A 57,240-nucleotide genomic window follows, 5' to 3' on the forward strand; every position below is an offset into this window, starting at 1 on the left:
CGGCACCTTCAGCGCATCGCGCAATTCGGCCGCGCCGCCGACATGGTCGATATGGCCGTGCGTCAGCCAGATCTTCTCCACGGTGACGCCGGTCTGCTTGATCGCGTCCAGGATCTTCGGCACGTCCCCGCCGGGGTCGATCACCACGGCCCTCTTGCCGGGCTCGTCCCAGATGATGGTGCAGTTCTGCTCGAACAGCGTCACGGGGACGATGATCGCGCCGGCCTTGGCTTGAGTATCATTTTGCTCGGTCATGGGCCTCACAATGCCGATTTTTGCCATGCCGCCAAGCAAAAGATTCGTGCCTCGCCCGGGAACAGCCGCACCCGCCGTCACACGGCCGTCCCAATTCGCTTGCTGGTTTGAACCGCGGCGTTGTTCCGCGTTCGCTCGCGCGAGACGCGGATTTTTGGGTGGGTTTTCCGGCATGGCTCAAGGCGGCGACAATTGGTGGCGCGACGGCATCTTCTATCAGATCTACCCGCGCTCCTTTCAGGACTCAGACGGTGACGGCATCGGCGATCTCGCCGGCATTCTGCGGCGGCTGCCTTACGTGAAATCGCTCGGCGTCGACGCGATCTGGCTGTCGCCGATCTTTCCCTCGCCGATGGCCGATTTCGGCTACGACATCTCCGACTATACCGGCATCGATCCGCTGTTCGGCACGATGGAGGATTTCGATGCGTTGCTCGCGGCAGCGCATGACAACGGGTTGAAGCTGATCCTCGACCTCGTGCCCAACCACACATCAAGCCAGCACCCCTGGTTCGTCGAGAGCCGGTCCTCGCGCGACAACCCCAAACGCGACTGGTACGTCTGGCGCGATCCGGCCGCCGATGGCGGTGTCCCGAACAACTGGCTGTCCGAATTCGGCGGCAGCGCCTGGCAGTTCGACGAGACGACAGGTCAATATTACTACCACGCCTTCCTTGCCGAGCAGCCGGACCTCAACTGGCGCAATCCGGATGTCCGCGCGGCGATCTACGACGCGATGCGGTTCTGGCTGGAGAAGGGCGTCGACGGCTTCCGCGTCGACGTGATCTGGCACCTGATCAAGGATGCCGAATTCCGCGACAACCCGCCGAACCCGCATTACGTCGAGGGCCGGCCGCCGAACGAGAGGATCCTGACGCAATACTCCACCGACCAGCCGGAGGTGCACGACGTCATCGCCGAGATGCGGCGCGTCACGGATGCGTATCGCGACCGCGTGCTGATCGGCGAGATCTATCTGCCGCTGCACCGGCTGATGGCCTATTACGGCAACGATCTCACCGGCGCGCAGATGCCGTTCAACTTCGCGCTGCTCTCGACGTTCTGGAGCGCGCGCTCGATCGAGACAATCGTCGAGGATTACGAGGAGGCGCTGCCGAAGGGCGCCTGGCCGAACTGGGTGCTCGGCAATCACGACCGTCCGCGCGTCGCAAGCCGCATCGGGCCGGAGCAGGCCCGCGTCGCCGCCATGCTGCTGCTGACGCTGCGCGGTACGCCGACGCTCTATTACGGCGACGAGATCGGCATGCACCAGCTGGCGATCGCACCGGAGGACGTGCGCGATCCCTTCGAGAAGAATGTGCCCGGCATCGGCGTCGGTCGCGACGGCTGCCGTACGCCGATGCAGTGGGATGCGTCGCCGGCCGGCGGCTTCTCCGGCGTCAGGCCCTGGCTGCCGTTGCCGGAGGACCATATCCACTGGAACGTCGCCAATCTCGAAGCCGATTCGCGTTCGATCCTCAGCCTGTACAGGCGGCTGATTGCCTTGCGGAAGGCATCTCCGGCGCTGGTCGCGGGCGACTACCATCCGATAGCCGCGCAAGGCGATCTGCTGGTCTATCGCCGCGAGGCCGAGGGCACCGCGATGATCGTCGTGCTCAATCTCGGGCCCGACCCGATCGCCGTGACCACCAGCGCGATCCGTTTCGGCAGCGAGATCTTGCTGTCGACGTTTCTGGATCGCGAGGGCGAGAGGCTCGAAGGCGTGCTGGACCTGCGCGGCAACGAGGGCGTGGTGGTGATGCAGCCACACATCTAGCCGTCGTCCCGGACAGCGGTGGAGGGGATCGTCGACGCTCTCTCCTCGTCATTGCGAGCGTAGCGAAGCAATCCAGACTGTTGCCGCGGAAGGATTCCGGATTGCTTCGCTGCGCTCGCAATGACGATTGTGGAAATGGCGGAGCAAACTAGCGCGTCTCGATATCACTCCGCTTCAACAGATAATCCAGCCCGCCGACCCGGTACCAGCGATAGCCATAGGGCTCCAGCACGACGCGATGCTGGCCGCGCTTGTCGGCGTGGCTGTGATCCTCCGCGAGCAGGTTGATCAGGCGCGCGCCGGCGTCACCGGGCAGTCCCGCCGAGAACGCGATCTCGCGCGGCTTCTCATCCAGATTGTGCACGAACAGCACGGAATTGTTGCGCCAGTCGTAGCGCATGATGAACATGGCGGGATCGCGCGTCGGAATGATCGCGAAGTCGCCCCAGCCGATCTCGGGCACCTCCTTGCGCATGCGGACGATGCGCTCGGTCCAGTTCAGCATGGAATTGGGATCGCGCCGCTGTTTCGCGACATTGACGTGCTCGTAGCCGTAGGGGCCCGTGTCGATGACCGGGCATGCGGGCTTGTTGCTCTTGGTGAAGCCGCCATGCGGCTCGGTCGACCATTGCATCGGCGTGCGCGCGCAATTGCGCTCGGGGAGCGCGAGATCGTCGCCCATCGCGATCTCGTCGCCGTAGCGGATGACGGGCGTCCCCGGCAGCGTGCACATCAGGCTGTAGGCGAGCTCGAGCCGCCTTCGGTCGCCGCCGACCATCGGCGCGAAGCGGCGGCGAATGCCGCGATCGTAGAGCTGCATGTCCTTGTCGGGACCGAAGCGCTTGAACACCATGTCGCGCTGTGCCTTGGTCAGCCGCCCGAGATCGAGTTCGTCGTGATTGCGCAGGAACAGGCCCCATTGCGCGCTGGCCGGCCGCGGCCTGGTCGCCTTCAGTGCCTTCGCCAGCGGACGCGAGTCGCCCGATGCCAGCGCATAGAACAGATGCTGGTTGACGTGGAAGTTGAACATCATGTGCATGCGGTCGCCGTCGCGGCCGAAATATTCCATGTCCGTCTCAGGCCGCACGTTGGCTTCGGCGAGGATGATGGCGTCGCCCTGCCGCCATTGCAGGAATTCGCGGAACGCGCGCAGCATGTCGTACTGCTCGACCGGCTTCTTCACCTTTGCGCCCTTGGTGGCGATCACGAACGGAACGGCGTCCATGCGGAAGCCGGACACGCCGAGCTGGATCCAGAAGCCCATGATCTTCAGGATCTCGGCCTGCACATGCGGGTTCGAGGTGTTGAGATCGGGCTGGAAATCGTAGAAGCGGTGGAAGAACCAGGCGCCGGCTTCCTTGTCGCGCGTCCAGGTCGATTTTTGCACGCCGGGAAACACCATGCCCTTGTTGGCGCCGGCCGGCTTCTTGTCCGACCAGACGTACCAGTCGCGGTAGGGCGAATTCTTGTCGCGTCGCGCCTCCTTGAACCAGTGGTGCTGGTCGGAGGTGTGGTTGACGACGAGGTCGATGATGACGCGGATGCCGCGCTGCTTGCAGCCATGGGTGAATTCGACGAAATCGCCGAGCGTGCCGTAGCGGGCATCGACGCTGTAATAGTCGGCGATGTCGTAGCCGTCGTCGCGGCCCGGCGAGGTCTGGAACGGCATCAGCCAGATCGTGGTGATGCCGAGCCCGTGCAAATAGTCGAGCCGCCGCAGCAGGCCCTTGAAGTCGCCGACGCCGTCGCCGTTGGCATCCATATAGGTGCCGACGGAGAGGCAGTAGATCACGCCGTTCTTGTACCAGAGATCGTCGATCATGCGCGAGCCGCCTCGATGCTCCGCCGAGGGTAGCGGCGGCTGCGTGATAAGTGCGTGGGGGAGGGGAGGTTCCGTGTGCGCCTCATAGCTCGCGCTGCGCGCGCCCCGGAATGACGGGTGGAATGGAATCGGCTAAGCTCCCCCTCATGGACAGCACCGCCCGCAACATCGCCCTGGTTCCGCCGCCCGACCGCCGCCAGTCCGAGACGGCGCTGGCGATCGCGCGCGGCACGGCGCGGCTGCTGCGCTCGCTCGGCTTTACCTGCATCAGCGAACTGCCGCTGCCGTCGGGCCGGCGCGCCGATCTGGTGGCGCTCAACGAGCGCGGCGAGATCTGGATCGTGGAGATCAAATCGTCGGTCGAGGATTTGCGTGCCGACCAGAAATGGCACGAATACCGCGCCCATTGCGACCGGCTGTTCTTCGCCTTCACGCAGGATCTGCCGTGCGAGATCTTCCCGCAAGACACCGGCCTGATCATTGCGGACGCCTATGGCGCGCACATGCAGTGCGAGGCGCCCGAGCACAAGATCGCCGCCGCCACGCGCAAGCAGATGACGGTGCGTTTCGCGATGGCGGCAGCGCTCCGGATCAACCGTCTGGTCGACCCGCAGGGCCACGCGGATTTTTGGGAGTAGGCCGTCTCGTGTCCCGGACGCGCTGCAGCGTGCAACGCTGCTGCGCAGAGCCGGGGCACGAGAGCCGTAGGGTGGGCAAAGCGACTTGTCCGCCGTAGCTCGAAGAGCGAAGGCGGAAGCGTGCCCACCATTTCAACCAACCACGATTGAAGCAGGGACGGTGGGCACGGCGCTGCACGCCTTTGCCCACCCTACGAGACCGTTACCGCGGCGCGCGCTTGGCCAGAATCCGCTGCAACGTACGACGGTGCATGTTCAGCCGCCGCGCCGTTTCCGAAACGTTGCGGTTGCACATCTCGTAGATGCGCTGGATGTGCTCCCAGCGGACGCGGTCGGCGGACATCGGGTTGGTCGGCAACTCGGATTTCTCCGAGCTGGTCGAGAGCAGCGCGGCGACGACGTCGTCGGCATCCGCGGGCTTCGACAGATAATCGATCGCACCCATCTTCACGGCAGTCACGGCGGTGGCGATGTTGCCATAGCCGGTCAGCACGATGGCGCGGGCTTCGGGGCGCTTCTTCTTCAGCGCGGAGACGACGTCGAGACCATTGCCGTCGCCGAGCCGCAGATCCACCACGGCGAATGCGGGCGCGGCCTTGCCGATCTGCGCAAGGCCATCCGAGACGGTGTCACACGACGTCACCGCAAAGCCACGGGTCTCCATCGCGCGCGACAACCGCTCCAGGAACGGCTTGTCGTCCTCCACGATGAGAAGCGAGCGGTCGGTCTGTTCGTTCAGTTCGGCGATGGCGTTCAAGGTGTTGTCCTCTCTCTGCACATCTACATATGGCGTCGCAATCAGGCAGTGCCAAGGCCGCAAATAGTCGATCGGGCCTCTCGTGCGACGCAAGGTCGCGGCCTATCCTATTGTTTCTTCGAGCGTCTCGATAGTCTCAAAACGCTCTCTCGGCCAATTGATGTGAACCACTGCACCGTGTTCCGGAAAGGTCCGGTTGGTAAACGAGACCTTGGCCCCGGTGCGTTCCAGCAAGGTGCGCGCGATGAACACGCCGAGCCCGAGCCCACGCCGCTCGCCGCCGCCGTCATCCAGATTGCGCCGCCGCGACAAATAGGGCTCGCCGATCCGGTTAAGGATGTCGGGCGGAATGCCCGGGCCGTCGTCGGAGATCACGAGCTCGATCGTGTCCTTGTTCCACCATGCATTCACCTCGACGGTGGTGCGGGCGAAATCGACCGCGTTCTCGATGATGTTGCCGACGCCGTAGAGGATCGCCGGGTTGCGCGAGCCGATCGGCTCGGCGAAGGCCGCCACCGCGATCCGCACCTTGATGTCGACGCCGAAATCGCGGTGCGGGGCCACCACCTCCTCGATCAGCTCCGACATTTTCATGCGGTCGAACGGCGCGCCTTCGGAGGAAAGCTGGGTGATCTTGCTCAAGATGTCGCGGCAGCGCTGGGTCTGCTCGCGCAGGGTTTTCAGGTCGGCGGCGAAGCTCGGGTCCTTCACCGTCTTTTCCAGCTCGCGCGAGATCAGGAAGATGGTCGCGAGCGGCGTGCCTAGCTCGTGCGCGGCTGCCGCAGCCAGGCCGTCGAGCTGGGTCAGATGCTGCTCGCGAGTCAGCACCAGCTCGGTCGCAGCCAGCGCGTCGGCGAGCTTGCGCGCCTCCTCCGTCACCTGGAACGAGTAGAGGCTGGTGACGCCGATCGCGAGCACGATCGAGAGCCAGATGCCGATGAGATAGATCGGCGGCAGCACCAGGGGATCGTCGGAATCCCAGGGCAGCGGCAGATGGAAGAAGAACAGGACCGAGGCACAGGCCACCGCGAGCAGGCCGAGGCCGAAGGTGAGGCGGGCCGGCAGCGCCGTGGCCGAGATCAGCACGGGCGCGAGGAACAGGAACGAGAACGGGTTCTGCAGTCCGCCGGTGAAGAACAAGAGCCCCGCCAGCTCCACGATGTTCAGCGCGAGCAGTCCGGCCGCCTGCATCGGCTTCAGCCGTTGCAGCGGATTGGACACGGTCTGGAGCGCCAGGTTGAGCGCCGCCGACAGCGCGATGATGCTGACGCAGGGGACGATCTCGACGTTGAACTCCAGCCCCTGCGCCACGATGAAGATCGCGGCGAGCTGGCCGAGCACCGCCAGCCAGCGCAGCCGCAGGATCGTGTCCAGGCGGATATGCCGCTGTTCGTGGCGGAAGTCGGTATCGGCGGTCTCAGTCATCTCGGCCAATGTGGCGGTGCCTTCTCGGTCACAAACGCGGGGCTCGCGGAACCACCCGGATTACAAGCCTTGCGCTATCCGCTGCAATAGCAGAAGAACGGCTAGCATGACCGGGAACGACAAAGCTTCAAGTCCGCCGACTGTCGCGGAGCGCGGCTCCTCTGCGGCCATTGCGGTCGATCACCTCGTCAAGGTCTACAAGCAGACCCGCGCCGTCGACGATATCTCGTTTTCGCTGCCGCGTGGCAGCATCACCGGGCTTCTGGGCGGCAACGGCGCCGGCAAGACCACGACGATCGCGATGATCATGGGCCTGGTGCTGCCGACCTCCGGCCGCGTCAGGGTGCTCGGGCATCGGATGCCGGAGGAGAGCGCGGCGGTGCTGGGGCGGATGAATTTCGAGAGCCCCTATGTCGACATGCCGATGCGCCTCACGGTGCGGCAGAACCTCACCGTGTTCGGCAAGCTCTATGCGGTGAAGGACGTCTCCGATCGCATCGCCAGGCTGGCCGACGAGCTTGATCTCACCGAATTCATCGACCGCGCCAACGGCAAGCTTTCCGCCGGGCAGAAGACCCGCGTCGCGCTGGCGAAGGCGCTGATCAACCGGCCCGAACTGCTGCTGCTGGACGAGCCCACCGCCTCGCTCGACCCGGATACGGCCGACTGGGTGCGGGCGCATATGGAGCGCTATCGCAAGGAGAACAACGCCACCATCCTTCTGGCATCGCACAACATGCTCGAGGTCGAGCGGCTCTGCGATCGCGTCATCATCATGAAGCGCGGCCGCATCGAGGACGACGACACGCCGGAGGCCATCATGGCGCGCTACAACCGCACCACGCTGGAGGAGGTGTTCCTGGACGTCGCGCGCGGACGCGTGAACGGTGCGAAGGAGGCGGCGCGATGAGGCGTAGCTGCAATCGTAGCCTGGATGGAGTCTGTCATACCGGGGCGCGACATGGTCGCGAGCCCGGGATCCATAACCACAGGATTGAATTTGACGAAGACTCGAGGTTGCTGGTCTCGCCCCGCAACCGCCGCCTGTGGTTATGGATTCCGGGCTCGCGCTCCGCGCGCCCCGGAATGACGGGGCTCTATCCGGGCTACTGGCTCTATCCGGGCCGCGCGGTGCTGCCATGACAGAGCTCTCCCTCCACCGCGGCGTTTCCATCCATCGCATCGGCGCGATGATCCTGCGCTACTGGTATCTGTTGATGTCGTCCTGGCCGCGGCTGCTCGAGCTGCTTTATTGGCCCGCGCTCCAGGTCATCACCTGGGGCTTTCTCCAGCTCTACATTGCCGAGAACGCCAATTTCTTCGCGCGCGCCGGCGGCACGCTGATCGGCGCCGTCATCCTCTGGGACATCCTGTTCCGCGGCCAGCTCGGCTTTTCCATCTCGTTCCTGGAGGAGATGTGGGCCCGCAACATCGGCAACCTCATGATGAGCCCCTTGAAGCCGATCGAGTTTCTGCTGTCGCTGATGATCATGAGCATGATCCGGCTCGCGATCGGCGTCATCCCGATGACGCTGCTCGCGCTGTTCCTGTTTCACTTCAACGTCTACGCCCTCGGCCTGCCGCTGATCGCGTTCTTCTGCAATCTGATCTTCACGAGCTGGGCGGTCGGCATCTTCGTCTCAGGGCTGGTCTTACGAAACGGCCTCGGCGCCGAGAGCATCGTCTGGACCCTGATGTTCGCGATCATGCCGCTCGCCTGCGTCTACTATCCCGTCAGCGTGCTGCCGGGATGGCTGCAATACGTCGCCTGGTCGCTGCCGCCGACCTATGTGTTCGAGGGAATGCGGGCGCTTCTGATCGAGCAAACCTTCAGGACCGATCTGATGTTGCGTGCGTTGGCCGTCAATGCGGTGCTGCTGGTTGCATCTTTTGGGGCATTCCTTGCCCTTTTGCGGAGCGCCAAGAAGCACGGCTCGCTGCTCTCGAGCGGTGAATAATCTCACTTTCCCGTGGATTCAGGCTGATTTAGCCGTTCCGGCTACGTAGATGTACGGAACCATGCATTGACGCAATATTACGCATTCGGCAGTATGTTGCGATGCGAAGGGGATTTTAGTGATGCCTATTGGTGAGTTCGGCGGCGCGCCGCCCCTGGCGGCCGAAGGCAGTCCGGTCCTGACGACGCCGATGTACTGGATGTACGAGATGGCGCAGGCCTCTCTCAATCCGGCGCGTGCGGTCACCGACGCGACCAGGCTCCTGTTTCAGAATCCCCTCAATCCGTGGACGCGCACCGAGGTCGGCAAGTCCGTCGCCGCGGCCTGCGAATTGTTCGAACGTACCACGCGCCGTTACGGCAAGCCGGAATGGGGTCTCAACGACACCGAGGTCAACGGCATCCGCGTCCCCGTCGAGGTCCGCTCGGTCTGGGAAAAGCCGTTCTGCAAGCTGCTCTACTTCGATCGCAAGTTCGCCCGTCCCTTGCGCAGCCCGCAGCCGCGGGTGCTGATCGTGGCGCCGATGTCCGGCCACTACGCGACGCTGCTGCGCGGCACGGTCGAGGCGTTCCTGCCGGCGCATGAGGTCTACATCACCGATTGGGCCGACGCCCGCATGGTGCCCCTGAGCGAAGGCCGCTTCGATCTCGACGACTACATCGACTACGTCATCGAGATGCTGCACGTCCTTGGCGGCAACACCCATGTCATGGCGGTGTGCCAGCCCTCCGTTCCCGTCGTTGCCGCCGTCTCGATCATGGAAGCGCGGCGCGACCCCTTTGTGCCGACCTCGATGACGCTGATGGGCGGCCCGATCGACACCCGCCGCAATCCGACCGGGGTGAACAAGCTCGCCCAGGAGCGCGGCATGGACTGGTTCCGCAACACCGTCATCACCAAGGTGCCGTTCCCGCATCCGGGCATGATGCGCGACGTCTATCCGGGCTTCCTGCAGCTCAACGGCTTCATCAGCATGAACCTCGACCGGCACATGGACGCCCACAAGCGCCTGTTTGCCAATCTGGTGAAGGGCGACGGCGACCTCGTCGACAAGCATCGCGACTTCTACGACGAATATCTCGCGGTGATGGATCTCTCCGCCGAGTATTACCTGCAGACGGTCGACACCGTGTTCGTGAAGCACTCGCTGCCGAAGGGCGAGATGACCCATCGTGGAACCCGCGTCGATCCCTCCAAGGTCAAGCGCGTTGCGCTGATGACGGTCGAAGGCGAGAACGACGACATCTCCGGTCTCGGTCAGACCGAAGCAACGCACACATTATGTAGTGCGATTCCCGATCATCGCCGCGTTCATTACGTTCAGAAGGGTGTCGGGCACTACGGTGTGTTCAACGGATCGCGGTTCAAGTCGGAGATCGTGCCGCGGATTCACGACTTCATGGTCTCCGCTGCGAATCCGAGCTCGATGCAGGCTCTCGCAGCCGAATAGTCGCGGATTTCGGCTTTCCCGTCGAAATTTCCGACCCTTCCGGAGCCTCCGGAAGGCTCTGGTTCCCTCCAGATTCGCGGTATTTAGGTAGCGATATAGGAGTGAGTCACCCCTCACCCCTTGGGGGTGCCGCATGCGTCCAGCGGGGGCGAAAAAATAGGGTTCCAACCCCAGTCTGTAGGGTCTCCCGGACGCCAGACCGCTGTATATTGGGCAAATGATTTGTTTTTGCGCCGAGCGCTTTCCCTGGCGGCGGTTATGGCAGAATCCGGGCGCCCTCCTGCCCCCCGGACTGACAGACATGGCCACACGCGCACTCCTCTATCGGCGCCCCCACGAGCCGAAGACCCTCGTCATCACCCATGGATCGCAGTTTTTTGCGATCCGATTGCGCCGGCACCGTCGCGCGCGCCGCTACACGCTCAGAATCCATCCGAGTGATCGCGAAGCCATCCTCACGATCCCGCCGCGCGGCACGCTGGCCGAAGCCAAGGACTTCGCGTCGCGTCACGGCGCGTGGATCGCGGCACGTCTCGGCCGTTTGCCGAAGGCTGCACCGTTCCAGCCTGGCACAGTGATACCGCTTCGCGGCACGCCCCATCGCATCGTTCATCGCGCAGGCAGCCGTGGCACGGTGTGGACCGAGACGCGCGATAGCGGCGACAAGATTCTCTGCGTCGCCGGCGGGGTCGAGCACGTCGACCGCCGTATCAACGACTTCCTCAAGCGCGAGGCGCGTCGCGATCTCCAGCGCTCGGCGGAGGCCTATGCCGTCGAGCTCGGCGTCAGGGTCAAGCGCCTATCGATCCGCGACCAGTCCAGCCGCTGGGGCTCCTGCACCTCGGCCGGCTCGCTGTCGTTCTCCTGGCGCCTGATCCTCGCGCCCCCCTTCGTGCTCGACTACCTCGCCGCGCACGAAGTCGCCCATCTCGTCGAGATGAACCACTCGGCGCGGTTCTGGCGCGTCTGCGGAAAGGTCTGCCCGTCGATGGAGCGCGCCAAGAAGTGGCTCGATACGTATGGCAACGACCTGCACCGGTACGGCGTCGAGGATTAGGGCGCGCCGAGGATTAGGCCTCGCTCCAACCCAGCAAACACTGTCATCGCCCGCCTTGTGCGCAATTGCGCACTGGAGCGGGCGATCCAGTATTCCAGAGGCCGTAGTGATTGAATCGAGAGGCCGCGGCGTACTGGATTCCCCGCTTGCCGCCTACGCTGAAGCTTCGGCGCCCCTAGACTGAAGCCCCGGCGAAGCCTTGGCGTAGCCGGGTCGCGGGGAATGACAGCGGAGAGTGGGGCGGCGTCAAGCAACCTTCACGCACTGAAATCCGCGTTCGTCCCCGACCGCGCGCGTGACGCCAGATAAGGCGCTTGCTGCTGCGCCATCACCCTTTGGCCCTCGGCCAGCATCGCCTGGAAGGCCGCGTCGAGTTGATCGCGACTATAGGTCGTAGAATTGCTTTGACGCGGTGTCCATTGCGATTGCGTGATCGCGGTGGACGCTGTTTCGATGGTGCCGCCAAGCAGCTTGGCGTAATTGTCGGCTCGCCATTGCGCCAGATCAGGTCCACTCAGGCCGGGAGGATCCTCGAGCTTGCCGATCTTTGCGGCCGCCGCGTTGGTCATCGTCGAGGACCCGCCATTGTACAGAGTGGCGACCACCTTGCCGTCAACCTTCACCTGGGCATAGGTGTTCTCACGCGTATCGTCCGAGACGGCCGGTTGAGTCGCGTTCGCGCCGTGGGTCATCAGCCAATTCGTTGCCATCAGGTCGCGCAGGACCGGGTTATCCGCCACCGAGATCGGCTTGGCGCCTTGCAGCGGCTTGAGTTGCGACACGTCAATTCCGGGTGCGGTGGTCGCTGCGTCGGTTTCGGGCGGCACCTCCGAGAGGACACCCGATGTCGGGCTTGAATTGGACGTTGATGCGGGACGCAGATAGCTCGATGCCGGGTTGGACAGGCCTGAAATCATGGAACGCTCCTTCCCACTAAACCCGAGCTTTCGGGACACAACCTAAGAGAGCAAATCCCGGGCCGATTGCGGAGGCTTGAAGGCACTGGTGTTTTGGCGTTCAGGGATATTTCGGCATCGGTAAATCTTGCCGTCTTGGGCAGGACTTGCCGAAGCCGCGGCGCGATGTCAGCCCGAGCAAACGCTGCTGGCCGCATCCATCACTGTCATCGCCCGCGAAGGCGGCGATCCAGTACGCCGCGGCAGCTGTTCTGAATCTCGACGTCTCGGCGTACTGGCTTCCCCGCTGGAGCCTGTCATCGGGCTCGCCGAAGGCGAGACCCGGAGGCGGGGAATGACAGTTGAGAGTGGGGCGACGTCAGCGCGCTTTGCGCGATCCCCGCCATACTTCGCGACGATTGCGCAGCACGCTCGATTTGTCCCGCCGGATCAAACGTTTCCCACAATTCACCGCGCATCACGCCGGATATCACCGGCTACTGTGCATGGGGTTGTTTTCGCGTTTTTTGTTGTGAGGCCGTGGGGACCTCAGCTCGAAGCTACCGGTTTCCGCCGAACAGCCGGTCCATCAGCCAGCCGTCGAGGCCTGCGGCGGCTTCCGGCCGCACATTGGCGCGCGTCGGAGGCGGGCGATAGCCGCCATTGCTCGCCGGTGCCGGTCCGGGCGCTGTCATCGCCGTCGGCGGCGACACCTGCGATGCCGCCTGCGCGAGGTTCGAGAGGCCCCAGGTCGCTTGCGAGTTCGGCAAGGCGGCCACCGGCACGCCCTCGTGCGCCGTGCGCATGAAGCGCGACCAGACTTCGACCGGCAGGCCGCCGCCGGTCGCCTTCTTGGTCGGCGAGTTGTCGTCATTGCCGAGCCAGACGCCGGTGACGAGGTTGGCGGTGTAGCCGATAAACCAGGCGTCGCGGTAATCCTGGCTGGTACCGGTCTTGCCGGCCGCCGGCCAGCCGGGAATCTCCGCCTTCTTGGCGGTGCCTGATATCAGCGTCTCCCGCATCATCGTGTTCATCATGCCGACATAGCGCGGCTCGATCACCTGGTTGTGCTCTTCCGCTTGCCGCATGTAGAGCAGCTTGCCGCCGAGCGTCCTGATCCGCGTGACGACGTGCGGCGCGACCGCGAAGCCGCCATTGGCGAAGGGGGCATAAGCGCCGACCAGCTCGACGACCGAGACTTCGGAGGTGCCGAGCGCGATCGAGGCGTTGGGCTCGAGCTTCGAGGAGATGCCGAGCCGGTGCGCGGTGCGCACCACGTTCTTCGGCCCGACCTCGAGACCGAGGCGGATGGCGACGGTGTTCAGCGACATTGCCAGCCCCTGCGTCAGCGTCACCGCGCCGAAATATTCATGGGTGTAGTTCTCGGGCTTCCAGCCCTTGACCTCGATCGGCGCGTCCTGGCGCACCGTGTCCGGCGTCAGCCCCTGCTCGAGCGCGGTCAGGTACACGAACGGCTTGAACGAGGAGCCCGGCTGGCGCTTCGCAGTGACTGCGCGGTTGTACTGGCTGTCGGAATAGTTCCGCCCGCCGACCATGGCGCGTACCGCGCCGTCAGGCGTCATCGCCACCAGCGCGCCCTGGCTGACATTGAACTTGACGCTCTTGGCCGCGAGCTCGTCGATGATGGCGGCTTCCGCCACGCTCTGCAGCTTCGGATCGATCGTGGTCTCGACCTTGATGCTCTCGTCGATCTGGCCGACCAGATCGTCCAGCACCTCGCCGATCCAGTCGGCGACGTAGTTGAGCGTGCCGGCGCCTGCCGGCTTCACGTTGTAGGAGGGGTGGCCGATCGAGGCCTGTGCCTGCGCTTCGGTGATGAACTTGGCATCCGCCATCGCCGCGAGCACGATCTGCGCGCGCGCTTCCGCGCCTTCCGGATTGCGGTTCGGCGCCAGCCGCGACGGCGATTTGACGAGGCCCGCCAGCATCGCGGCCTCGGCGACGGTGACGTCCTTCGCCGACTTGCCGAAATATTTCTGCGCCGCGGCCTCGACGCCATAGGCGCCCGAGCCGAAATAGACGCGGTTGAGATAGAGCTCCAGGATCTCGTTCTTGGAATGCTTGCGCTCCAGCCAGATCGCGAGCTCCGCCTCCTGCAGCTTGCGCGCCATGGTCCGCTCCTGGGTCAGGAACAGGTTTTTCGCGAGCTGCTGCGTCAAGGTCGAGCCGCCCTGCGAGACGCCGCGATGGAGCACGTTGGTGACGAGGGCGCGCAGGATGCCAACCGGGTCGATGCCGAAATGCGAGTAGAAGCGGCGATCCTCGATGGCGATGAAGGCCTTCGGCAGATAGGGCGGCAGGTCCTTCAGCGAGACGTTGGCGCCGGCCATCTCGCCGCGCTGCGCCAGCATGCTGCCGTCGATGCCGACGATCTGGATCGTCGGCGGCCGCTTGGGAATCTCCAGCGACTGGATCGGCGGCAGATGGGCGCCGACATAGATCACGACACCGATCACGGCGATCATGCCCCATAGGCCGAGCACCGCGCCCCAATAGACGAGGCGGCCGAGGCCAAAGCCTCCGCCCGACTTCGACCGGCGCTTGGCGCCGCTGCGGCCGGCTTGTGCCTTGCGCTCGCGCGGCGGCTCGTCGCCGGCATCCTCGCTCTTGCGCTTGGCGGATGATTTCGTTGATTTCTTCGGCTTGTCCTCGCCGCCGGGGACGCGGTCGGCCGGGGTCAGGCGCAGATCGGCGAGCGCAGCAGGCAAGCCGAACAACGGCTCCTTCCGCCCACCCTTTTTCTTTCCCCACGCCATACGCAAAACACCCGGTCAGCCCGCCCCACCGCACGCTACCGGTCGCTGTTTAAGGCCCGGTTACCCAGAGCTTAACGCGCGATTAGGAGGTGCGGCATTCGCCTGCCGCAGTTCCGCTCGCCGGGCGGCAGAGCTAGGATCGCCCCCATAAAACAAGAGGGAACCGGCATGGGCCATATCGATCCGAGCAAGGAGATTTTCGCGCAGTTCCGGGACAACGACCGCCCCGGCCCGATCCACATGCTCAATCTGGTGCGTTTGCGCCAACAGGCGGCCTATCCCGACGGCCGCAAGGCGAGCGGAGCGGAAGCCTATGCCGCCTATGGCCGCGAGAGCGGCCCGGTGTTCGAGCGCCTCGGCGGCCGCATCGTCTGGCAGGGCAGATTCGAGCTGATGCTGATCGGCCCGCAAGAGGAGCGCTGGGACCATTGCTTCATCGCCGAATATCCAAGCGTTGCCGCCTTCGTCGAGATGATCCGCGATCCCGTCTATCGCGAAGCGGTGAAGCATCGCCAGGCCGCGGTGGAGGATTCACGGCTGATCCGGCATGCGGTGCTGCCGGTGGGGAAGAATTTTGGGGAGATACCTTCTTAATTCGTAGGGTAGGCAAAGCGCCGGGGTGCGCGAACGCGCATCCCGGCGTGTGCCGCCACCTTCGTCGCGATCGTGGAGAGATGGTGGGCACGACGCTTGCGCGTCTTTGCCCACCCTACGACATGTGCCTTCGCGGCCTAACCGGCCGGGCCCGAATCCTCCAGGATCGGGCCGAACAGCTCCCAGCGTTCGCCGTTGAACTTCATCATCTGAAGCTGCTTGTTGACCCGGTAGTCGGTCGCCGAGGTGTTGGCCTTGATGCCCGGCAGCGCGGTGTCGCTGGTGACGTCCTTCAATGACGCCGCCTGCTTCATGACGTTCTCGCGCGTCAGGTCGTCACCGCACTGCTTTAGCACATGGACCAGCAGCTGCGCCGTGCTGTAGCCGTAGGTGTTGAAGTTCGAGTCCTTGTCGCCATCAGGATAGTACTTCGCCATGAAGTCGAAATACTTCTTCAGGCCCGGGTCGTCCTTCCAGGTCGGATCCAGCGGCTCCTTGCCGTAGTTGACGCTGATCAGGCCCTTGGCGGCATCGAGGCCTGCCGGCTTCAGCACCGCGCCGACCGAGGTCGCGTTGATGTCGACGATCTGGATCGGATGCCAGCCCATTTCGGCGATCTTTTTGATCGCCTGCGCGGCCTGCTTCGGCGTTGTCGCGCTGAAGAACAGATCGGCGCCGGCGTCCTTGATCTTGAGGATCTGGGAGTCGACGGTGGGATCTGAGACCTCGTAGGAGGCTTCGGTCACGATCATCTTGGCGGCCTTGTCGCCGAGGCCGGCCTTGATGCCGTTCAGATAGTCCTTGCCGAGGTCGTCGTTCTGATAGAGCACGCCGATCTTCGCATTGGGATGCTCCTTCAGAATGTACTGGCCGTAGATGCGGCCTTCGACGAAGTAGTTGGGGTTGAAGCCCATCGTCCACGGGAAGTTCTTCGGATCGGTGAACCTCGAGGCGCCGGTCGCTGCGAACAGCTGCGGCACCTTCTTGGAGTTGAGATATTTCTGGACGGCCGCGTTCACCGGCGTGCCGATGATCTGGAAGGTCAGCAGCACCTCGTCGCTCTCGACGAGCTTGCGGATCTGCTCCACGGCCTTCGGCGGCGAATAGGCGTCGTCATACTGGATCAGATTGATCTTGCGACCATTGATGCCGCCCTGGTCGTTGATCATCTTGAAATAGGCGGCCTGGGTCTTGCCGATCGACGAATAGGCCGACGCAGGTCCCGAGAACGGCATGGTCTGTCCGACCTTGATCTCGGTGTCGCTGGCGCCCGGATCATATTTTTTCTGGGCACTGGCCGCGGTGACCGACAGCGCCAGGGTCAGCGCCGTTGCCGTGACCAGATGCAGCATTCCATTCCTCATTCGCAATTTCCTCAGCTTGTTATTGCCGATGATCTGCCCGGGTGCTCTTGCGCACAGGACGTCACCGCTGAGGGCAATTGTGGATGAGGCGTTGCTGCAACGCAAGGTGAGCGGAGACGCGCAGTTCGTAGGGTGGGTTACGCCTTCGGCTAACCCACCCTACGCAGTCACTAGCCCGCCGGGCCGTTGTCCTCGATGATCGGGCCGAACAGCTCCCAACGCTCGCCGTTGAACCTCATCATCTGCATCTGCTTGTTGACGCGATAATCGTTCGGTCCGGTGTTGATCTTGATGCCGGGCAGCGCGAAGCTCGGGGTGAAGTCCTTGATGTTGGCGACCTGCTTCATCACGTTCTCACGCGACAGGTCGTCGCCGCACTGTTTCAGCACCTGCGTCAGCAACTCGGCGACCGAATAAGCATAGGTGTTGACCGTGTTGAGCTTGTCGCCTTCGGGGAAATACTTGTCCATGAAGGCGAAGAACGCCTTCACGCCCGGATCGTCCTTCCATTGCGGGTCACTCGGCTCCTTGCCGTATTGGGTCGAGATGATGCCCTTGGAGATGTCGAGGCCGGCCGGCTTCAGCGTCGCCGAGATCGGGCTCGCATTGATGTCGAGGATGTGCACCGGCGTCCAGCCGAGCTCGGCCACCTTCTTGATGGCCTGCGCCGCGAACTTCGGCGTCGAGGCATCGTAGAAGAGATCGGCGCCGAGCGACTTCAGCTTGACCACCTGCGAGTCGACGGTCGGGTCGGTGACTTCATAGGACACCTCGCCGACGATCATCTTGGCGGCCTTGTCGCCGAGGCCGCTCTTGAGGCCGGCGAGATAGTCGCGGCCCATGTCGTCGTTCTGGTAGAGCACGCCGATCTTGGCATTGGGGTGATTGGCGAGAATGTACTTGGCGTAGATGCGTCCCTCGGACACGTAGTTGGGATTGTAGGCGATGGTCCAGGGATAGTTCTGCGGATCATTGAAGCGTGCGGCTCCGGTGGAGGCCAGCAGCTGCGGGATCTTCTTGCCGTTGAGATATTTTTGCACGGCGGCGTTCGCGGCCGTGCCGATGATCTGGAAGGTGAACAGCACCTCGTCGCCTTCGACGAGCTTGCGCACCTGCTCGACCGTCTTCGGCGGCGAATAGGCATCGTCATACTGGATCAGATTGATCTTGCGGCCGTTGATGCCGCCCTGATCGTTGATCATCTTGAAGTAGGCGGCCTGGGTCTTGCCGATATTGGCGTAGACGGAATAGGCGCCGGAGAACGGCACGGTCTGGCCGATCTTGATCTCGGTGTCGCTCGCGCCGGTGTCATATTTCTTCTGGGCGAGGGCTTGGCTGGCGGAGAACGCGAAGGCGAGCGCCGCCGTGGCAGCTATGAAGGCTCTGCGATTGTTCATCTTGGTTGTTCCTCCTGACGGAATTTCCGGTCGACGGTCTTTTCCCGTTGATTGCAACGGTCGCCATCGCTGCCGGAGAGTGTGGAGGAAGGTCCGGCGCCGCGCAAGGATCGCGACGCTGCGCCGAAGCGTCTCAGGTCAAGGGAATCAGGTCAGAAACAGCGCAACCAGCGCGATCGCCGCAGGCAGCGCCTGCACCAGCAGGATGCGGGTGCTGACGGTCGCCGCGCCGTAGGCGCCGGCCACGATCACGCAGAGCAGGAAGAATGCCTTGATCTGGAATGCGAAGGCCGGGTTGCCGTGGACGAGGCCCCAGATCAGGCCGGCGGCGAGGAAGCCATTATAGAGCCCTTGGTTGGCCGCCAGCACCTTCGTGATCTCGGCCTTTTCAGGCGTATTACGGAATGTCTTCAAGCCAAGCGGCTTGTCCCAGAGAAACATCTCCAGGACCAGGAAGTAGGCGTGCAGTGCGGCGACCAGCGCCACCAGGACATTGGTGATCAGAATCAAGTTGAGCCCCCCAAAGCGTCAGCTTTCGGGTGGACGTTAGCACGGCCGGCATGGCAAGTGCGATGGCGTGTTTCGATGGCCTGGTGTCGCAATGCCCGCTCGATCAACCAAACCGCCTGAACGATTCGGCCTCGATCGCCTGACGACGCCGATCGGGATCGCGCTGCTCGTCACCGATGCCGAGGGCGCCTTGCGTGCGTTCGACTGGGAAGACTACGAGCACCGCATGCGCGAGCTGTTGCGCCTGCAATACGGCGCCGTGGATCTGAGCGATCAGCCTGCGCCGACGGAGATGCGGACGGCGCTGTCGGGCTATTTCGAAGGCGATCTCGGCCAGCTCTCGGGCGTCGCATGGCGCATCGCCGGCACGCCGTTCCAACAGAAGGTCTGGACTGCGCTCGCAAAGATCCCCGCCGGCGCCACGATGAGCTATGGCGCGATGGCCGCTAGAATCGACATGCCCAAAGCCATTCGTGCCGTCGGCCATGCCAACGGCTCCAACCCGATCAGCGTGGTGCTGCCCTGTCACCGCCTGATCGGCGCGGACGGCTCGCTGGTGAAGTATGGCGGCGGCCTGGAGCGGAAGAGGTGGCTGCTGCGGCATGAGGGAGTGGAGGTTTGAAGGCGTAGTGCGCGCCAATCTCTCCCCTCGTCATTCCGGGGCGCGCGAAGGGCCTGGCCCTTCGGGCCATCCCGGAATGACGAGTGGAGAGAGGCGCGTGCGAGCAACCTGCCTCACGCCGCCGGCTGCACCGCCTTGTCGCCGGCCATGACGTGGGTCAGCGCGCTCTTGATTGCGGACTGCCGCGTCGGCGCGTTGATCTGCGCGCCCAGGAGGTCGGTGACGTAGAACACGTCGCGGGCGCGCTCGCCGAAGGTCGCGACATGGGCCGAGGCGATGTTGAGGTTGAGCTTCGAGATCGCGGTGGTCAGCTCGTAGAGCAGGCCGGGGCGGTCGAGGCCGGAGACCTCGATCACCGTGTAGCGGTCGGACCACTGGTTGTTGATGGTCACTTCCGGCTCGATCACGAACGGCCGCGCCTTGCTGCGCACGGTGCGCCGCGCCACCACTTCGGGCAGGCGCAGCTTGCCTTCCAGCACGTCCTCGATCATCTCGCCGATGCGCGTGGCGCGCCTTCCCTCGTCCTCGTCGCGATCGTATTCCCTCGAGATCGAGATCGTGTCGAGCGCGCGGCCGTCGGTCGTGGTGTAGATCTGCGCGTCGACGATGTTGGCGCCGGCCGAGGCGCAGGCGCCGGCGATGATCGAGAGCAGCCAGGGATGGTCGGCGGCGAAGATCGTGAGCTCGGTGACGCCGCGCACCTCGTCGAAGCCGACATTGATCGCGAGCTTGTGGCCGGCCTGTTCGCTGGAGCGGACGAAGCGGGCATGGCGGATCTTCCGCGGCAGCTCGACCTTGAGCCAATAGGCGGGATAGTGCCGGCCGATATAGGCATCGAGTTCGTCCGCCGGCCATTCGGCGAAGGCCATGCGGAATTCGGCGTAGGCGGCCGTCAGGCGCTTGCCGCGGTCGACTTCCGAGAAGCCGCCGGTCAGCACCGGTTCGGTTTCATAATAGAGCGAGCGCAGCAGCTGCGCCTTCCAGCCGTTCCACACGCCCGGGCCGACGCCGCGGATGTCGGCGGTGGTCAGGATCGTGAGCAATTTCATTTGCTCGACCGATTGCACCACGGCGGCGAAATTCTCGATGGTCTTGCGGTCGGAGAGATCGCGCGACTGCGCGACCGTGGACATCGTCAGATGCTCCTCGATCAGCCAGGCCACGAGCTCGGTGTCGGCCGCGCTGAAGCCGAGCCGCGGGCACAGCCGGCGCGCCACCTTGGCGCCCGCGATCGAGTGATCCTCCGGCCGTCCCTTGGCGATGTCGTGCAGCAGCGTCGTGATGTAGATCACCGCACGGTGCTCGGGCCGGATCTTGCGGAAGAGATCGCTGGCGAGCGTGAACTCCTCGATGCCGCCGCGCTCGATGTCCTGCAAAAAGCCGACGCAGCGGATCAGATGCTCGTCGACGGTGTAGTGATGATACATGTTGAACTGCATCATCGAGACGATCTTGCCGAAGGCGCGGATGAAATGGCCGAGCACGCCGGTCTCGTTCATCCGACGCAGCACGATCTCGGCGTTGTCGGAGGTCAGGATCTCCATGAACAGCCGGTTGGCTTCCGGGTTCTCGCGCAGCTGCGCGTTGATCAGTCCGAGCGAGCGCGTCACGTCGCGCATCGCGTCCGGATGGAAGGCAAGGTTGTTCTTCTGCGCCAGGCGGAAGATCCGGATCAAATTGACCGGATCGTGCTTGAACACGTCGGGCGCGGCGACGTTGATGCGGTTGTTGTCGACGAGGAAGTCGTCGCTGTCGGGGACGCGGCGCTTCGCGGGCGCGGGGCGCAGCCGCGCCATCATCCGGCTCAGCACCGGCGCGGGCTTGGCCTGCTGGTCCTCGAGCTTGGCGCAGAGGATGGCGGTGAGGTTGCCCACTTCCTTGGCGACCAGGAAGTAGTGCTTCATGAAGCGCTCGACGTCCTGCATGCCGGGATGCGAGGTGTAGCCGAGCCGGACCGCGATCTCGCGCTGGAGATCGAAGGAGAGGCGCTCTTCCGCGCGGCCGGAGTAGAAGTGCAGATTGCAGCGCACCGACCAGAGGAAGTCGGCGCAGCGGCGGAAGGTGCGGTATTCCTGCGCGTCAAACACGCCGCGCTCGACCAGCTCGTCGGTATCACGGACGCGGTAGACGTATTTGGCGATCCAGAACAGCGTGTGCAGGTCGCGCAGGGCGCCCTTGCCGTCCTTGACGTTGGGCTCGACCAGGTAGCGCGATTGACCGCCGCGGCGGTGGCGCTCCTCGCGCTCGGCGAGCTTTGCGGTGACGAATTCGGACGCCGTGCCCTGCACCACGTCCTTGTCGAAGCGCGCGACCAGTTCGTCATAGAGCGGCTGGTCGCCGGTCAGGAAGCGCGTTTCCAGGATCGCGGTGCGGATGGTCATGTCGCCGCGCGCCTGCCGGATCGATTCATCGACCGAGCGCGTGGCGTGCCCGACCTTCAGTCCCATGTCCCAGAGACAGTAGAGAATGGCTTCGGCCACCTGCTCACCCCAGGCGGTCTGCTTGTAGGGCAGGATGAACAGGAGATCGATGTCGGACTCCGGGGCCATCAGGCCGCGGCCATAGCCGCCGGTCGCGACCACCGCCATGCGCTCCGCGCCGCTCGGGATCGGCGAGCGATAGAGATGGTGGGTCGCCGCCGAATACAGGATGCGGATGATCTCGTCCTGCACGTGGCACAGCCGTTCGGCGCAGCGCCTTCCGTGACGGTCCTTCAGCAGGATCGCCTGCGCCGCGGCGCGCGCTGCGATCAGCTCGGCCTTCAGCAATTGCGCCATGGCCGTGCGGAACGTGTCCTCACGTCCCTGATGTTTCTCGGCAAGCGCATCGACCGCGGCGGTGATCCGCGCGGTGTCGAAGCGATCGTCCACCTCTGGCTTATACTCAGTTGCGACGCTGTCCATGTCTCACCGGATATAAGAGGTGACAGGCGCTGTCACCCGCCATTCTCTGGCAATAGTCGTTCCATGCTGGAAAAGGCCGGCCTCGGGCAAAATCGTTCTCGGCCGAGGGGCTTTCGGGATAGCGATTTTCTCGTTGACCTCTAGAAATAACTCATTGAAAAACAATGAAGTTTTTGAGGAGGCTGGGCATGACCGGGATTACACGACGCATTCTGTTGGCGGGGGCTGTTGCGCTCGCCATGACCCCTGCGGCACGGGCGGCGGATCCGCTCAAGGAAATCCGCATCGACTGGGCGACCTACAATCCGGTGTCGATGGTCCTGAAGCAGAAGGGTCTGCTGGAGAAGGAATTCGCCAAGGACGGCATCAGCATCATTTGGGTGCAGTCGGCGGGCTCCAACAAGGCGCTCGAATTCCTCAATGCCGGCTCGATCGATTTCGGCTCGACCGCGGGCTCGGCGGCGCTGGTGGCCAAGATCAACGGCAACCCGATCAAGTCGATCTACGTCTATTCGCGTCCCGAATGGACGGCGCTGGTGACATCAAAGGATTCCAAGATCGCGAGCGTTGCCGATCTCAAGGGCAAGCGCGTCGCGGTGACGCGCGGCACCGATCCGCACATCTTCCTGGTGCGCGCGCTGTTAGGCGCCGGCCTCACCGAAAAGGACATCACGCCGGTGCTGCTCCAGCACGCCGACGGCAAGACCGCGCTGATCCGCGGCGACGTCGATGCCTGGGCCGGTCTCGATCCGATGATGGCGCAGGCCGAGGTCGAGGAAGGTGCAAAACTGTTCTATCGCAAGGCGGATGCCAACACCTGGGGCATCCTCAATGTGCGCGAGCAGTTCTTGAAGGACTATCCGGACGCCGCCCGCCGCGTGCTCGCGGTCTACGAGGAAGCGCGCAAATATTCGCTGGCGAATTACGATGACCTGAAGAAGACCTTCATCGCCGTGACCAAGCTGCCGGACGCCGTCGTCGACAAGCAGCTCAAGGAGCGCACCGAGCTCACCCACAGCCGCATCGGCGCGCCCCAGCGCGAGTCGATCCTCGCTGCCGGCCTTGCCCTCCAGCAGGCCGGCGTCGTCGACGCCAAGGTCGACGTGAAGGCGACGCTGGATGCCCTGATCGACGACCAGGTCCCGCTGCCGACGAATTGAGGTGCTCTTACCCTCCCCCTCCAGGGGAGGGTAAGAGGCGCCCTTGCATTCCCCGACCAGACGCGCTTCCTACCGGCCATGATCTCCGACGCGCCAGTGTTGCAACAGACCTCGGAACCGGCCGAGAGCGCCGCCGCGCCCCCGCGGCTGTCGCGCTACGCGCGGCCGGTGCTGGGACTGTTGCTGCCGCTGATCCTCGCGCTCGGCTGGGAGCTGGTGGTCTGGCTCGGCTGGTCCAACGGCCGTCTGGTGCCGCCGCCCTCGCGCGTGTTTGGGACCATCACCGAGCTCGCCCGCTCCGGCGAGCTGGTCCGCCACATCGCCGCAACGCTGTGGCGGGTCGGCCTCGGCTTCGCCTTCGGCGTGATCGCGGGCACCGTGCTCGGCGCCATCTCCGGCTATTGGTCGCTGGCACGCCGGCTGCTCGATCCGACCGTGCAGGCGCTGCGTGCGATCCCTTCGCTCGCCTGGGTGCCGTTGTTCATCCTCTGGCTCGGCATCTTCGAGACCTCCAAGATCGCGCTGATCGCGGTCGGCGTGTTCTTTCCGGTCTATCTCGGCGTGATGGGCGCGATCCTTTCCGTCGATCGCAAGATCGTCGAGGTCGGTCGCACCTTCCGCCTCTCCGGGTTCGCCATGATCCGCCGCATCCTGCTGCCCGCGGTGCTGCCGGCCTATGTCGTGTCCTTGCGTGTCGGCCTTGGTCTGGGCTGGATGTTCGTGGTGGCGGCCGAACTGATCGGCGCTTCCGAAGGCCTCGGCTATCTCCTGCTCGACGGCCAGCAGCTCGGCAAGCCCGCGCAGATTCTCGCGGCGATTGTGATCTTCGCCATTCTCGGCAAGCTCACCGACTGGCTGATAGAGGTCGCAGCCGCGCCGTTCCTGCGCTGGCAGGACGCCTTCGGGCGTGCGAGGGGAGCGTAACGCGATGCTGGCGCTCGAGCGGGTCAGCAAGACCTATCCCAACGGCGTGCAGGCGCTGGCGCGTTTCTCCGCCGAGATCAAGCAGGGCGAGATCGTCGCGATCATCGGCGGCTCCGGCTGCGGCAAGTCCACGCTGCTGCGTGCCATCGCCGGCCTCGATCGCGCGAGCGCAGGTACGGTGACGCTCGACAGCGAGGCGATCAGTTCGCCGCACGCCAAGATCGGCATCATCTTCCAGGAGCCGCGGCTTTTGCCCTGGCTCAGCGTCGCCGACAATATCGGCTTCGGCCTTGCCGACCTGCCCGCGGCCGAGCGGCGCGAGAAGGTGGCGCGCGCGCTCGCCCGCGTCGGGCTCGCCGACAAGGCGCAGGCCTGGCCGCGCGAGCTCTCGGGCGGGCAGGCGCAGCGTGTCGCGATCGCGCGTGCGCTGGTGCCGCAGCCGGAAGTGCTGCTGCTCGACGAGCCGTTCTCCGCGCTCGACGCCTTCACCCGCAGGGATCTCCAGGATCATCTGCTCGACCTCTGGGCCGACACGCGGCCGACGCTCATCCTCGTCACACATGACGTCGACGAGGCCGTGGTGCTGGCCGATCGCGTGCTGGTGATGCGGCCGCGGCCGGGCCGGCTGTTCGACCAGATCGAGATCAATCTGGGCCGGCCGCGCGACCGCAATTCGCCGCTGTTCGAGAATTTCAAGCGAAGTGTGCTGACGTCACTCGACCGTTCGCTCGACCGCAACGTGCCCGACCGTGACGCAACCCAGGGTCCCGGTCAGGCCATGTGGTGGTGACATTTTCTCTCTGAGCCGGTACATCGAGGGACGATTTTTCCGGGAGAGAACAAGATGGACGCCGCAGCACTGCGCCAGATGCAGGCCCCGATCAAGGAACGCTACAAGACCGATCCCAAGACCGCGATGATCACGCTGAAGGCCAAGGGCTCGACCGACAGCGAAGGCATCGCCTGCAAGGTCGAGACCGGCCGCGCCATCGCAATGGCGGGCCTGCATCCCGCCACCGGCGGCTCCGGCCTCGAGCTCTGCTCCGGCGACATGCTGCTCGAAGCCTTGGTCGCCTGTGCCGGCGTCACGCTGAAATCGGTCGCGACCGCCATCGAGATCCCGCTGAAGACCGGCAACGTCTATGCCGAGGGCGATCTCGATTTCCGCGGCACGCTCGGCGTCGACAAGGAGACCCCGGTCGGCTTCGCCGAGATCCGCCTGCGCTTCGAGGTCGACACCGACGCGCCGCAGGACAAGCTCGATCTCCTGCTCAAACTCACCGAGCGCTATTGCGTGGTCTACCAGACCATCAAGAACGGCCCGAAGGTTTCGGTGTCGATGCAGCGGATCTAGCTCTCTTTACCCTCCCCTGGAGGGGGAGGGTCGATCGCGCGCAGCGCGAGCGGGGTGGGGTGACGGTCTCTCCACGTCGCACACTGCCCGTGTTGAGAGATCACCCCACCCCGTCTCGCACCGCTGACGCGCTGCGAACCGACCCTCCCCCTCCAGGGGAGGGTGAAGAGCACCGCGCGGAATGCCCCCGAGCTCCACTTCATCATCCTCCTCGTCCTGCGCATGGCGATCGCCGCGGCATTTGTCGTGTCAGCGTCGTTCATCGCCGAGCGCACCGGTCCGGTGATCGGCGGACTGGTGGCGACCTTGCCGATCTCGGCCGGTCCTTCCTACGTCTTCCTCGCGCTCGACCATGACGCCGCCTTCATCGCGCAAGGCGCGCTGTCGAGCCTTCCGGTCAACGCGGCGACGATCTTCATGGGGCTCACCTATGTCGTACAGGCGCAGCGGCGCAGTTTTCCGGCGAGCGTCGGCAGCGCGGTCGCGGTGTGGATCGTGCTGGCCTCCATTATCCGTCTGTTCGACTGGACTTTGACGGCCGGGCTCGCCGTCAACCTGGTCGCCTTCGGCATCTGCATTCCGCTGCTCGCAAAATATCGCCATGTGAAGATGCCGCTGGTGACACGCCGGTGGTACGACATCCCGTTCCGCGCCTCGCTGGTCGCGACGCTGGTTGCGATCGTGGTCTCGACCTCGGGATGGGTCGGCCCGCGGGTGAGCGGCGTCATCGCGCTCTACCCGATCGTGTTCACCAGCATGATGGTGATCCTGCATCCGCGCATCGGCGGCCCGCCGACCGCCGCCGTGCTCGCCAACTCCGCCTGGGGCCTGCTCGGTTTCGGTCTGGCTATTGCGGTGCTGCACGTCGCCGTCACGCAGTTCGGCTCTGCGATCGGCTTGAGTTGCGCACTCGCCACCTGCATCGGCTGGAACCTGACGCTGTGGTGGATGGGACGACGGAAGAGGCCGTTGCATCAGCCGCGCCGCGCTTCCTAAGGCGAGGTACGCTACGCTTGGGACCAGCCCTGCGTCAGGATAGTTAGTTACCGGGGCTGGCAGACCCGCTAAGCTGGCGACAGAGCAAGATCGGGGCGTGCGGTGGAGGGATTGTACAAGGTCGAATACGATATCAACGACGGCTCCGGCCGCAGCGTGCTGTACGCGCATGCCGGGAAAATGCTTGGCGGCAACACGGCCTTCGCCCACCTCGGCACCTACGAGATTGTGAACGGCGAAATCGTCGCCAGGCTCCGGACGAAGCGCCACAGCCGGTCGCCGCAGCACAGGTCGCTGGTCAGCTCCGACGCCGTCACAATCAGCATTCGCGGTCGACAGCAGGGCATGCTCTACCGCTTCGAGGGAGAAGTGGTCGAGGACGCCTCGGTGTTTCGCGCCGTGATGACGCCGCTCGGCGACGATGACGTTCCCCGCCCGGTGCGGTCGGCGAGGGCGGCATCGTCAGCGGACTCTATTCGATCGACATCCGGATGCTGGATGGAATTACCGGTGGCCATACCGGCGTGATGTTGCTGCGCGACGGCCGCATCCTCGGCGGCGATGCCTTCTTCTATTATCTCGGCGCCTATTCTTCGGCGAACGGTCGCTGGAAAGGCGAATTCGTCAATCAGGAACACACGCTGGCAAAGAGCGAGCATCCCTTGTTCGGTGGCTATGAGGTGGGCATCGGCTTCTCCGGCCACTGCGATGACAAGGGCGTCGACATGGAAGCGATCGCGCTCGCGGGCAAGCGCAGCATCCGCCTCGCCGCCACCTTGAAGCTGATCGAGCCGTTTGCCAGGGCGGGCCGCTGACGGCCAGTATGCCGGCGAACACGGCCAGGCCTTCGCAATTCCACCTGCGGCACACAACCCGGCATCGCGGCTCGCCTCATGGCTTGTCGGTCGGAGTAACCGCCGGAGGCGGAAGGTTCGCTGGCGCTACCTCGGCAGCTTGGCCTTCAACGCATAGAGCGCATCCAGCGCCTCGCGCGGCGACATCTCGTCGGGGTGCAGCGCCTTCACCGCGTCCATCAGCAGTTCGGCCTCGCTCGGCGGCGCGGCTTCGGCGGCGGCCCGCGAGGGCACGGCGAACAGCGGCAGATCGTCGGCCAGCGCCCGCGCGGTCTGGCCGCGGTCCTGCGCCTCGAGTTTTGCCAGCACCGATTTGGCGCGCGTGATCACGGCCGGCGGCAGGCCGGCGAGCTTGGCGACCTGGATGCCGTAGGAGCGGTCGGCGGAGCCCGGCAGCACCTCGTGCAGGAACACGACATTGCCCTGCCATTCCTTCACCCGCACCGTCGCGTTGAACATGCGCGGCAGTTTTGCCGAGAGCGCGGTCAGCTCGTGATAATGCGTCGCGAACAGCGTGCGGCAGCGGTTGCTCTCGTGCAGATGCTCGATCGCGGCCCAGGCGATGGAGAGGCCGTCGAACGTCGCGGTGCCGCGGCCGATCTCGTCGAGGATCACGAGCGCGCGCTCGCCGGCCTGGTTCAGGATCGCCGCGGTCTCGACCATCTCCACCATGAAGGTGGAGCGGCCGCGCGCGAGATCGTCGGCGGCGCCGACGCGCGAGAACAGGCGGTCGATGATGCCGATCCGCGCCCGCGTCGCCGGCACGAAGCTGCCGATCTGCGCCAGCAGCGCGATCAGCGCGTTCTGGCGCAGGAAGGTCGATTTACCGGCCATGTTGGGACCGGTCAGCAGCCAGAGCTGGCCGGATTTTTGCGCCGGTGTTGGCGAGAGATCGCAGGCATTGGCAATGAACGGCTCGCCATTGCGCTTGAGCGCCTGTTCCACGACGGGATGGCGGCCCGCCTCGATCGCAAAGCCGAGGGAGTCATCCACGTCCGGCCGCACATAATTGTCGTCGACCGCGAGCTTGGCCAGCGAGGTCGCGACGTCGAGCAGCGCAAAGGCGTGGGCTGCGGCGCGCAGATCGTCGCTGATATCAAGCGCCTTCGCGGACAGCCGCTCGAAGATCTCGAGCTCGAGTCCGAGCGCGCGGTCGCCGGCATTGGCGATCTTGGCCTCGATCTCGCCGAGCTCCGAGGTGGTGAAGCGCACCTGTCCGGCCAGCGTCTGGCGATGGATGAAGGTCGCATTCAGCGGCGCCGACATCAGCTTGTCGCCGTGCTGCGCGGTGACCTCGACGAAATAGCCGAGCACGTTGTTGTGCCGGATCTTGAGGCCCTTCACGCCGGTATGATCGGCGTAGCGCGCCTGCATCGAGGCCACCACGAGGCGCGAGGCATCGCGCAGGTTTCGCGTTTCGTCAAGCGCGGGCTCGTAGCCCTGACGCACGAAGCCGCCGTCGCGCTTGATCAGCGGCAGCTGCTCGTCCAGCGCGCTGGCAAATTCGGATGCGAGCTCGCGCGACGGACGCTGCAAGGCCGCCGTCACCAGCGCGATCTCCTGCGGCGGCTGGTCGAGATCGCCGAGGCGCATCAGCACCTGGTCGGCGGCGATGATGCCGTCGCGCAGGCCGGCGAGGTCGCGCGGTCCGCCGCGGCCGACCGAAAGACGGGCCAGTGCCCGCGACATGTCGGGCGCGCCGCGCAGGATGCTGCGGATGTCTTCACGCGCAGCGGAGTCCGCAACGAAGGCGCTGACGGCATCGAGCCGCCGCGCGATTGCGGGCGCGTCCGTCAGCGGCGCGGCCAGGCGCTGGGCGAGTAAACGCGAGCCGGCCGAGGTCACGGTGCAGTCGATGGCGTCGAGCAGCGAGCCGCGGCGTTCGCCCGCGAGCGTTCGCGTCAGTTCGAGATTGGCGCGGGTGGCGGGGTCGATCGCCATGGTCGCGCCCGAGGCCTCGCGCGCGGGCGGCGACAGCGGCGGATGCTTGCCGACCTGGGTGCGGTCGACATAGGTGACGGCGGCGGCTGCGGCGGTCGCTTCCAGCCGGGTGAGCTGCGCGAGCCCGTCCATGGTCGCGACGGCGAAATAATCGCACAGGCGTTTTTCCGCGGTGGCGCCGTCGAAGACGTCGCGGGTCAGCGGCGTCACCGCCGACAGCTCGCGCAAGGTCTGTCCGAGCTCGCTGTCATTGTAGAGCGCGTCGGTGACGATCGCCTCGTTCGGATTGATGCGCGCCAGCGTCGCGGCGAGCTCACCGCCCGAACATTCCATCACCGTGAATTCGGCGGTCGAGATGTCGATCCAGGCAAGCCCAAAACGGTCGCCGCCACCGGAGGCGCGGGCGCGCGCGATCGCCAGCAGATAATTGTTGGCGCGCGCGTCTAACAGCGTGTCCTCGGTCAGCGTACCCGGCGTGACCAGCCGCACCACGCCACGGCGCACCACGCTCTTGTTGCCGCGCGCTTTGGCGGCGGCGGGATCCTCGGTCTGCTCGCACACCGCGACCCGGTGGCCGGCGCTGATCAGGCGATGCAGATAGTCCTCGGAACGCTCGACCGGCACGCCGCACATCGGGATGTCGGCGCCCTGATGCTTGCCGCGCTTGGTCAGCACGATGCCGAGCGTCTTCGAGGCGATCTCGGCGTCCTCGAAGAACAGCTCGTAGAAGTCGCCCATCCGGTAAAACAGAAGCAGTCCCTGATGCGCCGCCTTGATCTCCAGATATTGTTCCATCATCGGCGTGACACGCGCGGCAGCTTCCGCCGGCGGTGCGGGCGTGGATTCGGGTTCTGGCGCGGGGATGGGCTGTTGCATTGTCATGGGCGGCGCAACCTACAAAATTTCGCCCCGTGCTCCTATCGCTTTGGCCGGATGGGGCGGGTTTTCCACGTTGTCCGCACCGCGGCATGCGCTAGCGGCGTGCTCGCCCTCCGGAACACGCAAGAAACCGTCAATTGACCTGCCGCGGGCGCCCTCCTAAAACTCCGCGGACATTGAAGAATTTGGGCCGGACCGCGGCATTCAGGGAGAACAACGATGCGTGACGTCTTTATCTGCGATGCCGTGCGGACCCCGATCGGCCGTTTCGGCGGCTCGCTCGCCAAGGTGCGCGCCGACGACCTCGCGGCCGCCCCGATCAAGGCGCTGATGGCCAAGCATCCCAATCTCGATTGGGCACAGGTCGACGAAGTTTTCTTCGGTTGCGCCAACCAGGCCGGCGAGGACAACCGCAACGTCGCGCGCATGGCCCTGCTGCTTGCCGGCCTGCCGGATTCGGTTCCCGGCCAGACCCTGAACCGGCTCTGTGCCTCCGGCCTCGACGCGGTCGGTGCGGCCGGCCGCGCCATCCGGTCCGGCGAGATCGAGCTTGCGATCGCCGGCGGCGTCGAATCCATGACCCGCGCGCCCTTCGTGATGGGCAAGGCCCAGGAAGCATTCTCGCGCTCTGCCGAGATTTTTGACACCACTATCGGCTGGCGTTTCATCAACCCGCTGCTCAAGGCGCAGTATGGCGTCGACGCCATGCCGGAGACCGGTGAGAACGTAGCCGAGGAATTCCAGGTCTCGCGCGCCGACCAGGACGCCTTCGCGATCCGCTCGCAGCAGCGCGCGGGCGCGGCGATCGCGGCGGGTTATTTCGCCGAGGAAATCACGCCGATCACCATCCCCGGCGGCAAGGCCGGCCCGATTACGGTCGACAAGGACGAGCATCCGCGCCCGGAGACGACGCTGGAAGCCCTCGCAAAACTGAAGCCGATCGTGCGCAATCCCGGCACCGTGACCGCCGGCAACGCCTCCGGCGTCAATGACGGCGCGGCCGCGATGATCCTGGCCTCTGAAGCCGCCGTGAAGAAGCATGGCCTCACCCCGCGCGCCCGCATCCTCGGCCTCGCCTCGGCCGGCGTGCCGCCGCGCATCATGGGCATCGGCCCGGTGCCGGCGACCCGCAAGCTGATGGAGCGCCTCGGCAAGAAGATCAGCGATTTCGACCTGATCGAGCTGAACGAAGCCTTCGCCTCGCAGGGCATCGCCTGCATGCGTCAGCTCGGCGTTGCCGACGATGCCGATTTCGTCAATCCGCATGGCGGCGCCATCGCGCTCGGCCATCCCCTCGGCATGAGCGGCGCGCGCCTCGCGCTCACCGCCGTCCACGGCATGGAAAAGCGCGGCGGCAAGCTCGCGCTCGCCACCATGTGCGTCGGCGTCGGCCAGGGTGTTGCCGTTGCGATCGAGAATCTGAACTGACGGGCCACCAAGTGGCCCGTCATCCCGGGGCGGTGCACTTGCACCGAACCCGGGATCTCGAGATTCCGGGTCTGGTCCTTCGGACCATCCCGGAATGACAGTGTTGGAGTTACGCAGGTCGCTTCAGGGACCGTCCCATGATCATCGAGCGCGAGCAGGACGTCACGGCCGCTGCACTGGCGGTGATGGAGCGGACGTCCGATCCGCGGCTGCGCCAGATCATGGTCTCCCTGGTCAAGCATCTGCACGGCTTCGTCCGCGATGTCCGCCTGACCGAGAAGGAGTTCCGGGACGCGACCGCGATCGTGGCCGAGCTCGGCAAGCTCACGACCGACACGCACAACGAAGTCGTGCTGATGGCGGGCTCGCTCGGCGTCTCGCCGCTGGTCTGCCTGCTCAACAACGGCGATCAGGGCAATACCGAAACCGACCAGTCGCTGCTCGGCCCGTTCTGGCGGCTGAACTCGCCGCGGGTCGAGAATGGTGGCTCGATCGTCCGCTCGGAGACGCCCGGCGCGCCGCTGTTCGTCAGCGCCCGCGTCGTCGACAGGGACGGCCGTCCCGTCGCCGGTGCGGAGGTTGATGTCTGGCACGCCTCGCCGGTCGGTCTCTACGAGAACCAGGACCCTGATCAGGCCGACATGAACCTGCGTGGCAAGTTCACGACCGACCAGGACGGACGCTTCGCCTTCCGCTCGGTGATGATGGTCGGCTACCCCATCCCGACCAATGGCGTGGTCGGCAGCCTGCTCGTGGCGCAGAGCCGGCATCCCTATCGGCCCGCGCATCTGCATGCGCTGATCTTCAAGCCCGGATTCAAGGTGCTGATCTCGCAGGTCTACGACCCCGCCGACCCGCATATCGACAGCGACGTGCAGTTCGGGGTGACGCAGGCACTGATCGGCAGGTTCCAGCGCCACGACACGCCGCATCCGACTGCACGAGACGTCCCGATCCCCTGGTATTCGCTCGACCACACCTACCGGCTGGAGGCCGGTGAGGCCGTGCTGCCACGTCCGCCGATCAAATAGGGCGGTCCTGCCGGGCGCAGGACGCCTGCCAAACCCGCTTCCCTAGATTAGTTATGTTCTATAATGATCGGGGAAGCGTTGACCGGCCGGAGCAAAATGGCCGGGGAGGAGTTCGCCAATGACATTCATCTATCCCGTCGATAGCAACAAGGCGCATCCGCTGCCGCTGTCGCCCGAATACAAGAGCTCGATCAAGCGCGCGCCGAACAAGCCCTTGATCCCGATGCGCCACACGCTGTCGGAATTGACCGGCCCGGTCTACGGCCACGAGACCGTGCGCGAAGGCGATGCCGATCTCACCACCCAGCACAAAGGCGAGCCGATCGGCGAGCGCATCATCGTGCATGGCCATGTGCGCGACGAGGACGGCCGCGGCGTGCCGAACTCGCTGGTCGAGATCTGGCAGGCCAATTCCTGCGGCCGCTACGTCCATGTCCGCGACCAGCACCCGGCGCCGCTCGATCCGAACTTCACCGGCGCGGGCCGCACCGTGAGCGATGCCGCCGGCTACTACCGTTTCGTCACCATCAAGCCTGGCGCCTATCCCTGGGGCAATCACCACAACGCCTGGCGTCCCGCGCATATCCATCTGTCGGTGTTCGGCCATTCCTTCGTCACGCGCCTCGTGACGCAGATGTATTTCCCGAACGACCCGCTATTCCCGTTCGACCCGATCTTCAATTCGGTGCCGGACGAGAAGGCGCGGGCGCGGATGGTGTCGTCTTTCGACCTTGAGAACACCCAGCCCGAATGGGCGCTGTGCTACCGCTTTGACATCGTGCTGCGCGGCAAGAACGCCACGCCAATGGAGAACACTTAAGTGCAGGACAACGGTATTACCCCATCGCAGACCGTCGGTCCGTTCTTCAAATACGGCCTGACACCGACCGGCGAATACGCCTGGAACGACGCGTTCACCAATTCGACGCTGACGCCCGACGTCACCGGGGATCGCCTCCGCATCGAAGGCCGCGTGTTCGACGGCGACGGCGTCGTGGTGCCCGACGTCATGCTGGAGATCTGGCAGGCGGATGCGCAGGGCCGCTTCGCCGACCCGCAGGACAAGCGCGCATTGCCGAATGCGAGCTTCCGCGGCTTTGCCCGCTGCGGCACCGACAAGGACGGCAATTATTCCTTCGACACCATCAAGCCGGGCGCGGTGCCCGATCCCGACGGCAAGCCACAGGCGCCGCACATCGTGCTTGCGGTGTTCGGCCGCGGCATGCTGCGGCATCTCTACACCCGCATCTATTTCAGCGACGAGGCCGGCAATGCCGCCGATCCCGTGCTGGGACTGGTGCCGGCCGATCGCCGCGCGACGCTGATCGCGGCGCGCGAGGCGGGGAAGGCGGTCTATCGGCTCGACCTGCGGCTTCAGGGCGACGACGAGACGGTCTTCTTCGACATGTGAGGCAGCAACGCGTGGCGGCGATATCGACAGCCGCCACGCGTTTCTCATCCAGCGCAACCGAGATGGTTGCTGCGTTGCATCGGGCCTGAGACGTTTCTGTTCGTGCCCCGAGTCGGTCTCGCTGACTCAAAACCGACCGATTGACGTCCTGTTTCCGTAATTTTCCGGTGCCCGCGGGATACAATTTCCGCGCGCAGCAATCCCGTGTTTACCGCAGTTGTTTAGGGTCCGTTCGGATTTCGACCTGCGCCATTGGATTGTTCCATGAAAATTCGTCTCTCGCTTTCTTCTGCAGTCATTGCATTCGGCATTGTTCTCGCCATCGGCTTTACGGCCGTCGTCTCGACCAGCCTTTACGCCCTGCGCGAGCTCAAGGTCGGCGGTCCGCTTTATTCCGACATCAAGCTCGGCAACGACCTCATCGCGGACATCCTGCCGCCGCCCGAATATGTGATCGAAGCCTATCTCGAGGCCACGCTCGCCATGCGCGAGCCGGACCAACTGGCGGCCCATGGCGAACGCCTGGTCCAGCTCCGCAAGGATTACGACGAGCGCAAGGCATTCTGGATCACCTCCAGCCTCTCCACCGATCTGAAGACGGCACTGGTGTCGAAATCCGACGCCGAGGTGCAGAAGTTCTGGAAGCTTCTGTCCGACCAGTTCCTGCCGGCCCTCAAGGCCAAGGACGTGGCCGGCGCCGAACGTGCCTATGCGCAGCTCAAGGATGCCTATACCGCGCACCGCGCCGTCATCGACAGCATCGTCGAGAGCGCCAACAAGCAGAATGCGGACATGGAGAAGCTGGCCGCCGAGCGCGACAGCTCTATCCTCTACATTCTCCTCGGCGTCTCCGCAGCCGTCCTGGCCTTCATTGCCGCAGGCCTGCTCGGCGTCGCGCTTGGCGTGGTGCGCCCGATCGTGCGCATGACGGACACGATGCAGAAGCTCGCGACCGGCGATCTCGCCGCCGACATCCCCTTCGCGCACCGCCAGGACGAGGTCGGCTCGATGGCGGGTGCGCTCCAGGTGTTCAAGCAGGGGGCGATCGAGAATTCGCGCCTGCGCGAGGAGCAGTTGCGGAAGGAGCAGGAGGCCGCGACGGCCAAGCGTGGCGCCCTGCACCAGATGGCCGAGACCGTCGAGCGCGAGACCGGCCGCTCGGTCGATTCCGCGAGCGTGGCGAGCCAGGGCGTCGAACGGGCCGCCTCCAGCCTGTCCGAGATCGCCCGGTCGCTGTCCGCGGAGTCGCAGGCGGTGGCCTCGGCGTCCACCCAGGCCCTGGGCAGCTCGCAGACCGTCTCGGCCGCCGCCGAACAACTGAGCGCCTCGATCCGGGACATCGCAACGCAGGTGGCGCGGACAAGCACGGTCACGAAATCGGCGGTCGCGGGCCGCGAGCAGGCGCGTTCGACCATCCAGGCGCTGGCGGGCGCGGTGAAGAAGATTGCGGAGGTCTCCGACCTCATTGGCGGCATCGCCGGCCAGACCAACCTCCTGGCGCTCAATGCCACGATCGAGGCCGCGCGGGCCGGCGAGGCCGGCCGCGGCTTTGCGGTGGTTGCGGCCGAAGTGAAATCGCTGTCCGACCAGACCGCCAAATCCACCGAAGAGATCGGGCGCCTGATCGCCGAGGTCCAGGCCTCGACCCAGGCCGCGGTCGATGCCGTCGAGACGATGGGAGGCCACATCGTCGAGATCGACGGAGTCGCGACCTCGGTCGCGGCGGCGATGGAAGAGCAGGACTCCGCAACGCGGGAGATCGCGCGGTCGATTTCCGAATCGGCATCCGCTGCGAAGGAGGTCTCGGCCAAGATCGCCAATGTCAGCCGCGACGCCGCCTCGGTGGACGAGCGCGCCACGGAGGTGAGGCAGGCGATTGCGGGCATGGCGGCCAACCTGGAATCGCTGCGGTCGGTCGTGGTGAGGACCGTGCGCGACTCGACCGAAGCGGCTTGAGTCGGGTGCGAGGTCTGCGGCTGGTGCGCGGGGGCGTGATCGTGCAGTATGGCGCGGGACAGGGGCATCGTGGTCATGACACCTCCACAACTGCCGGCGGTCGTTGAGCCCGCCCAACTGACGGCTGCGCTGCGCAGGGGTGGCGTGCTGGACGCTGGCGCGGTGCGCGAGGTGAAGGTGCTGCATGAGCGTGACACAATCCCGTCGCACATCGTGCGACTCGGCTTGCGCTATGTCGGGGAGTCTGCGGGTGCGCCGCAATCCCTGATCCTGAAGACCGCGCATTCCGCCTTCGCGGAGACGCTCGCAAATGGCGGGCGGCGCGAAGTGGCCTTCTACACGAAGCTTGCGCCGCAGATGCCTCCGGGGCTCGTACCGCGCTGTTTCGACGGTCATTTCGACGAAGAGAGCCAGACCTGGCATCTACTGCTCGAGGACCTCACCGACAGCCATGAGATCGCGACGCAATGGCCGCTGCCGCCCTCGCGCGCGCAGGCGATGGCGATCGTCACCACGCTGGCCCGCATGCATGCAGCGTGGTGGGACCATCCCGGTCTCGGCGAGACTGCCGGCACCTGGGCGAGCACTGAGGACAGCGCAAGCCACATGGAGACCTTCGCCGGCCATTACGATCGCTTCGCCGACCTGCTCGGCGACCGCCTCAGCGAAGAGCGCCGCATCCTCTACCGCCGCCTCATCGATCAGTCGGCCCGGCTATCTCAGCGTTACCACTCTCGCCGCCACGCTACGATCACTCACGGCGACGCGCATACCTGGAATTTTCTGCTTCCGCGAGCCGGCGTCGCGGATGGCGTGCGCATCTTCGATTTCGACCTCTGGGGCATCAACGTGCCGACCACCGACCTCGCCTACATGATGGCGATGCAATGGTATCCAGATCGCAGGCAGGCGCTCGAGCGGGCGCTGCTCAATCGTTACCACGAGACGCTGATGGCCAACGGCGTCAGCAGTTACACGCGCGGCGCGCTCGATCAGGACTATCGTCTGTCGGTGCTGTGGCACATCACCAAGCCGGTCTGGCAGTGGAGCATCAACATCCCGCCGTTGATCTGGTGGAACAATCTGGAGCGGGTGATGATGGCGGTGGACGATCTGGGCTGCGAGGAGTTGTTGTAGGAGCTCGTGCCGCCTGTTCGCTGTCGTCGCCCGGCTTGAGCGATCCAGTATTCCAGAGACGGTCGTGGAATTCGGAGAAGCTGCGGCGTACTGGATGCCCCGGTCAAGCCGGGGCATGACACCTGTGGCTACTCCATCACCGCATGTTCCGGCCCGGCGGCCTGCTTGCGCAGCGTGGCCTTGGTCGAGCCGATCAGCAAGGCGAGCGGGATGGTGCAGAGGATGAAGATCATCACCAGCATATAGTCGTGCGCAAACGCGATGATCTGCGCCTGCACGCTGACCATCCGGTCGGCCATGGCGCGGCCGGCGTCGGTGGAGAGATTGATCATGCCGCTGACGCTGGGCATCTGGAGCGCGTGGTTGAACGGGTTGATGTACTCGGACAGGATCGCGTAGGTCCGCCGCGTTCCCTGCGTCAGCTCGGCGATGACGACGGAGATGCCGACCGAGCTCGCGACGTTGCGCATCAGGGTCAGCATCGCGGTGCCGTCGGTTCGCAGCTCGTTCGGCAAGGTCAGGAACGCCACCGTCGAGAGCGGCACGAAGACGAGGCCGAAGCCGAAGCCCTGGATGACGCTGACGGTGACGATCTCCGGCACCTGGGTCAGGTCGGTCCACCCGGTCATCTGGAACAGCGAGCCCGCGGTCAGCGTCAGGCCGGTGATGATCAGCGTGCGCGCCTCGATATAGCGCATCATGCGGCCGACCAGCATCATGGCGAAGAAGGTGCCGAAGCCGCGGCTCGCCAGCAGCAGGCCGGCGGTGATGATCGGATAGCCGATCACGTTCTGCATGTAGGGCGAGGCCAGCGCCATGGTCGAGAACAACACGAGCCCCATCACGATCATGAACATGCAGCCGGTGACGAAATTGCGGTCCTTGAACAGCGCGAAGCGGATGAACGGCGTCGAGGTCGTGAAGGAGTGCGCGACGAAGAAATAGAAGGCGACGGCCGAGACGATGAACTCCGCGATGATCTCATTGGATTCGAGCCAGCCCAATTGCTCGCCCCTGTCCAGGGCGAGCTGAAGCGAGCCGATCGCGATCGCCAGCGCGGCAAAGCCGAACCAGTCGAATTTGAGGCTGATATCCTTCCTGGTCTCGTCCATGAAGATGATCAGCCCGAGCACGGTGATCACGCCGAACGGCAGGTTGACGAAGAACACCCAGTGCCAGGAATAGGTCTCGGTCAGCCAGGCACCGAGGGAGGGGCCCATGATCGGGCCCATCATCACGCCCATGCCCCAGATCGACATCGCCTTGGCGCGTTCCTGGAGCGTGTAATAGTCGAGCATGACCGATTGCGACAGCGGCACCAGGGCCGCGCCGAACACGCCTTGCAGTAGGCGGAACAGCACCATCTGGTTGATGTCCTGCGCCAGGCCGCACAGCACGGACGCGAAGGTGAAGCCGGCCGAGCAGATGATGAAGATGCGCTTGCGGCCGAAGCGGTTGGCGATCCAGCCCACCGGCGCCGTCATGATCGCGGCGGCGACAATGTAGGAAGTCAGAACCCAGTTGATCTGGTCCTGCGAAGCCGACAGCGTGCCCTGCATGTAGGGCAAGGCGACGTTGGCGATGGTGGTGTCCAGCGCCTGCATGATGGTCGCGGTCATGGCGCAGATCGTCACCATGTTCCGGCGCAGGCCGGGGACCATCAGGCTGGCATTGGGGCCGGACATCGGATCAGTCCTTGTCCTGGTTCGCCGTCGCCGACAATCCGAACAGGCCGGCAAGCGAGCGCTTGTGGCCGGTGTCGATGGTGGCGTAGACGCTCATGCCGGCCTTCAGCTTCCGCACGTATTTGTCGGTCTCGTCGAAATAGATCCGGATCGGCACGCGCTGCACCACCTTGACGAAATTGCCGGTGGCGTTCTGCGGCGGCAGGATCGCGAATTGCGCGCCGGTGCCCGGCGAAAGCGAACCGATCTTGCCCTTGAAGACGTGGTTCGGGAACGCGTCGACCTCGAGCGTCACAGGCTGTCCCTCGGTGACGTAGGTGAGGTCGCTCTCCTTCGGATTGGCGTCGACCCAGGGGTGGGCGACGTCGATGATGGAGAACACCGGCGTGCCGGCGGTGACGTAGCGGCCGAGCTGAATCTGCTCGACCTGCGTCGCAACGCCGCTCATCGATGCCCGCACCACTGCGTGGTCGAGATTGCGTTCGGCATTGTCGAGCTTGGACTTGGCCTGCGCGTAAGGCGGGAATTTCTCCAGCGGCAGGTCGGCGTCGCCGAGCAGCTGCGTCTTGGCCGTCGAGATCTGCTGCTTGACGTATTGCGCGATCGAACCCGACGTAACCAGCGCGTTCGCCGCGTTGTCGAGGTCGAGCTGCGAGCCGTAGCTGTTCTTCACCAGAGCCTGCTTGCGCTCGACGTCGCGCTGCTTCAGGTCGACGCCCTGTTGCGCGAGGTTGAGCATGTCGCCGTAGATCTTGATGTTGGCGCGGAGGTTGTCATAGGTCGACTGCGCCTGCATCAGCTGCGCCCTGGCCTCGTCCACCGCGAGGCGGAACGGCACGGGATCGATCTCGAACAGCTCGTCGCCTTGCTTGACGAGCTGGCCTTCCCTGACGACGACCTTCTGGATCTTGCCGGAGATGTCGGGTGTGACCAGGACCTTCTGCGCGCCGACATAGGCATCGTCGGTGCCGACATAGCGGCCGCCGTGCAGATAGAAGGTGATGCCGGCGCCGGCGACGGCGAGCGGCAGCACGACCAGGAGCAGGAAGCGGCGATAGCGGCGCAGGCCCGCCACCAGGCGGCGGCGCGGATCGGTGCCGGCTTTCTTGGTGGGCTTGCCGCTGTCGCTCTTCTGCTCGGGCTGGAACTTGAGGACCTGATCAGCCATAGCGCTGCTCCTTACGCGCTTGTTCCGCGCCGGATGTCTGGATCGCGTTACGCACGTTTTCTTTGATGGATTCGAGTTGGGTGAGGAGACGGTGGGCGTCCGCCGGGCTGATGCCGTCGAGTGCGTTCGCCGTGAGTTCCGATTTCAGGCCGCTCATCTTGCCGAGCAGCGCGCGGCCGGCCTTCTTGAGATAGAGACGCTTGACGCGGCGGTCCGAGGCGTCGCTGCGGCGCTCGATCCAGTCGCTGTCGCAGAGCTTGTCGATCAGGCGCGTCAGCGTGATCGGCTGCATCTCCAGCAACTCGGCGAGTTCCGACTGCTTCATGCCCTCGCTGCGCTCGACCTTGGCCAGGACCGCCCATTGAGCGCGGGTGATGCCGAAGCGCGATGCCTCCTTGTCGGCATAGACCCGCAAGAGGCGGTAGAGTTCACCGAGCGTGAACAGGAAGTTCTGGTCGACGGACCCGCGGGTCATAACGTTGTCTCCAATGAGCTTGACTATAATAAGCAAGCTTATGATTATTTCGTGGCGGATTAGCGGGACGCTGTCCCGCAGCAAGAGCATGGCTGACAGGCGCATTCCCGGTCGCGCTTTGGGTTCCGCGGTCGAAATGCTAGAAGGCAGGCCACATGACCCTCGCAAAGCCGGCCTTTCCTGCGCCTGACCACGATCACGGCCGCTGCACCGCGGACGCGCTGGCGCACGCCGAGACGGTTTGCAAGGCGCGCGCGCAGAAATTCACGCCGATTCGCCGCCAGGTGCTGGGGGCGCTGCTGTCCAGCCATAGGCCGCTCGGCGCCTATGAGGTGATCGACGAACTCGCCAAATCGATGCCGCGGCCGGCGCCGATCACGGTCTACCGTGCGCTCGATTTCCTGATGGCCAACGGCCTCGTGCACCGCATCGAAAGCCGCAACGCCTATCTCGCCTGCGCCGCTCACGACCACGACGCGACCTCGGCGGTGGCGTTCCTGATCTGCGAGCGCTGTGGCCTCGTCGGCGAGATCCCGTCGGCGTCCTTCGCCAAGGACCTCAATGCCGCGGCGCGCAGCTCAGGCTTCGCACCCAAACTGTCCGTGGTGGAGATCACGGGCATCTGCGCCCATTGTCAGAAAGCTGCATAAAGCAACAACGGCGCAAGCCGGTATTCGGGAAGAAATGTCCTCACCACAAGCCATACCGTCCGCCGGTCGCCCCCTCAGTGCCGGTGCCATCGCCCTGATGCTCATGCTGTGCCTGACCTGGGGTTTCAATCAGATCGCAGTGAAGCTGGTGCTGCCGGAGGTGCCGCCGATGCTCCAGGCGATGATCCGCTCGATGGGTGCGTTGCCGGTGCTGTTCATCGTCGGCAGCTTGCGCGGCGTCAAATTCTTCGAGCGCGACGGCACGTGGAAGGCCGGCCTGATCGCCGGGCTGATGTTCGGCGTCGAGTTCGTGCTGATCTTCCAGGGCCTGCGCCTGACCTCGGCCTCGCGCGCGGTGGTGTTCCTCTACACGGCGCCGTTCTTCGTCGCGCTCGGGTCCTACCAGGTGCTCGGCGAGCGGCTCGGCGGCACCCAATGGCTGGGGCTGGCTGTGAGCTTTGCCGGAGTTGCGCTCGCGATCGGCGTGCCGCAGCCCAATGTGGATTCGCACATCCTGCTCGGCGACCTCCTGATCGTGGCCGGCGCAGGGTTGTGGGCGGCGACCACGCTGGTCGCCAAGGGCACAAGGCTGCGCTTCGCGGCGCCGGAAAAGGCACTCGGCTATCAGGTCGCGACCTCGATCCCGATCCTGGGCACCGCCGCCTGGCTGTTTGGGGAAACCATCACGCAGACCCCGTCGCCGCTGTCGCTCGGCCTGATGGCCTTCCAGGCGATCTGGGTGGTCGGAACCACGTTCACGCTTTGGTTCGCGCTGGTGAAGACCTATTCGGCCAGCAAATTGTCGGCTTTTACCTTCATCACCCCTTTGTTTGGCGTGGTGGGTAGCTATTTCATTATGCACGACACCTTGAGCCTGACATTCGGGGCCGCTGCGATCCTTGTAATTGCTGGGCTTTTTCTGGTTAACCGTCCCAGCTCAACGGCTGCGGCGCCGCGCGATGCATTGCTCAACGTCACCAAAACCTGATATTTGGACCCCATGAACAAGCTCGAAAACCCCATTGATTCCGACATCGCGGGCCCGGCGCCTCGGCACCGGACCACCCAGGTCAAGGTCGGCGACGTCGCCGTTGGCGGCGGTGCGCCGATCGTCGTGCAGTCGATGACCAACACCGACACCGCCGACATCGACGGCACCATCGCCCAGGTCGCAGCGCTCGCGCGCGCCGGCTCCGAAATGGTCCGCATCACCGTGGACCGTGAGGAGGCCGCTGCCGCCGTTCCGCATATCCGCGATGGCCTCGCCAAGCGCGGCATCACCACGCCGCTGATCGGCGACTTCCACTATATCGGCCACAAGCTGCTCGCGGCCTATCCGGCCTGCGCCGAGGCGCTCGCCAAATATCGCATCAATCCCGGCAATGTCGGCTTCAAGGACAAGCGCGACACCCAGTTCGCCGACATCATCGAGATCGCGAACAAGAACGGCAAGCCGGTCCGCATCGGCGCCAATTGGGGCTCGCTCGACCAGGAGCTGCTGACCAAGCTGATGGACGAGAACGCCGCGTCCGCCAATCCGCGCGACGTGCGCGCGGTCACGCGCGAGGCCATGGTGCAGTCGGCGCTGCTCTCGGCCGCGCGCGCCGAAGAGCTCGGCATGCCCAAGGATCGCATCATCCTGTCCGCAAAGGTGTCGGCGGTGCAGGATCTCATCGCGGTCTATCAGGATCTCGCCAGCCGTTCCGACTACGCGATCCATCTCGGCCTCACCGAAGCCGGCATGGGCTCGAAGGGCATCGTCGCGTCCTCGGCCGCGCTCGGCATCCTGCTGCAGCAGGGTATCGGCGACACCATCCGCATCTCGCTGACGCCCGAGCCCGGCGGCGACCGCACCCGCGAGGTGCAGGTCGGCCAGGAGCTCCTGCAAACCATGGGCTTCCGCACCTTCGTGCCGCTGGTCGCGGCGTGCCCCGGCTGCGGCCGCACCACCTCGACCACGTTCCAGGAGCTGGCGCGCTCGATCCAGGATTTCATCCGCGACGAGATGCCGAGCTGGAAGACGAAATATCCCGGCGTCGAAGAGCTCAACGTCGCGGTGATGGGCTGCATCGTCAACGGCCCCGGCGAATCCAAGCACGCCAATATCGGCATCTCGCTGCCGGGCACCGGCGAAGCGCCGGCCGCGCCCGTCTTCGTCGACGGCAAGAAGTTCCGCACGCTGCGTGGGCCCACGATCTCCGCCGACTTCAAGGCGCTGGTGATCGACTACATCGAGCAGCGCTACGGCCAGGGCGCCAAGGTCCCGGTGACCGCGGCGGAGTGATTTTGCTCCGCTAGCACCTCACACTCCGCCGTCGTCGCCGCGAAAGCGGGGACCCATAACCACAAGCCGTGGTTATGGCGCTGGATGGTAGTTGCCAGACTTCGTCAAACCCAATCCTGTGGTTATGGGTCCCGGGCTCGCGCTACGCGCGCCCCGGGGCGACGGCTGTGTTTGGAGCGCAGATTGCGTATCTGTCACCGCACGCTACGATGGCTCCCAATCAAAACGATCGGGAGACACGCCATGAGCTCACTCGCCGGCAAGCAAGGTCCGCGCTACCGCCATACGGCCGAAGACGGCGCGGCTTACGAGACCATCGCGGTCGAAAAGCTCACCCCCATCATCGGCGCGGAAATATTCGGCGTCGACCTCGGCAGCCTCGTCGATGGCGATGCCCGCTCCAACCGGCAGATGGACGAGATCCACCGCGCGCTCGCCGAAAACCTCGTCATCTTCTTCCGCGATCAAGACATCACGCCGAAACAGCATCTCGCGTTCGGCCGCAAGTTCGGCGAGCTGCATGTCCATCCCGCCGCGCCGCACGAGGACGAAGATCCCGCGCTGATGAAGATCTACGCCGACAAGAACTCGCCGCGGGCGAACGGCGAGGGCTGGCATTCGGACGTGTCCTGCGATCTCGAGCCGCCGATGGGTTCGATCCTCTACATCAAGCAGTGCCCGCCGCGCGGTGGCGACACGCTGTTCGCCAACATGTACGCGGCCTATGAGGCGCTGTCGGATCGGATGAAGGCCTATCTCGACGGGCTGACCGCGCTGCATGACGGCGAGCCGATCTATCGCGGGCTTTACGCCAATTACGGCGTCGCCGATCGTCCGTCCTATCCGAGCGCCGAGCATCCCGTGGTGCGCACGCATCCGGTCACGGGCAGGAAGGCGCTCTACGTCAACCGCGGTTTCACCCGTCACATCAACGGCATCCCGCGCGACGAGAGCGATGCGATGCTCGCCTATCTCTACCAGCACGCCGAGAACCCGCTGTTCCAGTGCCGCTTCCGCTGGACCGAGAACGCCATCGCGTTCTGGGACAACCGCTGCACCCAGCACCGCGCGATGTGGGACTACTGGCCGCACACGCGCTCGGGCACGCGCGTGACGGTGAAGGGGGAAAGGCCGGTTTAAGTCGCCACCGTCGCCAATCGCTCAGTGACCTGAATCACGGACTTGGTATTGCCCCCGTCGAATGATGTGGGCTCGTGGTGCTGCTTGCAGGGGCTACAACCAGCGATATACTCGCAAAGGGCGATTTGGGGGGGGATTATGCGCTGGGTGGCGGCTACCATTCTTGCGCTCGTTTTTTACGGGTTCGCGGGTCAGGCGCTGGCCGAAAAGCGCGTCGCTCTGGTGATTGGCAATTCGTCGTACCGGAATGTCCCGAGCCTTCCGAATCCCCGGAATGACGCCGCCGAGATTGCCTCCCTGTTCAGAACGGCAGGATTTTCCAAGGTCGACGACCGCCGTGATCTCGGAATTTCAGACATGCGGCGCGCGATCAGCGATTTCGCCGAGATGGCAAGCGATGCCGACGTGGCCGTCGTCTATTTCGCCGGCCATGGCATCGAGGTTGACGGTGCAAACTACGTCATCCCCGTCGACGCGAAGTTGTCCCGTGATTTCGACATCGAGGATGAGGCCGTTTCCCTCGATCGCATTCTGAAATCGATCGAGCCCACCAGGCGGCTTCGCCTCGTCATCCTGGATGCGTGCCGGGACAACCCGTTCTTGAAGACCATGAAGCGAACCATAGCGTCCCGATCGATCGGTCGCGGGTTGGCGAAGGTCGAGCCCGCGATATCCGATACGCTGATTGCCTTCGCGGCCAAGGCCGGATCGGTTGCGCTGGACGGCGATACCAAAAACAGTCCCTTCACGGCCGCGCTGCTGCACAACATCGCTGCTCCCGGCTTGGACTTGCGGATTGCATTCGGCCGAGTTCGCGACGAAGTGCTGAAGGTCACCAATCGTCACCAGGAGCCGTTCGTCTACGGATCATTGGGCGGCTCTGTCATCTCGATCGTCGATGCACCGAAACTGCCGCCACCGCCAACGACGGATGACATCGTCTGGAACGCAGTGAAGGATTCGACCTCTCCGGGTGTGTTCGAGGAGTTCATCGCGAAGTTTCCGACGACGCCACATCTGAAGGCGGCCGAATCACGGCGTGATGAGCTCAAGCAGGCGCAAGCTGCGGCTGCCGCGCGCATACCCCCGCCGCCGACCGCCGACGAAATCGTCTGGACGGCGATCAAAGATTCGAACTACCCCGCCATCTTCGATGACTTCCTCAGCAAGTTTCCGGCCAGCAAGCATCGCACCGAGGCGCAATCGCGCAGTGACGAGCTGAAAAAGCAGATCGCTGCCGCCGCTGCCCGCGTTCCACCACCTCCGACCGCCGATGAGGTCGTCTGGGATGCGATCAAAGGCTCGACGTATCCGGCCATTTTCGATGATTTCGCCAGCAAGTTTCCGGCAAGCCCGCATCTGGCGGATGCCCTGACGCGCAGGGACGAACTGAAAAAGCAGATCGCCGCCACGCAAGCTCCGCCGCCTCCCGCCGCCGAGGATATCGTCTGGGCCGCGATCAAGGGATCGCGCGATCCCGCGATCTTCGACGAGTTCGCGAGCAAATATGCGTCGAGCCCGCACGTTGCGGACGCACGACAGCGCAGGGATGAGCTGACGAAGGAGATTGCCGCCGCTCAAGCACCGCCACCGCCGCCTGCCGATGAGATCGTCTGGAACGCGATCAAGGAGTCGCGCGACCCCTCGATTTTCGAGGAATTTTCCGCAAAATATTCCAGCAGTTCGCACGTCTCTGCCGCGCTGTCGCGTCGTGACGAACTGAGGAAGGAACGCGCGGCGGCAGCGGCCCCGCCGCCGGCCCCGCCCGCGACCGATGAGATCGTCTGGAATGCGATCAAGGATGGGCGCTCGCCGGCGATGTTCGAAGAGTTTCTGAGCAAATTTCCCGAAAGCGTGCGGTCGGCGGAGGCGCGCGAACGGCTCAAGGCGTTACAGGCGGTGCAGCTGGCCTCCACCAACGCCACGCTTCCGGCTCCAGACACGACCCGGCAACGCGAAGGACTGACTGCGATCGGCATCAAGGTGTTGTCCGATTCGGAAGAGGCGGCTCTGAAGCAGAAGGCCAGCTTCAAGGAATGCGAAAAGTGTCCGGAGATGGTCGTGGTCCCGCCGGGCGCGTTCATGATGGGGGCGTCGGAGAGTGCATCGAAACGCACCACGGAATCGTCTCGCCACAAGGTGACGTTCGCCCATCCATTCGCGGTTGGCCGTTACGCTGTCACGTTTGCGGAATGGGACGCCTGCGTCGCCGATGGGGGATGCAATGGGTACAAGCCCTGGGACAACGGTTGGGGCCGCGGGAGACGACCGGCGATCAACATTTCCTGGTCGGATGCCAAGAGCTATGCAGCCTGGTTGTCGGCCCGCACCGGCAAGACGTACCGCCTCCTGAGCGAAGCCGAGCGGGAATATGTGACGCGAGCGGGAACGACGTCATCGTTCTGGTGGGGAGCCTCGGTGTCTCGGGGGCAGGCCAACTACGATGACAAGGCCAGCCAGGACAAGAATGCAAAGGGTGCCTCCGGGCAAAAGACGGCTCCCGTCGATTCCTTCCAGCCGAATCCGTGGGGCCTCTATCAGGTGCACGGCAATATCTGGGAATGGGTCGAGGATTGCGTCAACGACACGTATGAGGGCGCGCCTGTGGACGGGAGTCCTTGGCTGAAAGGCCGATGCGAGCAGCGCGTCCTCAGGGGAGGCTCCTGGGTTAGCAAGGCGGATGCAGTCGAAGCGGGGAGCCGTTACGGCGTGCAGTCCGAAGGACGCGTGAGCAACGTTGGATTTCGAGTCGCGAGAACCTTGAGATAGCCGGGCACGAGTGCAGCGGCCTCGCCAGCCGGAACGATCCCATACAATAACTCTAAGATTTTTTCATTGGAGACTTATGGAATGACAACCTACCCGGTACGCTTGCCGACGGCCCTCTTGATCAAAATCACCGCGGGGCTCGTCCTGTTCTTCGGAATCCTCTGCGGCGCCCATGCGGGCGGGGGGAACACGTCGCTCGTCGTGAAATCGGGCGAAGCAAAGGAAATCTGCAAATGCGGAGGCCACTGGCGCGTCGACGCCAGTGGCAAGGTCTGGCCCGTCAGCATTGAAGTCGTGTCTCCGCCGAAGAGCGGCGCCGTGACGACGCGAGTGAGCACCGGGCAGCGCAAATTGAGAAACGGAGAGGCCAAGACCGTGAGGCTGACCAGCGTGGTGTACCAATCCAAGAAGGGGTACGTCGGTGAAGACTCCTTCACGTATCGGCGCGTGACGGCGGACCCCACCGACCCGGATAATGGCAAGGTATACACGGTCGCCGTCACCGTCAGGTAATTGCGACGGGGGGCGGATAGGAGAAGATTTGCCCCCTTCGGCCTGCGGCAAAGGCGGCGATTACGCTGCGCCAACCCACTTCACGAAGCCGTTCTTGCGTTGACGTCTTCCCGCGTCCGCGCCAATCTTCCCGAAAAACAAATCGGGAGGATCCGGTATGCTCCGCGCAGAGGACAACAAGTTGCTGACCGAGTCCGGCTCGGGCCCGGCGGACGCTATGCCCGATCTGATCGCGGCAGCGGAGTAGGACTTGTCGTTAGGACGGGGCATCGTCACAATTCTCCTCGTGTCGCTGGTCGCACTGTTGCTTCCGTCGATCGACGCGGGCCGGGCTGCCCCGGCCCGCAAGGTTGCGAAAGCCAGACCTAAGCCTGCGCCCGCACCAGCCAAATGTGAGATGCCGAAATTCCGGATCGTCGTTGACGTCGGGCACACCCCGGACTCCTACGGCGCGTTGAGCGCGCGCAATGATCCGGAGTTCGGCTTCAACTTCCGGCTCGCAAGGCTGGTCACGGCAAAACTCAAATCCGAGGGCTTTACCGCAACCCGGCTGCTCGTCACGGACGGCAAAGCGCGGCCGAGCCTGTTCAAGCGCGTCGGTGCCGCGAATGACGGCCGGGCCGATCTCTTGCTGTCGATCCATCACGACTCAGTGCCGGACAAGCTGCTCGAGACCTGGGAGTTCGACGGCGCAAAGAGCTATTTCAGCGACCGCTTCTCGGGTCACTCGCTGTTCGTGTCCGAGCGCAATCCGCACTTCGCCAGCAGCCTGAAGCTGGCCCGGATGATCGGCAGACGGTTGAAGGAGCAGGGGCTGCACTATGCCAGCCAATACACCCTGCCGGTGATGGGCCGCTACCGGCGCCAACTGCTCGACAAGGATGTCGGCGTCTACCGCTATGACGGGCTCGTCGTGCTGTCGCGAACGAGAAGCGCGGCAGTGCTGCTCGAGGCCGGCTCGATCATCAACCGCGACGAGGAGATGGAGATGAACTCGTCAGAGCGGCAGGAGATGATTGCGGGCGCCGTCGCGGCGGGGGTCGGGGAATTTTGCAAGATGCGATAGTTGGTGCTGCCGTCATTGCGAGCGAAGCGAAGCAATCCGGAGTCTTTTGACGGCAGCAGTCTGGATTGCTTCGCTTCGCTCGCAATGACGAAAAGGCTACAGCGGCACCCCCCGATACTCCCTGTTCGCCAGGCTTGCCTCTTCCAGGTCCAGGTCGCGCTCGATCCGGCGCCGCGTCTCGTCGGTGATCTGGCCGTCGCGCAGGAGGTCGTGGATGAACTTTCGCTCGGCCACGATCAGGTCGCGGGTCAGGGCGGTGCCGGCGGCGGAGACGTCGTGATGGTTGGGATCGAGGGAATCCGGAAGCTGGTTGACACGAATCTCGTGACGCGCGCGCAGGAGCCGCATCACCTCGTCCGATACATCCTTTTCCTCGGTCATTGCGTCGAGCGACTTCAGCGCCGCCTCGAGCGCCTGGCGGCGTGCCGCGATCTCGGCCTCGTGCTCGGCGACATGCTCGTTGCGGCCGGCCTCGGCGACACCGAGCCAGCGCACCACCGGCGGAAGCGTCAGGCCGACGCCGATCAGCGTCACGAAGATGACGCCGAAGGCGACGAACAGGATCAGGTCGCGATACGGGAAGGCCTCGCCGCCCGGCAACGCGAACGGCAGCGCCAGCGCGGCCGCCAGCGACACCGCGCCGCGCACGCCGGTGAAGGCGAGCACGAACGGCCATTGCCATGGCGGCGATGGGTCGCGCTTGCGTAGGCTCTTGCTCAATATCCGCGGCAGATAGATCGCAGGATACAGCCAGACGAAGCGTGCAATGACGATGACCGTCAAAACGACGGCGGTCGCGATCATGATATCGTCGAGCGGAAACGCCTTCGACTTCTCGTAGAGCGCCCGCATCTGGAAGCCGGTGAGCAGGAACAGCAGGCCCTCGATCAGGTAGATGATGAGGTCCCAGAAGAAGATGCCTTGCAGGCGCGTCGACGCCGAGATCAGCAGCGGCCCGTTCCAGCTCACATAGAGTCCGCAGGCCACGGTCGCGATCACGCCGGAGCCGCCGAGATGCTCGGGCAGCCAGTAGGACACGTAGGGTGTGATCAGCGACAGCGTCAGCTCGACCTGCGGATCCCTGGACCATTTGCGGAAGCGAAGGGAGAGCCAGCCGATGCCGATGCCAAAGGCGATCTCGCTGGCGACGATGAGGACAAACTCGCCGGCCGCCAGCGGCAGTGAGAAATGGCCGACCATGATGGCCGCAAGCGCGAAGCGGTAGAGGATCAGGGCGGTCGCGTCGTTCGCGAGTCCCTCGCCCTCGAGGATGACCAGGAGTCGGCGCGGTATGTTCAGGCGTCGCGCGATCGCGAGCGGCGCCACCACGTCGGGCGGCGCGACGATGGCCCCAAGCAGGAAGCCGATGGTCCAGGGCAGGCCGATCACATAATGCGTGGCCGCAGCCACCAGCGCCGCGGTGAAGATCACCGCGCCGACCGCAAGCAGCACGATCGGCCGCAAATTGTTCCTGAACTCGCGCCAGCTCATCGCGACGCTCGCCGAGTAGATCAGCGGCGGCAGCACCATCAGCAGCACCAGTTCCGGCGGCAGTTCCACCGGCGGCATACCCGGCACGAAAGCGAGGCCGACGCCGGACAGCATCAGGAGAATGGCGGGCGCGATGTTGAAGCGGCGGGCGACCAGCGCGGTGCCGGCCAGCACCGTGAGCAGGATGAGAAAGGTCTGAAATTTCGCTGCGATCATGGCCTGTCTTGGCCCGGAAGCGGCTAAAAGGTCAATGCGTCGCGGCTCACGCCAGCCGTTCGGCCACCATGCGTCCGACGCGCGCGAACGCGGCTTCGATCTGCGCGGCGTTGGGCGTGCCACCCTGGGTATAGGCCGCGATCAGGATTGGTACATCCGCCTTGTTGTCGAGCTTGGGCCAGGCGACCGCGATGTCGCCCGACGCATCCTTGCCGTTGTTGCCGGTCTTGTCGCCGATCTTCCAGCCTGCCGGCAGGCCGGCGCGCAGCCGGTTGGCGCCGGTCTTGCAGCCCACCATCCATTCGGTGAGCTGGGTCCGCGAGGCCGGCGACAGTGCTTCGCCCACCACCAGCCGCTTCAGATTGCCGGCCATCGCCGCTGGCGTCGTGGTGTCCCGGGGATCGCCGGGCGGTGAGCGGTTGAGCTCGGGCTCGTTGTGGTCGAGCCGCGAGGTGGTGTCGCCGAGCGATCGCCAGAAGGCCGTGAGCGCGGCGGGGCCGCCGATCCGCGCCAAGAGCAGGTTGGCGCAGGTGTTGTCGCTGAGCTCGACGATGGCCTTGCACATCTCGGCGACCGACATCGTGCCGGCGGCGAGATTTTGTTTGGCGACCGGCGCGTAGTCGAGCAGGTCGGCTTTGCCGTAGGGGATCATGGCCGCAAGCTGCTCCTCGCCGCGATCGGCCCGCGCCAGCACGCAGGCCGCGAGCGAAGCCTTGAATGTCGAGCACATGACGAAGCGCTCGTCGGCGCGCCATGCGAGCTTCGCGCCTGTCGCGAGGTTCTCGGCATAGACCCCGATCCGCCCGCCGGTTTCGCGCTCGTAGGATTCGAGCTCGGGTGGCGCCTCCGCGGCGAGCGCGGGGGAGGCGGCCATCCAGGCGAGCGAGGCGAGCAGGGAACGGCGGTCGAGCGGCATAAGGGACTTTCAGACATCGTCATTGCGAGCGCAGCGAAGCAATCCAGAATCTTTCCGCGGAGACAGACTGGATTGCTTCGCTGCGCTCGCAATGACGGAGAATGCGGGGCGAGTGCGCCGGATTTCGGGCAGTGCGAGGGGGCCCTCACTCCCTCAGGTCATACCGGTACGACTTCGACACGATCTGCCAGCCGTCGGCGAGCTTCATCGCCACCAGATAATCCGTGAAAAAGCGCGGCGGCAGTTGGCACCTCACCTTGATGAAGGCGGTCTTGTCGTCCGAGCGGTCGATGGTGACGATGAAATCCTCGCGCGGCTTGCCTTCGGCCTTGCCGGAAGGGCGCTTGCGGACGCGATCGAGCCAGTCGGGCACGGTCAGCACCTGAAGCTCGCCCTTCTCGACCCAGCGCAAATCGGCGGAGGGATGGAAAATCGCGCCGAGTTTTTCGGCATCGCCCTCGTAAAGTCCGTCGAAATAGGATTGCACGACGGCTTCGACGCTCGAACGGTTCTGGCTCATGGGTCATCCCTTTGAATGATGGCTCGGGGCGAACTTAGTCCTACACATCAAAATGCGCTATGGGTGTCTGCGCCAATTGCGCGAGGACGCTGGAATGACCGGATCAGAAAATTCGAACGCTCGTATCCTCACCGGCGAATGCTATTGCCGTGCCGTGCGCTATGAGGTCGCGGACGCGTTCTCTTACGCGCTGAACTGCCACTGTTCGAACTGCCGCCGCACCACCGGCTCCGCCTTCAAGCCGTTCGCCGGGATCGTGCAGGACAAGCTCCGCATCGTCCGTGGCGAGGACCAGCGCCTCGTCTATGGCGACGACACAACCCACGACGCGCACTGCGCCCGCTGCGGCTCGCTGCTTTATTCCCGGGTGCGCGAGGGAAAATGGGTCCATGTCGCCATGGGAACCCTGGTTGGCGCCCCCTCGATCCGGCCGAGCGCCCATATTTTCGTCGGCTCCAAGGCGCCCTGGCATGAGATCACGGACGATCTGCCGCAGTACCGCGGCCACATCGCCGATGGTTGAGCGCATACTTGGCCTGCGCCAGCGAACCGCTATCGCTCTGGCGAGACTAAAGAGTTCCTTGGCAGTTTGCAGGCATCGTCTTCGTGATCTCCATCACAAGTGCGATGGCGGATTCTGCTAAGGCAATCCCCAAAGGGCGACCGAATTGCTCCCGATCTCTGGAAGTTCTGTCATGCGTAGCCTGCTCGGACTTTGTCCGCTTTTTCTGGCTCTCTTGTTCGGCGCTGCGCCCGCTCTCGCCGGAAAGCGCGTGGCGCTGGTCCTTGCCAACTCGTCCTATCAGTACGCGCCGTCGCTCGCGAACCCCGTCAACGACGGTGCAGTGATGGCGAAGACGCTGAAGGACGCCGGCTTCGAAATTGTGGAGTCCCGGCATGATCTGTCCGCGCTGGAGACGCGGCGCGTGCTGCGCGATTTTGCCGATGCGACGCGCGATGCCGACATCGCCGTGGTCTACTATGCCGGCCACGGCATCGAGGTCGAGGGCTCGAACTATCTGATCCCTGTCGACGCCAAGCTCGAACGCGACACCGACGTCTACGACCAGGGGCTGTCGCTCGACCGCGTCCTCGTTGCGGTCGAGCCCGCCAAGCAGCTGCGCCTGGTGATCCTCGACGCCTGCCGCGATAATCCGTTCGGCAAGACCATGAAGCGCACGGTTGTCTCGCGCGGCATCGGCCGCGGCCTCGCCCAGGTTGAGCCGAACAGCCCCAACACGCTGATCGCCTATTCGGCCAAGGCCGGCTTCACGGCGCAGGACGGCGACGGCGCCAACAGCCCCTTTACTATGGCACTGTCGAAGCATCTGACGACGCCGGGCCTCGACGTCCGTCGGGCCTTCGGCTTCGTGCGTGACGACGTGCTCAAATCGACCGGCAACAAGCAGGAGCCGTTCGTCTACGGCTCGCTCGGCGGCGAGGACGTGCCGCTGGTGCCGGTCAGGGCGGTCGCGGCCGCTCCGGTGACGAACCCGCAGGCGGCCGATATCCGCCGCGACTACGAGCTCGCGCTCCAGGTTGGCAACAGGCCGGCCTGGGAGGCATTCCTGGCCCAGCATCCTGACGGCTTCTATGCGAATCTCGCCAAGCTTCAAGTCGAGAAAATCGGTGCCGAGCAGGCCCATGCGGCGGCCACCGAGAAGGCGAAGCAGGCCGAGGCCGAACGCGATCGTCTTGCCGCCCTCGGCGCGCAGAAGGATGCGCAGGCCAGGGCCGCGGCTGATGCGAAAGCCGCCGAGCAGGCGCAGCTCGCCGCGCAGAAGGCCAAGGAGCAGGTGCAGCAGCAGGCGGCCGCGGCCGAGCAGCAGCGCGTCAACCTCGCCGCCGCGGCGCCAGGTGCTGCACCCGCCAGCACGCCGAGCCCCGCCGGCACCAGCGTCGCTTCGCTGACGCCCACGACCACGCCGGTCGACCTCAGCCGCTTGGTGCAGACCGAGCTCGGCCGCGTCGGCTGCTTCTCCGGGCAGGCCGATGGCAACTGGAATACGACTTCGCGGCGCTCGCTGTCGCAGTTCAACCGCTACGCCGGCACCAGGCTCGACGTGAAAGTGGCGAGCACAGATGCGCTCGATACCGTCAAGTCAAAGCCGTCGCGCGTCTGCCCGCTGGTCTGCGAGCACGGCTTCAGGGCCGACGGCGACGAGTGCAGGAAGATCGTTTGCCGTGAGGGCTATGCGATCAACGACGACAATGCGTGCGAGAGGCAGCGCATCGCCAAGCCTGCGACGGCCGGGCCTGCGACGGCCAAGCCCGCAACCGCCAAGCGCGACGACGGCCGTGAGCGTTCCGCACGGCAGCGCCGCCAGGCCGGTGGCGCGGCGGGCGGCTATGGTGCCGCCGCGGGCATTGCGGCTGCCGCGAGCGCCGGCCGCGCCTCGGGTGGCGGGCAGATTTTCTGCAATGGCGGTAGCTGCCGCCCGGTCAACCGCGGCTGTCATCTCGAATATCGCGGCGGCGGCGGCCCCGGAAACGACGCCAATGCCGAGGTGTGCAACTAGGATCGCGGCATCGACGTCAGTTCGAGATCGCGCTTGCCGCGATGTTCACTGTCAGCGCCAGCAGCGCCGTGTTGTAGATGAACGACACGATGCCATGCGCGGTCGCGGTGCGGCGGATGGTCTTGTCGGTGATGCCGACGTCGGAGACCTGCGCGGTCATGCCGATCACGAACGAGAAATAGACGAAGTCCCAATAATCGGCGTGATCTTCCTTGTCGCCGCTCGGAAACTGCAATCCGCCCGGCGGGTGCCGGTAATAATCATGGGCGTAATGCAGCGCGAAGGTCGTGTGCACGGCGGCCCATGACAGCGCGATGGTGGCGATCGCGATGGTCAACTCCCAGGCCCCGCGATGCTGCGTGCCGAGCTCCGACACGATCGCTGCGATGCTGGCAAAGGCGCCGATCGCGGTCACCAGCAGGATCACGAAGCGGCCGTCGTCCTGCATCGCGGCACTACGGCGGATGTGCTGCTGGTCGTTGCACAGCATCATCGCATAGACCAGCACGAGATAGACCGCGATCAACGCATCCCAGCCGAACAGCAGCCGCGTCACCAGCCGGTGCGATCCCGGCAGCAGCAAGCAGACCAGGATGCCGGCAGCGAGCGCGATGAAGGTGCGCGGCCGCGCGTAAATCAGCCGCATCGGCCGCGACATCTTGCGGAAGCGGACGAGGACGGGATCGTCTTTGTCGGCGGCCATGATGGCTCCAGCCCTCTCGCTCAACTCTCGTTGTCGCCGCAGCGGCGGCCTGCTCCCTTGCCCCGCTTGCGGGGAGAGGGTCGGGGTGAGGGGGAGCCTCCGCAAGGGACGGTGAGAGCTGGATTCGCGGAGGCTCCCTCTCACCCGATATTCAAGCCGCGTTTGAATATCGACCTCTCCCCGCAAGCGGGGCGAGGTGAAGATCGTGCACTACATCAGTTCTTCCGCTCGGCGACGAAGCGCGCGGCGGCCTGCAGAACGGCGGCGCGGTCGCCGAAGATCGACACGGCGCCGTCGGCCCGCGCGAGCAGGTCGCGCACGCGCTGCTTGGCGCCTTCGATGCCGAGCTGGGTGACGAAGGTGGTCTTGCCGAGCGCGGCATCGGCGCCGGCCGGCTTGCCGAGGGCCGCCGCATCGCCTTCGACGTCGAGCAGATCGTCGGCGATCTGGAAGGCTTCGCCGAGCGCACGGCCGTAATCGTCGAGCGCCTGGTATTCCTTCTGCGAGGCCTGGCCGAGGAGGGCACCGGCAATGCAGCCGTAGCGCAGCAGTGCGCCGGTCTTCATCTGCTGAATGCGGGCGACGTCGATCGGCTCGTTGCCGCCAAAGCGGCCTTCGCCGGCGAGATCGAGAATCTGGCCGCCGACCATGCCGCCGATGCCGGCGCAGCGCGCCAGCGCGCGCGTCAGCAGGAGGCGCACATTGGCGTCGCGGTGGATCTCATCGCGGGTGACGATGTCGAAGGCGAGCGTCAGAAGGCCGTCGCCGGCGAGGATCGCGGTCGCGTCATCGGTCTTCTTGTGCAGGGTGGGGCGGCCGCGGCGCAGGTCCGAATTGTCCATCGCCGGCAAATCGTCATGGATCAGCGAGTAGCAGTGGATGCATTCGAGCGCGGCGCCCACGAGCAGCGCCGCTTCGCGGGGAATGCCGAACACGGCCGCGCTCTCGACCACCAGGAACGGCCGCAGACGCTTGCCGCCGTTCAGGCTCGAATAGCGCATTGCGTCCATCAGTCGCTTGGGACGGGCGATCTCATCGTGCAGGATGTCGTCCGCCAGCAGGCGTCCAAGCAGGGCTTCGGTGTCATCAGCGGTCTTGTCCAGGCGTTTGGCGAAATCGGACGGGGACGTGCCGGTCATCAACAAGGGCTCCAGAACTAAAATTCGGCGGGACAATCCTTTATGCGCCCGCCCCAGTCAATCGTTTGGAAGGCCTAAAAAGTGCTGGAAAAGGCCCGAATTATCACAGACTTAATGGCGGGATCCGTGGCCGCGTTTCATTTTGCGCCGGAAAGGTCGATTTGCGCATCGTCAAGATCCTGCTGGTAGCGCTCGTGGTCGTGGCTCTCGCGCCCTACGTGATCGCGCCGTTCTACCGCACCGGCCATCCGGTTTCGACGCTGATGGCCTGGCGGTCGCTTCGGGGCGCGCCGATGCATCGGGAGTGGATCGATCTGGCCGCGATGTCGCCCTCGCTGCTGCGATCGGTGGTGGCTGCCGAGGACGCCCATTTCTGCAAACATCACGGCATCGACTGGGGCGCGCTACGCGAGGCGATCGACGATGCGAAGGAGGACGGTACGCCCTTTCGGGGCGCCTCCACCATCACCCAGCAGGTGGCGAAGAACCTGTTCCTCTGGCAGGGGCGGGATTTCGTCCGCAAGGCGCTGGAATTCCCGTTGGCGCTGTGGATCGATTTCGTCCTGCCCAAGGCGCGAATCCTCGAGATTTACCTCAACATCGCCGAGCTCGGCCCACAGGGCCAGTTTGGGGTCGAGACGGCGAGCGCCTATGCCTTCGGCAAATCGGCGGCCAACCTCTCGCCCCGGGAGGCGGCACTTCTGGCCTCGATC

The 57,240-nt window shown here is 64.9% G+C and carries 50 protein-coding genes (2 of these 50 cut by a window edge); 31 read left to right on the forward strand and 19 right to left on the reverse strand.

The genetic code is table 11. The features are described from left to right. Positions 1-255, reverse strand: partial view of an MBL fold metallo-hydrolase gene (locus BJ6T_RS04445; protein WP_014491090.1) — the 5' portion only. It extends 414 nt beyond the left edge of the window; only the first 255 of its 669 coding nucleotides appear in the window; it begins with the start codon at positions 253-255; its stop codon lies off the left edge, out of view. A 172-nt stretch (positions 256-427) separates the two neighbouring features. Here BJ6T_RS04445 and BJ6T_RS04450 point away from each other — a divergent pair, with 172 nt between their 5' ends. Continuing rightward, positions 428-2,032, forward strand: coding sequence for an alpha-amylase family glycosyl hydrolase (locus BJ6T_RS04450; protein WP_014491091.1), 1,605 nt, complete (start codon positions 428-430; stop codon positions 2,030-2,032). 148 nt (positions 2,033-2,180) lie between these two features. On the opposite strand, the gene BJ6T_RS04455 is transcribed toward BJ6T_RS04450, so the two are convergent. Further along, a complete protein-coding gene (locus tag BJ6T_RS04455) occupies positions 2,181-3,854 on the reverse strand; it encodes an alpha-amylase family protein (RefSeq protein ID WP_014491092.1) in 1,674 nt (557 codons plus the stop codon). Positions 3,855-4,000: 146 nt separating this feature from the next. On the opposite strand from BJ6T_RS04455, the gene BJ6T_RS04460 reads away from it, so the two are divergent. Continuing rightward, complete coding sequence (locus BJ6T_RS04460; protein WP_028170389.1) at positions 4,001-4,492, forward strand: MmcB family DNA repair protein; 492 nt, start codon at positions 4,001-4,003, stop codon at positions 4,490-4,492. 202 nt (positions 4,493-4,694) lie between these two features. Here BJ6T_RS04460 and BJ6T_RS04465 read toward each other — a convergent pair whose 3' ends face one another. Both BJ6T_RS04465 and BJ6T_RS04470 read right to left on the reverse strand, forming a co-directional pair. Further along, the gene (locus tag BJ6T_RS04465) at positions 4,695-5,249 is read right to left on the reverse strand and encodes an ActR/PrrA/RegA family redox response regulator transcription factor (RefSeq protein WP_014491094.1); all 555 of its coding nucleotides are present in this window, start codon (positions 5,247-5,249) and stop codon (positions 4,695-4,697) included. A 102-nt stretch (positions 5,250-5,351) separates the two neighbouring features. Continuing rightward, the gene (locus BJ6T_RS04470) at positions 5,352-6,674 is read right to left on the reverse strand and encodes an ActS/PrrB/RegB family redox-sensitive histidine kinase (protein ID WP_028170388.1); all 1,323 of its coding nucleotides are present in this window, start codon (positions 6,672-6,674) and stop codon (positions 5,352-5,354) included. 106 nt (positions 6,675-6,780) lie between these two features. Here BJ6T_RS04470 and BJ6T_RS04475 point away from each other — a divergent pair, with 106 nt between their 5' ends. The 4 genes from BJ6T_RS04475 to BJ6T_RS04490 all read left to right on the forward strand — a co-directional run bounded on the left by BJ6T_RS04475 (position 6,781) and on the right by BJ6T_RS04490 (position 11,139). Continuing rightward, positions 6,781-7,584 carry an ABC transporter ATP-binding protein gene (locus BJ6T_RS04475; protein ID WP_014491096.1) on the forward strand — a complete coding sequence of 268 codons (804 nt, stop codon included), beginning with the start codon at positions 6,781-6,783 and terminating at the stop codon, positions 7,582-7,584. Positions 7,585-7,813: 229 nt separating this feature from the next. Further along, positions 7,814-8,632, forward strand: a complete 819-nt coding sequence (locus BJ6T_RS04480; protein WP_014491098.1) for an ABC transporter permease — start codon at positions 7,814-7,816, stop codon at positions 8,630-8,632. A gap of 121 nt (positions 8,633-8,753) precedes the next feature. Further along, positions 8,754-10,082 (forward strand): polyhydroxyalkanoate depolymerase, encoded by a 1,329-nt coding sequence (locus BJ6T_RS04485; RefSeq protein ID WP_028170387.1) that lies wholly within the window; start codon positions 8,754-8,756, stop codon positions 10,080-10,082. A gap of 217 nt (positions 10,083-10,299) precedes the next feature. After that, complete coding sequence (locus tag BJ6T_RS04490; RefSeq protein ID WP_014491100.1) at positions 10,300-11,139, forward strand: M48 family metallopeptidase; 840 nt, start codon at positions 10,300-10,302, stop codon at positions 11,137-11,139. A gap of 257 nt (positions 11,140-11,396) precedes the next feature. Here BJ6T_RS04490 and BJ6T_RS04495 read toward each other — a convergent pair whose 3' ends face one another. Together BJ6T_RS04495 and BJ6T_RS04500 are read right to left on the reverse strand one after the other, a co-directional pair. After that, positions 11,397-12,056 carry a hypothetical protein gene (locus BJ6T_RS04495; RefSeq protein WP_014491101.1) on the reverse strand — a complete coding sequence of 220 codons (660 nt, stop codon included), beginning with the start codon at positions 12,054-12,056 and terminating at the stop codon, positions 11,397-11,399. A 539-nt stretch (positions 12,057-12,595) separates the two neighbouring features. Then, a complete protein-coding gene (locus tag BJ6T_RS04500) occupies positions 12,596-14,812 on the reverse strand; it encodes a transglycosylase domain-containing protein (RefSeq protein ID WP_028170386.1) in 2,217 nt (738 codons plus the stop codon). A 168-nt stretch (positions 14,813-14,980) separates the two neighbouring features. Here BJ6T_RS04500 and BJ6T_RS04505 point away from each other — a divergent pair, with 168 nt between their 5' ends. After that, a complete protein-coding gene (locus BJ6T_RS04505; protein WP_014491103.1) occupies positions 14,981-15,406 on the forward strand; it encodes a DUF1330 domain-containing protein in 426 nt (141 codons plus the stop codon). Between the two features lie 137 nt (positions 15,407-15,543). On the opposite strand, the gene BJ6T_RS04510 is transcribed toward BJ6T_RS04505, so the two are convergent. The 3 genes from BJ6T_RS04510 to BJ6T_RS04520 all read right to left on the reverse strand — a co-directional run bounded on the left by BJ6T_RS04510 (position 15,544) and on the right by BJ6T_RS04520 (position 18,671). Next, complete coding sequence (locus tag BJ6T_RS04510; RefSeq protein ID WP_028170385.1) at positions 15,544-16,770, reverse strand: ABC transporter substrate-binding protein; 1,227 nt, start codon at positions 16,768-16,770, stop codon at positions 15,544-15,546. 170 nt (positions 16,771-16,940) lie between these two features. Further along, positions 16,941-18,167: an ABC transporter substrate-binding protein gene (locus BJ6T_RS04515; RefSeq protein ID WP_014491105.1), complete on the reverse strand. Its 1,227-nt coding sequence runs from the start codon at positions 18,165-18,167 to the stop codon at positions 16,941-16,943. Between the two features lie 147 nt (positions 18,168-18,314). Next, a complete protein-coding gene (locus tag BJ6T_RS04520; RefSeq protein WP_174770135.1) occupies positions 18,315-18,671 on the reverse strand; it encodes a DUF1304 domain-containing protein in 357 nt (118 codons plus the stop codon). 97 nt (positions 18,672-18,768) lie between these two features. Here BJ6T_RS04520 and BJ6T_RS04525 point away from each other — a divergent pair, with 97 nt between their 5' ends. Beyond that, positions 18,769-19,299, forward strand: a complete 531-nt coding sequence (locus BJ6T_RS04525) for a methylated-DNA--[protein]-cysteine S-methyltransferase (protein ID WP_014491107.1) — start codon at positions 18,769-18,771, stop codon at positions 19,297-19,299. 113 nt (positions 19,300-19,412) lie between these two features. Here the strand turns inward: BJ6T_RS04525 and BJ6T_RS04530 are convergent, their stop codons facing one another. After that, complete coding sequence (locus tag BJ6T_RS04530) at positions 19,413-22,202, reverse strand: [protein-PII] uridylyltransferase (RefSeq protein ID WP_014491108.1); 2,790 nt, start codon at positions 22,200-22,202, stop codon at positions 19,413-19,415. A gap of 188 nt (positions 22,203-22,390) precedes the next feature. On the opposite strand from BJ6T_RS04530, the gene BJ6T_RS04535 reads away from it, so the two are divergent. From BJ6T_RS04535 to BJ6T_RS48125, 7 genes are all read left to right on the forward strand, one after another. Further along, entirely contained in the window at positions 22,391-23,362 is a 972-nt protein-coding gene (locus tag BJ6T_RS04535; RefSeq protein ID WP_014491109.1) for an aliphatic sulfonate ABC transporter substrate-binding protein, read from the forward strand. 78 nt (positions 23,363-23,440) lie between these two features. Beyond that, positions 23,441-24,286 carry an ABC transporter permease gene (locus tag BJ6T_RS04540; protein ID WP_014491110.1) on the forward strand — a complete coding sequence of 282 codons (846 nt, stop codon included), beginning with the start codon at positions 23,441-23,443 and terminating at the stop codon, positions 24,284-24,286. 4 nt (positions 24,287-24,290) lie between these two features. Continuing rightward, positions 24,291-25,076 (forward strand): ABC transporter ATP-binding protein, encoded by a 786-nt coding sequence (locus BJ6T_RS04545; RefSeq protein WP_028155306.1) that lies wholly within the window; start codon positions 24,291-24,293, stop codon positions 25,074-25,076. Between the two features lie 54 nt (positions 25,077-25,130). Then, entirely contained in the window at positions 25,131-25,640 is a 510-nt protein-coding gene (locus tag BJ6T_RS04550) for an OsmC family protein (protein WP_014491112.1), read from the forward strand. A gap of 222 nt (positions 25,641-25,862) precedes the next feature. Then, the gene (locus tag BJ6T_RS04555) at positions 25,863-26,636 is read left to right on the forward strand and encodes a hypothetical protein (RefSeq protein WP_043900334.1); all 774 of its coding nucleotides are present in this window, start codon (positions 25,863-25,865) and stop codon (positions 26,634-26,636) included. A 111-nt stretch (positions 26,637-26,747) separates the two neighbouring features. Further along, a complete protein-coding gene (locus BJ6T_RS48120) occupies positions 26,748-27,164 on the forward strand; it encodes a hypothetical protein (RefSeq protein WP_240537945.1) in 417 nt (138 codons plus the stop codon). After that, the gene (locus tag BJ6T_RS48125) at positions 27,164-27,451 is read left to right on the forward strand and encodes a hypothetical protein (RefSeq protein ID WP_430644623.1); all 288 of its coding nucleotides are present in this window, start codon (positions 27,164-27,166) and stop codon (positions 27,449-27,451) included. The genes BJ6T_RS48120 and BJ6T_RS48125 overlap by 1 nt, the downstream gene beginning before the upstream one ends. 126 nt (positions 27,452-27,577) lie before the next feature. On the opposite strand, the gene mutS is transcribed toward BJ6T_RS48125, so the two are convergent. Then, on the reverse strand, positions 27,578-30,313 hold the full coding sequence (gene mutS / locus BJ6T_RS04565; RefSeq protein WP_028170382.1) for a DNA mismatch repair protein MutS: 2,736 nt from the start codon (positions 30,311-30,313) through the stop codon (positions 27,578-27,580). 216 nt (positions 30,314-30,529) lie between these two features. On the opposite strand from mutS, the gene pcaF reads away from it, so the two are divergent. From pcaF to BJ6T_RS04595, 6 genes are all read left to right on the forward strand, one after another. Next, positions 30,530-31,738, forward strand: a complete 1,209-nt coding sequence (gene pcaF, locus BJ6T_RS04570; protein WP_014491117.1) for a 3-oxoadipyl-CoA thiolase — start codon at positions 30,530-30,532, stop codon at positions 31,736-31,738. A 137-nt stretch (positions 31,739-31,875) separates the two neighbouring features. Next, positions 31,876-32,769, forward strand: coding sequence for a dioxygenase family protein (locus BJ6T_RS04575; protein ID WP_014491118.1), 894 nt, complete (start codon positions 31,876-31,878; stop codon positions 32,767-32,769). Between the two features lie 118 nt (positions 32,770-32,887). Continuing rightward, on the forward strand, positions 32,888-33,589 hold the full coding sequence (gene pcaH, locus BJ6T_RS04580) for a protocatechuate 3,4-dioxygenase subunit beta (protein WP_014491119.1): 702 nt from the start codon (positions 32,888-32,890) through the stop codon (positions 33,587-33,589). Beyond that, the gene (pcaG, locus tag BJ6T_RS04585; RefSeq protein WP_014491120.1) at positions 33,590-34,180 is read left to right on the forward strand and encodes a protocatechuate 3,4-dioxygenase subunit alpha; all 591 of its coding nucleotides are present in this window, start codon (positions 33,590-33,592) and stop codon (positions 34,178-34,180) included. It begins immediately after the preceding gene. Positions 34,181-34,444: 264 nt separating this feature from the next. Continuing rightward, positions 34,445-36,136 (forward strand): methyl-accepting chemotaxis protein, encoded by a 1,692-nt coding sequence (locus BJ6T_RS04590; RefSeq protein WP_014491121.1) that lies wholly within the window; start codon positions 34,445-34,447, stop codon positions 36,134-36,136. Between the two features lie 48 nt (positions 36,137-36,184). After that, on the forward strand, positions 36,185-37,273 hold the full coding sequence (locus BJ6T_RS04595; protein ID WP_014491122.1) for a phosphotransferase: 1,089 nt from the start codon (positions 36,185-36,187) through the stop codon (positions 37,271-37,273). Between the two features lie 128 nt (positions 37,274-37,401). Here BJ6T_RS04595 and BJ6T_RS04600 read toward each other — a convergent pair whose 3' ends face one another. The 3 genes from BJ6T_RS04600 to BJ6T_RS04610 are packed head-to-tail and all read right to left on the reverse strand — an operon-like array spanning position 37,402 to position 40,601. After that, the gene (locus tag BJ6T_RS04600; RefSeq protein ID WP_014491123.1) at positions 37,402-38,958 is read right to left on the reverse strand and encodes an MDR family MFS transporter; all 1,557 of its coding nucleotides are present in this window, start codon (positions 38,956-38,958) and stop codon (positions 37,402-37,404) included. A gap of 4 nt (positions 38,959-38,962) precedes the next feature. Beyond that, on the reverse strand, positions 38,963-40,126 hold the full coding sequence (locus BJ6T_RS04605; RefSeq protein ID WP_014491124.1) for an HlyD family secretion protein: 1,164 nt from the start codon (positions 40,124-40,126) through the stop codon (positions 38,963-38,965). Further along, on the reverse strand, positions 40,119-40,601 hold the full coding sequence (locus BJ6T_RS04610; protein WP_014491125.1) for a MarR family winged helix-turn-helix transcriptional regulator: 483 nt from the start codon (positions 40,599-40,601) through the stop codon (positions 40,119-40,121). The genes BJ6T_RS04605 and BJ6T_RS04610 overlap by 8 nt, the downstream gene beginning before the upstream one ends. 155 nt (positions 40,602-40,756) lie before the next feature. Here BJ6T_RS04610 and BJ6T_RS04615 point away from each other — a divergent pair, with 155 nt between their 5' ends. From BJ6T_RS04615 to BJ6T_RS04645, 7 genes are all read left to right on the forward strand, one after another. Next, complete coding sequence (locus BJ6T_RS04615; RefSeq protein WP_014491126.1) at positions 40,757-41,251, forward strand: Fur family transcriptional regulator; 495 nt, start codon at positions 40,757-40,759, stop codon at positions 41,249-41,251. A gap of 34 nt (positions 41,252-41,285) precedes the next feature. After that, a complete protein-coding gene (locus BJ6T_RS04620; protein WP_028155292.1) occupies positions 41,286-42,239 on the forward strand; it encodes a DMT family transporter in 954 nt (317 codons plus the stop codon). Between the two features lie 12 nt (positions 42,240-42,251). Then, on the forward strand, positions 42,252-43,535 hold the full coding sequence (ispG, locus tag BJ6T_RS04625; protein WP_014491128.1) for a flavodoxin-dependent (E)-4-hydroxy-3-methylbut-2-enyl-diphosphate synthase: 1,284 nt from the start codon (positions 42,252-42,254) through the stop codon (positions 43,533-43,535). A 243-nt stretch (positions 43,536-43,778) separates the two neighbouring features. Further along, positions 43,779-44,675 (forward strand): TauD/TfdA dioxygenase family protein, encoded by an 897-nt coding sequence (locus BJ6T_RS04630; protein WP_014491129.1) that lies wholly within the window; start codon positions 43,779-43,781, stop codon positions 44,673-44,675. 84 nt (positions 44,676-44,759) lie between these two features. After that, positions 44,760-47,444 (forward strand): SUMF1/EgtB/PvdO family nonheme iron enzyme, encoded by a 2,685-nt coding sequence (locus BJ6T_RS47915; RefSeq protein ID WP_141379232.1) that lies wholly within the window; start codon positions 44,760-44,762, stop codon positions 47,442-47,444. Positions 47,445-47,525: 81 nt separating this feature from the next. Further along, a complete protein-coding gene (locus BJ6T_RS04640) occupies positions 47,526-47,957 on the forward strand; it encodes a hypothetical protein (RefSeq protein WP_014491131.1) in 432 nt (143 codons plus the stop codon). A gap of 250 nt (positions 47,958-48,207) precedes the next feature. Beyond that, entirely contained in the window at positions 48,208-49,023 is an 816-nt protein-coding gene (locus BJ6T_RS04645) for an N-acetylmuramoyl-L-alanine amidase (protein ID WP_014491133.1), read from the forward strand. A 96-nt stretch (positions 49,024-49,119) separates the two neighbouring features. Here the strand turns inward: BJ6T_RS04645 and BJ6T_RS04650 are convergent, their stop codons facing one another. The 3 genes from BJ6T_RS04650 to BJ6T_RS04660 all read right to left on the reverse strand — a co-directional run bounded on the left by BJ6T_RS04650 (position 49,120) and on the right by BJ6T_RS04660 (position 52,166). Then, positions 49,120-50,730, reverse strand: a complete 1,611-nt coding sequence (locus BJ6T_RS04650; protein ID WP_014491134.1) for a Na+/H+ antiporter — start codon at positions 50,728-50,730, stop codon at positions 49,120-49,122. A gap of 46 nt (positions 50,731-50,776) precedes the next feature. Continuing rightward, a complete protein-coding gene (bla, locus tag BJ6T_RS04655) occupies positions 50,777-51,646 on the reverse strand; it encodes a class A beta-lactamase (RefSeq protein WP_014491135.1) in 870 nt (289 codons plus the stop codon). Positions 51,647-51,791: 145 nt separating this feature from the next. Beyond that, complete coding sequence (locus BJ6T_RS04660; RefSeq protein ID WP_007598116.1) at positions 51,792-52,166, reverse strand: nuclear transport factor 2 family protein; 375 nt, start codon at positions 52,164-52,166, stop codon at positions 51,792-51,794. Between the two features lie 94 nt (positions 52,167-52,260). Between BJ6T_RS04660 and BJ6T_RS04665 the strand changes: the two genes are divergently transcribed. Together BJ6T_RS04665 and BJ6T_RS04670 are read left to right on the forward strand one after the other, a co-directional pair. Beyond that, a complete protein-coding gene (locus BJ6T_RS04665; protein ID WP_014491136.1) occupies positions 52,261-52,689 on the forward strand; it encodes a GFA family protein in 429 nt (142 codons plus the stop codon). 172 nt (positions 52,690-52,861) lie between these two features. Next, on the forward strand, positions 52,862-54,685 hold the full coding sequence (locus BJ6T_RS04670; protein ID WP_014491137.1) for a caspase family protein: 1,824 nt from the start codon (positions 52,862-52,864) through the stop codon (positions 54,683-54,685). A gap of 16 nt (positions 54,686-54,701) precedes the next feature. On the opposite strand, the gene BJ6T_RS04675 is transcribed toward BJ6T_RS04670, so the two are convergent. Continuing rightward, entirely contained in the window at positions 54,702-55,388 is a 687-nt protein-coding gene (locus tag BJ6T_RS04675) for a DUF1345 domain-containing protein (RefSeq protein WP_014491138.1), read from the reverse strand. A 215-nt stretch (positions 55,389-55,603) separates the two neighbouring features. Further along, positions 55,604-56,527 (reverse strand): polyprenyl synthetase family protein, encoded by a 924-nt coding sequence (locus BJ6T_RS04680; protein ID WP_014491139.1) that lies wholly within the window; start codon positions 56,525-56,527, stop codon positions 55,604-55,606. 161 nt (positions 56,528-56,688) lie between these two features. Between BJ6T_RS04680 and mtgA the strand changes: the two genes are divergently transcribed. Beyond that, positions 56,689-57,240 carry the 5' portion of a monofunctional biosynthetic peptidoglycan transglycosylase gene (gene mtgA, locus BJ6T_RS04685; protein WP_014491140.1) on the forward strand. 123 nt of this gene lie beyond the right edge of the window, so only the first 552 of its 675 coding nucleotides appear in the window; its start codon is at positions 56,689-56,691; its stop codon lies off the right edge, out of view.

Origin of the sequence: Bradyrhizobium japonicum USDA 6, assembly GCF_000284375.1 — a bacterium.
Taxonomy (GTDB): Bacteria; Pseudomonadota; Alphaproteobacteria; order Rhizobiales; family Xanthobacteraceae; genus Bradyrhizobium; species Bradyrhizobium japonicum.

Bases quoted from the DNA above. Each gene is read 5' to 3' on its own strand.
- BJ6T_RS04545 (WP_028155306.1), top strand. From the start codon at position 24,291: ATGCTGGCGCTCGAGCGGGTCAGCAAGACCTATCCCAACGGCGTGCAG.
- BJ6T_RS04665 (WP_014491136.1), top strand. From the start codon at position 52,261: ATGACCGGATCAGAAAATTCGAACGCTCGTATCCTCACCGGCGAATGC.
- BJ6T_RS04675 (WP_014491138.1), bottom strand. From the start codon at position 55,388: ATGGCCGCCGACAAAGACGATCCCGTCCTCGTCCGCTTCCGCAAGATG.
- BJ6T_RS04660 (WP_007598116.1), bottom strand. From the start codon at position 52,166: ATGAGCCAGAACCGTTCGAGCGTCGAAGCCGTCGTGCAATCCTATTTC.
- BJ6T_RS04630 (WP_014491129.1), top strand. From the start codon at position 43,779: ATGAGCTCACTCGCCGGCAAGCAAGGTCCGCGCTACCGCCATACGGCC.
- BJ6T_RS04575 (WP_014491118.1), top strand. From the start codon at position 31,876: ATGATCATCGAGCGCGAGCAGGACGTCACGGCCGCTGCACTGGCGGTG.
- BJ6T_RS04525 (WP_014491107.1), top strand. From the start codon at position 18,769: ATGCCCGCTCGATCAACCAAACCGCCTGAACGATTCGGCCTCGATCGC.
- bla (WP_014491135.1), bottom strand. From the start codon at position 51,646: ATGCCGCTCGACCGCCGTTCCCTGCTCGCCTCGCTCGCCTGGATGGCC.
- pcaH (WP_014491119.1), top strand. From the start codon at position 32,888: ATGACATTCATCTATCCCGTCGATAGCAACAAGGCGCATCCGCTGCCG.
- BJ6T_RS04535 (WP_014491109.1), top strand. From the start codon at position 22,391: ATGACCGGGATTACACGACGCATTCTGTTGGCGGGGGCTGTTGCGCTC.
- BJ6T_RS04540 (WP_014491110.1), top strand. From the start codon at position 23,441: ATGATCTCCGACGCGCCAGTGTTGCAACAGACCTCGGAACCGGCCGAG.
- BJ6T_RS04515 (WP_014491105.1), bottom strand. From the start codon at position 18,167: ATGAACAATCGCAGAGCCTTCATAGCTGCCACGGCGGCGCTCGCCTTC.
- BJ6T_RS04500 (WP_028170386.1), bottom strand. From the start codon at position 14,812: ATGGCGTGGGGAAAGAAAAAGGGTGGGCGGAAGGAGCCGTTGTTCGGC.
- BJ6T_RS04480 (WP_014491098.1), top strand. From the start codon at position 7,814: ATGACAGAGCTCTCCCTCCACCGCGGCGTTTCCATCCATCGCATCGGC.
- BJ6T_RS04595 (WP_014491122.1), top strand. From the start codon at position 36,185: ATGGCGCGGGACAGGGGCATCGTGGTCATGACACCTCCACAACTGCCG.
- BJ6T_RS04450 (WP_014491091.1), top strand. From the start codon at position 428: ATGGCTCAAGGCGGCGACAATTGGTGGCGCGACGGCATCTTCTATCAG.
- BJ6T_RS04490 (WP_014491100.1), top strand. From the start codon at position 10,300: ATGATTTGTTTTTGCGCCGAGCGCTTTCCCTGGCGGCGGTTATGGCAG.
- BJ6T_RS04620 (WP_028155292.1), top strand. From the start codon at position 41,286: ATGTCCTCACCACAAGCCATACCGTCCGCCGGTCGCCCCCTCAGTGCC.
- BJ6T_RS04510 (WP_028170385.1), bottom strand. From the start codon at position 16,770: ATGAGGAATGGAATGCTGCATCTGGTCACGGCAACGGCGCTGACCCTG.
- BJ6T_RS04505 (WP_014491103.1), top strand. From the start codon at position 14,981: ATGGGCCATATCGATCCGAGCAAGGAGATTTTCGCGCAGTTCCGGGAC.
- BJ6T_RS04605 (WP_014491124.1), bottom strand. From the start codon at position 40,126: ATGGCTGATCAGGTCCTCAAGTTCCAGCCCGAGCAGAAGAGCGACAGC.
- BJ6T_RS04670 (WP_014491137.1), top strand. From the start codon at position 52,862: ATGCGTAGCCTGCTCGGACTTTGTCCGCTTTTTCTGGCTCTCTTGTTC.
- BJ6T_RS04640 (WP_014491131.1), top strand. From the start codon at position 47,526: ATGACAACCTACCCGGTACGCTTGCCGACGGCCCTCTTGATCAAAATC.
- BJ6T_RS04550 (WP_014491112.1), top strand. From the start codon at position 25,131: ATGGACGCCGCAGCACTGCGCCAGATGCAGGCCCCGATCAAGGAACGC.
- ispG (WP_014491128.1), top strand. From the start codon at position 42,252: ATGAACAAGCTCGAAAACCCCATTGATTCCGACATCGCGGGCCCGGCG.
- BJ6T_RS04475 (WP_014491096.1), top strand. From the start codon at position 6,781: ATGACCGGGAACGACAAAGCTTCAAGTCCGCCGACTGTCGCGGAGCGC.
- BJ6T_RS48125 (WP_430644623.1), top strand. From the start codon at position 27,164: ATGTTGCTGCGCGACGGCCGCATCCTCGGCGGCGATGCCTTCTTCTAT.
- BJ6T_RS04590 (WP_014491121.1), top strand. From the start codon at position 34,445: ATGAAAATTCGTCTCTCGCTTTCTTCTGCAGTCATTGCATTCGGCATT.
- BJ6T_RS04555 (WP_043900334.1), top strand. From the start codon at position 25,863: ATGGCGATCGCCGCGGCATTTGTCGTGTCAGCGTCGTTCATCGCCGAG.
- BJ6T_RS04680 (WP_014491139.1), bottom strand. From the start codon at position 56,527: ATGACCGGCACGTCCCCGTCCGATTTCGCCAAACGCCTGGACAAGACC.
- BJ6T_RS04610 (WP_014491125.1), bottom strand. From the start codon at position 40,601: ATGACCCGCGGGTCCGTCGACCAGAACTTCCTGTTCACGCTCGGTGAA.
- BJ6T_RS04460 (WP_028170389.1), top strand. From the start codon at position 4,001: ATGGACAGCACCGCCCGCAACATCGCCCTGGTTCCGCCGCCCGACCGC.
- BJ6T_RS04650 (WP_014491134.1), bottom strand. From the start codon at position 50,730: ATGATCGCAGCGAAATTTCAGACCTTTCTCATCCTGCTCACGGTGCTG.
- BJ6T_RS04615 (WP_014491126.1), top strand. From the start codon at position 40,757: ATGACCCTCGCAAAGCCGGCCTTTCCTGCGCCTGACCACGATCACGGC.
- BJ6T_RS04485 (WP_028170387.1), top strand. From the start codon at position 8,754: ATGCCTATTGGTGAGTTCGGCGGCGCGCCGCCCCTGGCGGCCGAAGGC.
- BJ6T_RS04495 (WP_014491101.1), bottom strand. From the start codon at position 12,056: ATGATTTCAGGCCTGTCCAACCCGGCATCGAGCTATCTGCGTCCCGCA.
- BJ6T_RS04600 (WP_014491123.1), bottom strand. From the start codon at position 38,958: ATGTCCGGCCCCAATGCCAGCCTGATGGTCCCCGGCCTGCGCCGGAAC.
- pcaF (WP_014491117.1), top strand. From the start codon at position 30,530: ATGCGTGACGTCTTTATCTGCGATGCCGTGCGGACCCCGATCGGCCGT.
- BJ6T_RS04455 (WP_014491092.1), bottom strand. From the start codon at position 3,854: ATGATCGACGATCTCTGGTACAAGAACGGCGTGATCTACTGCCTCTCC.
- BJ6T_RS04530 (WP_014491108.1), bottom strand. From the start codon at position 22,202: ATGGACAGCGTCGCAACTGAGTATAAGCCAGAGGTGGACGATCGCTTC.
- mutS (WP_028170382.1), bottom strand. From the start codon at position 30,313: ATGACAATGCAACAGCCCATCCCCGCGCCAGAACCCGAATCCACGCCC.
- BJ6T_RS04470 (WP_028170388.1), bottom strand. From the start codon at position 6,674: ATGACTGAGACCGCCGATACCGACTTCCGCCACGAACAGCGGCATATC.